Origin of the sequence: Cohnella lubricantis, from assembly GCF_014212015.1 — a bacterium.
In the GTDB taxonomy this organism is placed as follows: domain Bacteria; phylum Bacillota; class Bacilli; order Paenibacillales; family Paenibacillaceae; genus Cohnella; species Cohnella lubricantis.
Map to the genome: position 1 here is coordinate 1 of NZ_JACJVN010000007.1, position 47,420 is coordinate 47,420.

Genomic DNA, 47,420 nt, shown 5'->3' on the forward strand with positions numbered 1-47,420 from the left:
AAGCCCCCATGCGGCGCAGCCTTGCCGCTTGCGCCGCCAGATCCGGCGCACTGAGCGGCACGATCGCGTCCGCCAGCAGCTTGAAGTCTTCGTCGCCGTGCTGCAGCTTCGCCTTCACGAGCACGAGCGCGCCTTTGCCGCAGACGGACGCCGCCGTCCTCCACACCGACGGGAAGGCGACCAGCTCGGCGGACATGATGCGGTCCTCCAGCTCCAGGAACGCCATCGCCTGGCCCGAGCGCGTGATGATCGGCTTCGCCGACACGATCATGCCGACGGTCAGCACCGGCGCGCCGTCCGGCGCTTCGGCCAGGTCAACGAGACGGTCCAAGCCGAGCTCTTCCCACAGGTTGTCATATTCGTCCAGCGGGTGCCCGGACAGGTACAGCCCGAGCAGCTCACGCTCCAGCTCCAGCGTCTGCGCCGGCGTGAACGGCGTCACGTTCGGCAGCTCGACCTCCCAATTGGGCGATTCGCCCAGATCGAACAGCTCGATCTGCAGCTCTTCCTTCTCCTTGCGCCAGGCCGCCGCCGCTTCTACCGTCTCGTCGAGCGCGGCCAGCTGCTGCGAACGGTGTCCGGGCAGCGAATCCAGCGCGCCGGAGAGCAGCAGCGATTCGAGCACGCGCTTGTTGCAGACGCGCGAATCGACGCGGCGGCACAGGTCGCTCAAGCTGTCGAACGGCCCTTCCTTGCGCTCGCTTAGGATGCTGTCGATCGCCTGCGTGCCGACGTTCTTGATCGCCGCGAGCCCGAACCGGATCGCGCCGAGGCCCCCTTCGCGAACGACCGGCGTGAACAGCACGCCGCTCTCGTTCACGTCAGGCGGCAGCACACCGATCCCCATCCGGCGGCATTCGTCGACATATTCCGCCGTCTTCCGCTGGTTGCCGATGACGGACGTCAGCATCGACGCCATGAACGGAACGGGATAGTGCGCCTTCAGATAGGCGGTCTGGAACGCCAGCACCGCATAAGCGGCGGCATGGGCGCGCGGGAAGCCGTAGTCCGCGAACCGCAGAATCAGGTCGTAGACGCGATTCGCCTCTTCCTCGCTGAAGCCTTGGCCGACGCTCCCCTTCACGAAGTGAGCGCGCTGCTCGTCCAGCACCTCGCGCTTCTTCTTGCCGACGGCGCGGCGCAGCAGATCCGCTTCTCCGAGCGAGAAGCCTGCCATGCTGGAAGCGATCTGCATGATCTGTTCCTGATAGACGATGATGCCGTACGTGTCCTTCAAGATCGGTTCGAGCGACGGATGCGGATATTCAACCTCCAGTTCGCCGTGCTTGGCGCGGATGAACTGCGGAATGAACTCCATCGGCCCCGGCCGGTACAGGGCCAGAACGGAGACGATATCCTCGAACGAGGACGGCCTCATCTCCTTCAGCACCCGGCGCACGCCCGCGGACTCGAGCTGGAAGATGCCTGTCGTGTCCCCGCGGCCCAGCAGCTCATAGGTCAACGGATCTTCGTAAGACACCTCTTCCCAGCGCAGCTCCCGGCCCGTCTCCTCGCGAAGCCAGTTCATCGCCCGCTCAATAATCGACAGCGTTCGCAGCCCGAGAAAATCCATCTTGAGCAAGCCGATCGATTCGAGATGCTCCATTGAATATTGCGTCAGCGGAACGCCGCCTGTGCCCTCCTGCAGCGGCACGTAATCGGTCAGCGGCGCCGAGGAGATGACGACGCCGGCCGCGTGCGTGGACGCGTGGCGCGGCATGCCTTCGGCGCGGCGCGCCATGGCGATCATCTCCGCGACCGCACCGTCCCCTTCGCTCAGCGCGCGGAAGTCCGCGTTCTCCTTCACGGCGCGCTCGATGGACATTCCCGGCATGCCGGGAATGAGCTTCGCCGCCTTGTCCACGTCGCCGAACGGCACGTTCATGACACGCCCGACGTCCCTCACCGCGGCCCGCGCGGCGAGCGTTCCGAACGTGATGATCTGGGCGACATGCCCGCTGCCGTACTTGTCCGCGACGTAGCGGATGACCTCGTCCCGCCGCTCATCGCTGAAGTCGATGTCAATATCCGGCATCGTGATGCGCTCCGGGTTGAGGAAGCGCTCGAACAGCAGCTTATGCTTGATCGGATCGACGTCCGTAATCTTCAAGGCGTATGCGACCAGGCTGCCCGCCGACGAGCCGCGTCCCGGACCGGTGGCAATGCCATGCTCATGCGCGAACCGGATGAAGTCCCATACGATTAAGAAGTAGTCGTTGAATCCCATCCGTCCAATGACGTCCAATTCGTATTGAAGCCGCACCTCCGCCTGCCGGCGGAAGGAGGGGGTGCCTTCGCTCGCTTCCGTTCTGTCTCGATCGCTTCGGGCTTCCTCCCCGTCCAATCCTGCTGCTGCCGCTTCCCCATTCCAATCAGGCAGATGGCCGTAGCGGTCCTCCAGCCCTTGGCGGCACAGCCGCGCCAAATAGCCTCCGGCGTCCAAGCCTTCCGGCAGGGGCCGGAATTCGGGCAGAATGTGCCGCCCGAATTCGAGCTCCAGCTCGCACCGCTCTGCGATCCGGGCGGAGTTCTCGATCGCCTGCGGCAGATGGCGGAACAGCGCCGCCATCTCCTCCCCGCTTTTCAAATAAAGCTGGGTCGTGTCCATCTTCAGCCGGTCTTCGTCCTCCAGCGTCTTGCCGGTGCCGATGCAGATGAGCACGTCCTGAAGCGCGGAATCCTCTTCCCCCAAGTAGTGAGAATCATTCGTCGCTACGAGCGGAATGCCCGTCTCTTCCGACAGTCGTACGAGGCCAGTGCCGACCTTCTTCTGCACCAGAATGCCGTGATCTTGAATCTCGAGAAAATAATCGTCCCCGAACAGCTTCCGGTAGCGAAGCGCGGTCGCTTTGGCCTCATCGTAACGGTCATTCGCCAGATGCTGGGACAGCTCGCCGCTCAAGCATCCGCTTAGGCAGATCAAGCCCTCAGCGTGCTCCGCCAGCGCTTCGAAGTCGATGCGGGGTTTATAATAGAAGCCTTCGAGATGGCCGATCGACGTCAGCTTCATCAGATTGCGGTAGCCGGCCTCATTCTTCGCCAGCAGCGTGAGATGATAGATTGGCTGCTCGCGGCGGGACGCCCGCTCCAGCCGCGAGCCAGCCGCCATATAGGCTTCCATGCCGATGATCGGCTTCACGCCTCGCTCGCGGCACGCCTTATAGAACGGAACGGCTCCATACATGACCCCGTGATCCGTCAAGGCCAGCGCCTTCATGCCGAGCCCCGCAGCCTTGGCAGCGAGCTCCTTGATGCGGGAGGCCCCGTCCAGCAGGCTGTATTCGCTATGAACGTGCAAGTGCACGAATCCGCACATGGTTAATCCCTTCTTCTCCGGTAAACTCCTTCTGTTAATTGTATCATAAGCCCATCAGCCCGTCCCATATAGTTGATAGTGGAGGGGATCGGCATGGGACAAGACATGGATCGGTTGTACCGTTTCTATTCGCAGGCGACGATGGACTTCTTCATCGCCTTCGGCGTCGTTCTCGGCGCGGCGATGCTGGCGGGGATGGCATCTCTCTTCTTGTGGCGTCCGCCCCAGGAGACGATGCTCGATATCGCAGGAAGAATCAAGATATGGGCGGTCGTCGTGGCGATTGGAGGGTCGATCGATCCGATCCGGGTCATCGAATCCCATGTGATGGAGGGCTATCTGTCGCCTGCCATCCAGCAGATCGCCTACATTCTGTTCGCGTTCCTCGGCGCGCACTTAGCGACCGAGCTTATTAACTGGCTGTGCCGGAACGCGGGGTGAGACTCGCTTATGAGAGTGCCCGACTTCAAACGGTACCGCGGCTTCATGCAGTCGCTCGCGTTCTTCGTCTGCGGCATGATCGTGGGAGCTGCCGTCTTCCATGCGATGGTTCTGGATCAGACCAACCGGATCATGGTGCAGAATTACGAGATCAAAGAACAGCTGAATCTAGCGGAGAAGCAGCTGCAGGCGAACCGGCAAGTGTCCGTCATTCGCAGCATCATCGTCTTCGTCTTGAAGCCGGACGGAGGCAAAGCGTCGCTGGACGCGGTGTCGGAAGTGGAGCTCAAGAAGGCGATCGAGAAGGACTTGTCGATTCTGATCGGAAGAAGCGTCTACAATATCGGCTCCGATGCCGAGCTCGTCCGCACGCTGCTTCAAGGCAAAGTGTACACAGACATCGGGGGCAAGGATCTCACCGTGAACATCCGGACGATGCTGGTCGCGGACAGCGTGCTGCAGGTCTGGGTCGACCCGGTTAAGGCGCTGCAGCGCAATTAAACGAATCGAAGCCATTTATGCTACAATGTGGGGGTGCAAATCAGACGACTTATGTCGCTTAGAAGGGGTTGCCAGCAACATGATTAATGCGCTGCAATGGATTTTCGGCTTGATCGTCGCCGTATCGGTTGTGCTCTCGCTTGTCTTCAGCTACCGCTCCCGCCGCAGCACGGACCCCATCTCACGGGGGCTGAACGCTTCGCGCATGAACATCTGCATCGGGCTGATGCTCATCTTCCTGGCGCTTATTCAGATGGTTCTGTTCAGCGGTTCGACGCTGCGCGTCATCGTAGGAGCGGTCTTCATGCTCCTGGGGCTGTTCAACCTGTTCGCCGGTCTTCGCAATCACGCGCACTTCACAAAGCATCGATCGTCTGCGCAGTGAGCATCGAGCGGGCCATGACGTCGCCGTCCTGCAGCACCTGAACCTCCATCATGAGATGGCGCCTGCTCGCTTCGATGACGCTGGGCACGATCACGATGGAAGCCTCGATCGGAATGGTGCGGAGAAAATAGGTGGTCATATTCTGCAGAATATGCTCTCCCTTGCGCAGATCGTTCGCCATGCGAGCAGCCGCCTGCTGCATTAGGACGGTCAGCACGCCTTCGGACAGCGTCCCGAGCGGTCCGGTCATCTGCGGCGTGGCCAGTCCGGCGAACTGCAGGCGTCCCGCCTCGTCCCGCCGCTCGGCGAAGCCTTCCCACATGAGCGCGTCGAACGTCTCGCCGAGCTCCGGATGCTTGCCTTCCAGCTGCATCGAGCGCAGCAATTCCCTGCGGCTGACGACGCCGACCAGCTTGCGCTGGCGATCGACGACAGGCAGCAGCTCGATTCCCTCCGACACCATGCGGTGCGCGGCGGAGGCGATCGGAGTTCCCATCGTCACGGTCATCGGCCTTCTCGTCATGAGCTTGTCCAGCGTCTGGCCGGCCGGCGAGCCGCTTACGTCCTTGGACGTGATCATCCCTACGACCCGGTTCCACTCGTCCGTCACCGGGAACCGCTCGAACCCTGTCTCCGCGCTTAGCTTCTGGAAGTCGGACACCGATGCCGACTGACGCAGCGCGCCCGTCCTCGCCGCCGGCTCTACCAGGTCGGCGATCGTCATGATTTTCCGCTTAATCTGCCTATCGAACATCGCCCGGTTAATCATCGAAGCGACGGTAAACGTGTCGTGCCTGCACGTTAGAATCGGCAGCTGCCGTTCGTCCGCCAGCGCCTTCACGTCCGCGCTCGTGCCGAAGCCCCCTGTCACCAGAACGCCCGCTCCATGCTCAAGCGCCACGCGGTGCGCGCTCTCCCGGTTGCCGACGATCAGCAGGCTGCCCGCGTCAATGTAGCCCATCATCTCGTCCAGCTCCATCGCGCCAATGACGAATTTGTGCAGCGTCTTGTCCAGCCCTTCGCTGCCGCCCAGCAGGTCGCCTTGGACAATCTCCAGCACTTCGGCGAACGTCAGCTGCTCCGTCCGGCTTCTCCGCTTCTTATCCACTCGAACCGACCCGATGCGTTCCTTCGTATTCACATAACCTAAGTGCTCGGCGTCCTTGAGCGCGCGGTAGGCCGTTCCTTCGGAAACGCCGCGGTCTTTGGCCATCTGCCGCACCGATATTCGCGTCCCGACCGGCAGCTCCCGGATATACAGCAGCAGCTGCTCGTGCTTGGTAAGCTCGCCGTCGGTCTGATCAAGACCCGCCATTGCCATTTCCCCTTATCCCATAATCTTCTCGTTCATTCGCTTGCTTGAATTATATCGGAATTCCCGGCCTTTGTGTACGCATTCGCTTCGAGGGCGGCTGCTGGCGAATCCGGCGTTTTTCCGATTTGGCTGCTATTTTTTATGAAGTTTTTACATTCGCTGCATATCCAAAAATGAAGAAAACATATAAATTAGTAATCAAGGACTATTTCGGCAGCATTCGACTTTTATCGCATCGTTCAGCTAAGCTTAGCCGGACAAGTATAGTTAGATAAGTATAGTTAGCTAAGTAACGACTCACTCCTTGATATTTGCCGGAGGACTTAAATGGACGCAATCTGGAATTTCTTAAAGCTGGACCTGCTTGTCGCATGTCCAGAATCGTTCACCGCTTGGGTGTTGGCCTTCTCTTTCTTAGAGAAGAAACCGGACAAGCTGAATCGCCGAATTGCCTTATTGACACTGTCGACTTCGTTAACTACCGATTTGTTGTATTATATATTGCCGCTGCAATGGCATCTCGCGAATTCCTTCTTCTGGAACGCCGCTATGCTCGCCATTATCTTCAGGGAGCAGACCCTGCGAAGGAAGATTGGGCTGTTATGCGTTATGTATATCCTTGTTATTGTGACGGATATAACTGCCAGCTTAATCTACATATACGGCTTGGGCCAGCCTTCCACCGAGATCGGACAGCCTTCTTCGATCTTTGTATTCATGCTTGTCCTATATCCGCTGCTGGCCCTCGGCTGGCTGGCCTCGTGGTATATCCGCTCCCGGCAGCCGAATCGGATCCGGCGGTTGTCCAAGCTCATCCTGGACGGTACGCGGTCGGATCTGACTCCGATTCTGCTCATTATCGTCTTGCATTTCTGCCTCGTCTGCACAGTCGAAACCTTCTATCTGCTTCATCATACGAGAGGCATCGGTCCCCTCATCCAGATACTGCTCGGAGCTTCGATCCTGCTGTCCTTGCTCATGCTCGCTCTTATGCTGCGCCTGCTCGCTCGTACGCGCGAAGAGAGCGCCCGCATGACCCAGGATATCTATGTCGAAGAGATTAACCGGATGTTCACGTCCATTCGCGGCCAGCGGCACGACTTCCTGAATCACTTGCAAGTCATGCACACGATGCTCCAGATGGGCAAGACTGCCGAACTGAGAGCCTATATGGCCGATTTGGTCAAGGAATCGCATGCCGTGAGCGACATCGTTCGCCATCATTCGCCTGCTCTGGCCGCGTTCGTGCAAGCCAAGACGGCAGTAGCGGTCAGCCGCGGGATCTCCTTCACCTGCGAGCTCTCGGACGATTGGAGCCAGCTGTCGACGATCCGCATGATCGACATCATCAAGATCATCGGTAATCTCGTCAACAACGCGTTCGATGAAGCGGAGCATCAGTCTCCCGACAACCGCTATGTGCACGCCGTGATGAGATGCCTGCCGGGCTATGTAGAATTAAGCGTCTCCAACAGCGGCAGCCCCCTGAAGGAAGGGGATAAGGAGATGATCTTCCTTCCCGGCTATACGACGAAGGATAGCGCCCATTCGGGACTCGGCTTGTCGATCGTGCAGGATCGGGTCAAACACTACCGCGGCACCATCTCGGTTCAAACGGCGGACGATAACGCAACCGTGTTCACCGTCCGTCTCCCCCATCGCAAGCCTACTTCCTCCGGACACGCAGGCTAGGGGGGCCGTCACCTAGCCGCCCATGTCAAAAACCTTCTCCCCCGCTGCTCCGACGGAGCGGCGAAGAGAGAAGGTTGTTGGTAGCGCCTGCGCATCGCGCATGGCTTCAGATCTTGAGCTCCCCGAGCTTGATCAGCTCGACAACCGCCTGCGAACGGCCTTTGACGTTTAATTTCTGCATCACATTCGTAGTGTATTATCAAGCACATAATTTAAACAAAGAGAAACCGCGCTTGTTCGGCGCGGTTCGTCCTAGATATATGTTTGAATTTCAACTTCTCCATCGTGGTGAACATCGATCCGCTTCACGCATTGCATCAGCAGCGGACGAACCTTTTCGACATCATCATACGATGATAGCTCTGTGAGCACCTTGACGGCCTTATGAGCCTCTTTAGCGATACGATCAGTGTCAATGGTGCGGCGTTCTTCTGCGACGATAAGAGCGAGCTTCTTGTCCGCCTCTTCGATCTCTTTCTCATACTGTTCCCGTTCGAAGTCATATTGCGCCTTGTCCAGCTCGCCGAGCATGTTCTGCCGCCGAATTTCGAACAACAGTTTCCGGTTGTCATCGATGCGTTTCTCGAGCTTGCGTTTTTCTTTCTCCCGGTCATTGCTCGGGACCCTGGCAGACACCTTGCCGGATTCAATTTCCGCCAGCCGTTCGCGCAGCCGCCGTAGCACTTCGCCGATCAGCTCGTCCCGCATCTCGTAGTACGGTATCCATTTGTTATTCGAACATCCGGCCTCGCCCGTCCTTCGTCTCCTGGAGCACATCAAGTAACGGTATTCGACTCCGTTTGAATGTTTGCTGCCCATTGAGACCATGGCGGATCCGCACTCGGCACAAAATATCATCTTTGCGAATACGTTCACGAATGAGCGGCGCCCGCCGCGCTCACCTCCGCCGCGAAGCAGCCTTATCTCCTGCGCTTGCTGGAACAATTCTCGCGTAATGATCGCTTCGTGCGTCTGGAAATCTGTTCGTTCCCACGCATCCTTTGGCTTTTGCACAAGCTTCTTGCCGCGATCCATGAGGTTCGATAAATCGTTATATGTGACCTCGACGGTGTGCCGGCCATAAACGTTGTACCCTGTATAATTCTCGTTTTGAAGGATACGTTGAACGCTCGATAATCCCCATGGCCCGCCCTTGTACGAAGGGAAGACTTCGCCTCTCTCATTGCCACCGTTCAAATAGTTCACAATTGCTTTCTCGCCCAATCCGTGATTCACATAGAGAGCGAAGATCATGCGAACAATGCGGGCCTGCTCGGGGACGATTTCAAGCGTCTTCCGGCCGTCAATCTTCACCTTACGGTATCCATATGGTGGAATTGAGCCGATGTAGTTCCCCTTTGCTGCCGACTGCCGGATGCCGCGGCGAGACGATACGCTGATTTGTTCGCTCTGGTTTTGGTTAATCACGGACTTCACGCCGAACAGCACTTCGTCATCCTTCTTCGCGGAATCATAGCCATCCTCGATGGACACGAGGCGCACCTTCAGTGCATTAACAATCGTCCTCTTGAGAGACAGAGCGTCAAGCGTGTCCCGGCTGAAACGTGAAAGAGAGGCGAACCAGACTGATCTGACTTCGCCTCTCGTTGCATCCTTTATCAGCTTCTGAACATCTTCACGGTCCATGATGCTGGTCGCAGTATCGCGGTCCATGTAAATGTCGTCGGGGCCGAATTCAATGCCTTCATAACCTGCCATTTCACGAATGAATGCTTCTTGATGCTCCGGGCTGTCCTTCTGAGTATCATACTTCGTAGAAACGCGAACGTACTGCTTATCCCTCTTTTTGTTCATTACGCATTTCCCCTGTAATGTGTTTGGATAAAATCTCGTCCAAATTATCACTCACTGCACCATATTTTGCAAGAACTTTTTCGATCTCGCGCCGTGCAAGGTTTCGCGCAATGTCCGCACCGCGATCTTCGACAAGGATGAAGCGTAGCCTGAACGCCTTCTCTTTTTTCTTCTCCATGACCGCATCACCTGATGCCATTGTATGCGCTAGGGCATTTCCCGCTTTCCTGCTCACGCTTCATCCTCCTTCCCTTTGATAACCGCCAGATTTAGAGATAAGGCCAGCTTATAGAACGCCCGCCATCTAATCTTCGAATAGTACCCCTCGCTGATCGGCGGCTGGAATTGCTGCGTGTACACGTTGTAATCGGTCAGGTATTGCGCATCGGATGCTAGGTACCGCTCGGTGATGAGGAACCGCTCCATCCGTGGAAGCCGGCTAACGGCCCGCTCGATCCGCTCGCAATATGCCCGGCGACGTTCCTGTTCATCGACGTTGTGCAAGGCGATGGACGCTGTCTGGTCTGGTGTGACGTTCGTGCGGCCGCCTTCCCGCAGCTCGTAGCTGGCCGTGATCGATGCCTCGCGTTCGTCGAACGTCAGGTACTTATATAACCGATAGCGTTCCAGAGCCGCTTCGACGGCCTTCTGCGTCGCCTTGCGGTCCAGCTCCGGCAAGAAGTCGGCGCCAAGTGATAGTTGTTCCAAGATGAATCACCTCGCTCGGGAGGATAACCCCGGCCGGCGTGCAACCGGGGCATCGGTCATTATGGCGCGATTCACATCGGCAGATCGTCCTCGTCCGGCCATTCCGGTTCGGTGCCGACTCCGTCTTCGGGCTCTTGTCCAAGGTCGACGCCAACTTCGTAGGTGACTCCGTCGATCGTGACTTGATCCGGATCGTCATTCACCCGAACTGCGCCATCTCCGTCGACGGTGTACTCTACGCCTTCGCGCGGATCATCGCCGTAGTAGTAATCGATGCTCATCTGCGAGGCTTGCAGGTTCAGCGTTACGTTCCGGCCGGCGAAGCGGTACAACGGGATCGCCTTCTCTTCGCTGTCGCCTTTGATGTGGAACTTGAGCGCCGTCTTCTTGCTGTCTCGCTGCAGGCTTGCGAATTCTGCCATGATCTCGCCGGCGTCGCATCCTTCGATGTCCATGGTCACGATGCCGCCTGCAAGCTCGACAAGCGTCTGCGCACTCTCCAACTCGTCGCCGTTCACCTGGAATACCAGAACTTCCTTCTTGTCGTCCTTCTGCATCTTTTTGAAAAGCACGTTCAGCGTCGTTTTGCTCATGTCCAACCGTCTCCTTTTAAATGGAATGCCTCTGTGGGCTTCTGTGCGCCTTTCTGGCGTGTTCTGCGGTCGTGATAGGTGTTACTCTATGGATTGATTATTGCAAGCCTGTATGGGGATGTTACGAGGTTGTAACGGTATAGGTAAAAAATAAAGCCATTACCTGTTATTGATCTGCCCGATTACGCTCCGCACCAACTCATTATCCGATCGCGGACGGTAACGCCTTTCCTGATTGACCCGGATGTTCTTCTGGATCTCATCGCGAATCTTGTGGAGGCGTGGCAACCAATTCTGATGCTGTTTAACTAGCTCATACAGCGGCTTCATGATGAAATTCTGATCCTTAGCTTCGCGTCGTCTTAGTCGGTTCTCCTTGATCTGCATCGCCAGCTTGTAGCCTTGGACGCCTCCGAATTGCAGGAGCTCGACGACGTGCGTGAGGTCGGAGTGCTCATAGTCTCGGCGCTCTACTTCCGCGTCGTTCTCTTCGTAGAGTTGCGGCACGGCGGTAAAGATTTCGATCAGGGCGTCGATCGCTACCGCGGGGTCGAATTTTTGATCGGTCATTTCGGTTCCTCACCTCGCGGCTGTTTACTCGCAATAGGAACTTCGATTATTGCAGCTAACTGATCTAAGTTGAGGTGTTCCAATTTAGCTTCGATCGCCCCGCTTGAATCCCATTTGATTTTGGCGAGCTCACCGAACCCGTTCCGGAACAATTCAAGGTTGGTGCAATCTACTTCAAACGACTGGCCTGTTTTAAGATAGAATACGTATCTTTTCATCCTTGTTTCACCTTCTTTCGCTTCGGCTTTTTCTCGGTGGGGCTTCTGATCGCCTGCAAAACCTCTAATTGCTCTCTCGTAATCTGCATCTCGATATCCGGCGTGAGTCCGCGCGCAATCTGCGCCATAATGTATGCGTCGTTCACGTTGTGGTTCGGATGGAAAAAGGCAAATCGTTCACGAACTGCCGCCATGACGACAGCCTTCTTCTCTTTGTCCGAGAGTCGGCGTTTGCTTCCTTTCTCACCTGTCCAACTGGATACGCCGACAAACTTCTTCACTTGATCCGGGGCTACTTCCGTATATTTCAGGCCTCGCCGCCACAGCGCGATCCGAATGCCCCACCCGATGCCGCCGAGCTGGATGGCCTGCTGAGAGGCGAAGCCGAATCCCTCGATGCAGATCACATCGTCCGGCTGGACGAACTGCATCACCTCGCCGATCAGCGATGCCATGCGCTTCGGGTCCTTGTTGCCGACGCCGGTTAACTCCTTAGCGCGAAGGACGTTGCCGGCCTCATCCAGCGCAACGAATCCGGTTTTGGTGGAAGGGTCAATGCCCACGTAGCGAACCATCCGGCAGCACCTCCCCCATTTTCAGCCGCGACCACGGAATCAGCTTCGCAATCTTGAGATATTCAAGGCGCAAATTGTACTTCGCATTAACTGATCCGTTATAGTAACGCTGCGTCTCCGCTCGGATGACTTCATGATGGTCATCGCACAACGGCACCAGTGCCCATGTCTTTCGCGCACGCTTCGGGCATCCGGGATACTTGCATCCATCGTCAATCAATGCTCTCATCCTCCTTCACCATTTGGGATATGCCCGCCTGATCTTCTGCTGATTATTGCGATAGGGCTTTCGCTTCTTCGACTCGCGCCTCACGATCTCGTCGGCGGCGCGTTGGCGATCGTCCGGAGTAGCCATTTCATCATAAAAGGCGATTACATATAACTGCGGCAGCGTTGCGGCGGAGAAGTTCAAACCATCACCTCATTTTCAAAACAAAGTCAACTGCCTACCGGCATGCTCTTCTGCTACTGGGTTTATCCAGAGGACTTCCGTACGTCCCTGACCTGTCTCGATGATCTGTCGACGCTCTTCTCTCCGCCAATGCTGTAGCCGATCGTTATAGAGCTGATTGTCGTATCCGCTCAGAAAGGCCGGACCCGGGTGGTTATCCAAAGCTTCGAGAAGCTGCTCGTGATCGTCGTCCGTCATTTCGTTCGTGTAGATGGCGCCGTTCCGCGTCTTAGCCACGTATGGCGGATCCGCATAGATCAATACATCCTCCCGGGCGTACCTAGCAATGACATCCAGCGCCGGCCGCTGCTCGATCTGTACTTCCTTCAACCGTTCGGCAACCTCAGAGATCTTATAGGGGAGCTCGTTCCATTGCTTCACCCGGTAGGCGTCATCTGCAGTCGCCCGGCATTTCCAACCGGATATTGATCCAGTCTTCACGCGGATACTCTGCCAGCAGCGGACAAGGAACTTCCGGGCTCGTTCGAGCTCGTCGTCGCCCCCCCTAGGCCGGCTGCTGGTGTAAAACTCTTCACGTGCCCACGGCGTCCATTTGATGCCTCGTGCCAGTTCTAGTGGTTGATCCCGGATCACGCGGAACAAGTTGACCACGTCACCGTCAATGTCGTTTATCGTCTCGAGCTGGCTCGGTTCCTTGTTGAAGAACACCGCTCCACTGCCGAAGAATGGTTCGAGGTATGTTGTATGTGGCGGCATATGGCTGATGATCCATTCGGCGAGCGACCACTTGCTGCCGGGGTAATGAAGGATGCGGGAGACTTTCATGGTTTCACCTCAATCATCATCCAGCCACCCGGCGAGCGCCGCCGCCGGCTTTACTTGCTGCGGTTCTTCCGCCGCCGCGGGAACGGTTTCCGGCGGCTTCGACGGCTCCGCGCGCCGTTCTCCGTGCCCCGGATCCGACTCATCGAACGCCCAACCGAGGGTATTGTAATGCTCGCACAGCCCCGGGTACTCCTTGACCAACTGCCCACGGCGGTATCGCTGAACAGCTTCCGCGACGAAGTCATACGCCCGCATCAACTTTTCCTTGGCCGCCGGATCGAGCAGCGGGTCTTCCAGCTCTATCGATTTGCTGACCAGCCAGTTAAGCGACCGCTCATAGGCCTCTTCACTTTCGATGCGCTTTACGCTCACCCGTCGGCACCTCCTTCGGCTCCAACTCCACAAATCGCTGAATCCACCATTCGAATGCCAGGCGGAATTTCTTCGTGCCGATGTTCCGGCCTTTGGCGAATATGGATTGCACCACCTTGGCACTGCCATTCATCTCGTCCGTATCCCACAGAAACTCAACCACGTCCGCGTCTTGCTCGATTGATCCGGATTCCTTCAGGTCGGACAGCTTCGGCTCGTCCCGGCTTTCGCTGCTGCGTGAGAGCTGGGAGAGAAGCATGAACACGCATTTGAGTTGGCGTGCCGTTTGCTTCGCCGTAGTCGTTACTCGTCCGATCGCGGCCGCGCGAGTCTCGTTCTTCCGCTGGGGAATCTCCATGATCTGCAGGTAGTCGACGATGATCGCCGCCAGCTTGCCGTAACGCTTGCGGAACCGCCGCGCTGTCGCCCGGACCTCTTGGATCGTCACGCCAGCAGAGTCTCGGATGAAGATCGGTAGACGAGATACCTCGTCGTATGCGCGGTTGATGCGGTCCCATTCGTTGTCCGTGAATCCCTCTGTGCCGCCCTTGTTGATCAGTCGTCGATAGTTTACTTGGGAGACCATCGACACGAGCCTATCTATCAATTCGTTCCGGTCCATCTCCTGAGAGAAGATGAGCACCGGGCCGGCGTCTGGGTTGTGCTTGGCAATGCCGTAAGCGTATTGAAGCGCCTTGGCCGTCTTACCTGCTCCCGGACGCCCAGCGAGAATGAACAGCCATCCGCGCCACAGCCCGCCTGCCCACTCGTTGAACAGCTTGTAAGGGCTCAGCAGCTTCTCCGCCTTGCTCCTGATGTGCCGAAAGTAGTCATCCCGGGTGTCTCCGAGCCCGACCATCTCGGATTCCGCCGCCGGCCGTAGGTCGTCGACGAGGCTCTCAACGGCCGCGAAGTAGTCCTCGTCGCTCTCATAATCCTCGTTGGTCGCTTCGACGATCTTGTCCGCCAGCAGCCGGCCCCGCCGTTTATGTGCCCTCGACCGAACGATCTCGGCGTACGATCGAACATTAGAAGCGGTCGGAACGGATGAGGCGAGCGCGGTCAGGTCGGAGATGCTGCCCATGTCCTCGAGGCGATTGTGCTTGTTGAAGTGCCCGGCGATCGTCACCACGTCCACCGGACGGTCATGCTCATGAAGGTAGCGCATCACCTGGAAGATCAATTCATAGCGCTTTTGTGAGAAGTCGCGCGGTTCGAGGAAGGCGATCTCATCAAGGCAATCGGGCTTGAGTAGGATCGACCCGAGTACGGCGGATTCCGCGAAGAAGTCATCAATCTGGTTCGAATGCGTACGGATCACCCCCCTGCTCTATCCACTCCTGAGCCTTTGCGATACGATCGATTGCCGACTTATTGCCGCCGCCCTTCCCGCCGCTGCGCACGCCGGCCGCCTTCATTTTCAGCGCCAGTTCGCCGAATTTCTCCCGCAGCTTCTTCGCCGACAGCACGTTCGTCTGCCAAAACGAATCAGCCGTCACCCAATCGATCACGTCGCGGATCAATTGCTTGTCCGTCACCTTGTCGATCTCCACCAGCTTCCGGAAGTCCTCAGCCCACTTTTGCAGATCAGCCTTCGCGATCGAGGAGTGGTTGAAGTCGATGTTCGCAGCCATGGCGACTATCTTCTTATGGAAGTAGGAGGCCATGCGGTAGTAGGTATTATCCGCGCTGTACTGCTCCGGCTTCTTACCGCGCCCCCTCCGAGGCGGCGATGGTGACGGCGGAGGCTTCCGCTTCTTCGCTGGCGCTTTCGGCGGACGTTCGAGCCATGCGTCGAAGTCTTTATTGAAGCGAAGCACTCGCGGGCGACCGGAGCCGCCCGACAGCACCTCCAACACGTTACGCTCGATCAGCGCTGTCACTTCGCGGTCGACCTGGCTGCGCGCTGCGCCGATCGCTTCGGAAAGGAATGATAGCGTGAACTCGTGCTCCTTGCGGCGGAAGCCGTAGGTGTACCGCCAGATGACAAGTAGGAGGCGGAGCTGCGTGCCGTTGAAGCGGAAGCGCGGAACATGTTCGAGCAGCTCGTTCGATATCTTGGTGAATCTATTCGGTTGCGGATTTGCCACTTAACCCACCCGCTCTTCTTGCTCCTTTTGCTTGATGCGTTCCACGATCCGGCAGGCGAGTTTAAGATTGTCGTCTCGCTCCGATGAGTTAGGCTCTTCTTTCAGCCACTCGCTGATGATTCCGGCAACCTCTTCTTCGATTGTTAATACCGGCTCCGGTTCCTCAACCTTGTATCCGTAGCGGAGGGCGTCAACAATATCGAGGAACGAATCGCTGTTGGCTCGATCCCGCAAAAGCTTCAACCATTCGCGGTCTTCGTGCTCGTTATTTTCTTGAGCGATGTACCATGCGTGAAAATCTGTATCACTAAGGGCGAACTGAGCCTTCAGTGTATCCAGCGCATTACAGACTTCCCGCGGCAGCACAACCGGCTTCTGCTCGTCGATCGTCCGCTCGATGGTCTGGAGCAGCGCATCACGTTCGCGCGTCAGCTCGTCAACTTCCTCACGACGCTGGAGCAGTTCTTGCCATATCGAGAATGGTTCGACATCATCGACTCCGACGAACAGGCCTGCAAAAACACCGCTCAACACTCGAAATGAACAGCGTGGATAATGCTTGTGTACGAAAAGAATGGTATCAATCGGAATCACGACGTGTCCGAAGTCAAGGGATCGGCGGGTTACCACATATTGCTCATTCACTTAAACCACCTCCAAGAAATAGTCCTTGCCGTTCGTGTATCCGCGCCTCCGTAGCGCCGCTTCGACAGTCGCCTGCGCGAGCTCGGGAATGTTGTTGCTCTTACTCAAGTGTGTCAGGTAGACTCGCTCGCCTCGCCCCTGGACTAGCTGGGCGAGTGCGGCGGCCGTCTGCTGATTGCTCAGGTGCCCCAGATCGGAGAGCACACGAGCCTTCACGCTGTCCGGGTATTCGCTGACGGCTACGAGCTCCGGGTCGTGATTCGCTTCAATGATGTAGATGTCGCTGCCCTCCATCGCTTTCAGCATGTCGCGGTCTACGCGGCCAGTGTCGAGGCAGATGCTCACTTTCTGTTCAGCCTCAATCGTGAACATAAGAGAGTCATAGGAATCATGATGGGTACGGAACCATCTGACCGTTATGCGCGGCTCGTCCAATATTTCAAGCTCCGTATATGGTCGAAGCGTGCGGTGTAAATCTTCGTCGACGCCCTTTATGTCCTTCCATTCACCCTCTGACGCATATACCGGGATGCGATACTTGTTTGCCAGCGGCAGCCCCTTGACGTGGTCGATGTGGGCATGGGTGACGAATATGCAAGCGATCTCGTCCGGCCGGATGCCTGCTTCGAGCAGCCGCTTCTCGATCTTCGTCTTCGGTATCCCGGCGTCGACCAGGATGACGGTGGAGCCGGAGCGGACGGCGATGCAGTTGCCGCCGCTCCCTGATGCGAGAATGTCGATCTTCACTCCGACTCACCAACGATCCGCGCTTCACCTTCGAGGAAGAGCTTCAGGCGTTTACGCTGTTCGTCCGAAAGCCCCCAACGGACCATCTCCGCCAGCGTTCCGCAGACCGCCGCCTCTCCCCACTCCTGGCATCCCCATCCGGTATAGTCGCATCCGGCATCGATCAGGGCGTACCGACCATCTTTAAGAAGGAACACGCCGATCCAGTTCAGCCCGTCGTTCTCGCCGTCATCTATTGCCATGATCTCTGCAACGTCTGCGCGGTCAAACGGTTCGGTGGAAACCGCTTGGGCGAATTGCACCACAACCGGATTTCCGTTCAACTCCGTTCCGACCTCTTTGCCTGCAGCACCGAATGCTTCTTTCCAGTTGTAGTCCCTAAGACGTTCTGGAACTCCCAGATCTTCATCGGTCGCATCCCGAAACATGACCGAATTGAAATGCTTGTTGGGGAATTCCTTCAAATAGACATTCGTATGGTACGGATGAACATCCGTCTGTTCGACGGTATATATGCCTCCCTCGACAAGTCCCGCTTTGCGTGCTTCCAGCGGATCGTCGTCATGCCCATTGAGGTTTAGGAAGACGACCTTGTGCCCTTCTCTGGCGAAAATGTCCATCCCGCTCACGCCTCCCCACCGAGCAGATCGTCTTCGTCCGACGTCTGCGCCGCACGCTGCGCGATGTCGACTTCCATCATCTTGACGAGTTTGGTCAGCTCCTGCAGGGTAGGTGTTTCACCCTTCACGACGTTCTTCGACGCGATGTACTCGGATTTCGCCTCTTTGCCGGTGATGCCGAGCTGCTTGAACTTGGCGTTCATCTGCTTGCGGAGCTCGTCCATTTTGTCGTTCTCGTTGTCCGGTTCAGATTGCGGCGCGGGCTGATGCCGTTCAGCTGCGGCGGCCACATTAGCTTCCGTAGTGATGTCCCTGCGTTGCGGCGCCTCATAAGCGGAAGGCGTTCCCGAATGAAGATCATCGTCGTCGAATTCAAGTCCGTACTGCCGCTTGAGTGCGCGCTGCTGGACGTGCTTGCCGATCATGTCCGGCTCCCACTTGTTCCAGTTATCTTTGTTCTGGCCGGTGTACATATGAGCGATATGGTCTTTGTCGACGAACTCAGTCACCGGGCGGAAGCCAATTCGATAGGCGATCGAATATGCACCGATGATGCGACCGCGCGGGAAGCTGATCGCGTGCTCGAGGATTTCCCAATCGTCAGAGCCATCTTCACGCTTGACCTTGCGCGCCTTGAATGAATCGTTCTCGCAAACGACCTGCGTGTCCGGTGGCTGGAAGCCTTCCTTCTCCCGTGCCTTCGAGAGATAGGCTTCGGCAGCGAATTGGATGCGGGCTTGGTTGCCGTACTTAATGAAGAAGATTTCGTTCTTGAACGGATCGAGCCCATAGGATGCCGCCTTGTGGGCGAACAGAACGAATTCGGGGTCGGTTGCCGTAGGGCAAAGCGAGGTACGGATGACGTCCAGAACTTCCGGTTTAAAGACAGCTTGGGTTTCCGGGGTTACAAGTGCGATGCTTCTGCTCATGAATTAAAATCCTCCCTTGGCGGCTTCGAGGCCGCGCTTTATTTGTTTCTTGGCGCTCTCCCATGCCTTCGCGTAAACAGCATCGGGATCGTCGCTGGGCTCAACCGTCATAACTACGCCTGCGTCGACTTTCAGCGATTCGTAGTTGCCGAGGTTCTTGGTGAAGGTGAAGCCGACCGTGATCTCCTTGGGCTGGCTCATCCCTTCGCTGCCTCCCCGTTGTAGTAGCGGCGGAAGCGGAAACCTTCATATTTCTCGATGCGCTTCCGATCCTGCCGGCTGGCGATGAAACCGTAATCGGCCTTGATAGATTCGGCGGTAACCGATGCGCCAAGTGCGCCGGGGACGTAGCGGGCTTTCTTCTGCCGCGGTTCCGCAGGCTTGCGCTCCATGATTCCGCGATCGCGCAAGCTCTGAGCGCGGCGGTCGCCGCTCTTCTTATTGCGTCCGCGGACGGACAAGCCGCCTTTGGCTGCGGCGATATCGTAAAATGCGGCGGACTGGCGGGCGATCGCAAGGGCGTGATCTTTCTTGGCTTTACTTTTGAACGTGGGGAGTTTAATTTTCATCCTCGTTTTCCTCCTGTTCGTTGATGGACACGGCCACTTCTCGGAATCGTAGGCGGATATACTGGATCAGCACCAGGTACTCCTCGGCGTGGCGGCTGCCGTCGTGGCGGAGATTCACCGCAGCTTCGAACTCGTCCAGCGTGCCTCGGAAGCAACCACGGGTAACCTCGATTTCGCCCGTCTTGATCGTATAGGCGGTCAGCGTGCCATCCTCCGAGCCAACGGAGGATGCCCAGAAGATATGTTTCCGGCTCTCCACCCAAGCATCGCCGTACACCTGAGCATTGCCGTACACCCGAGCATCGCCGGACACCTGAGCATTGCCGTACACCTGAGCATTGCCGTACACCCGAGCATCGCCGTACACCCAAGCATTGCCGGACACCTGAGCATTGCCGGACACCCAAGCATCGCCGTACACCTGAGCATTGCCGTACACCAGAGCATCGCCGGACACCTGAGCATTGCCGTACACCTGAGCATTGCCGTACACCCAAGCTTCGCCGTCCTGATCGAGGTTTGCTTCGCCTGCGATCCAGCCGCCGAGATCGCCTTCGTCGACGCCATGCTCGGGGATGTCACGCAGCGCCTTGATCTGGTAGAGCGTTACGCCGAACCATTCCTTGGTCGTTTCAGTCAATACGTATTTCATGCTGCTTCCTCCGTTTCAATTTTGAGTTCTTGGTCCAACACCGCGCGGCCAGTGACAAGCTGGTCATAGACGGCGACGCGCCCGGTGTACGATTCAATTCCGTCGATGAAGCAGGGAACCACAAGCTCGCTTTGCTTGAACAGCACCTCGGCCAGTTCCAACCCTGCGGCGATCTTCTCGCCAGCGGACAGCACCGCATAATCCTTGCCGTCCATCTGGATCGAGAAGTCCGGCTCCCATTCGTCCGTCGACTTGACGTATTTGAACAAACGGATCGACAGCGTCGTGAATAGAGCTTGTACCTTCGCGGCTTGCAGTTCCGCCTCTTTCGCGCGGTAGGCTTTCGCGGAGTCGAGGATGAAGATCGACTCTTTCAGGCTGGCGTGCGTGGCTGCTTCTTCGATGCGAGCGTCTTCGAGAAATTCCGCGAGCTGCTGGCGGCGTTCCGACTCTTGGAGCAAATCGACGAGATACTGGCGATCCTCTTGAAGTTTGCGGACGGCGGCCATCGTTTCGGAGACGTCGATGTATTCGAGGGCGGCGAGTTCGGCTTCTGCCTCTTTCCGCTGGACGACAACGGCGTCATACTCGCGCTTGAAGTCTGCGATCCGGCGTTGCTTGTCCGCCTCTGCTGCCGTTACGGATTCGCCCTGCAACGGCTGACGGCAAACGCGGCAAGTGTCCGCGATCGGTTCGGCTTGAAGCGCGGCAAATTGCTCCTTCATGCGGTCGCGCTTGTCTCGGAGAGATGCGACCTTGCTTTGCAAGGCAATGATCTTTCGATTGTTCTCGTCCGCGCCGGACATGCTCGCGATCGCCTCTTCGATCTTCGCATCGATGATGCCGATGTCGCGTTTCGTCGTTTCGGGATCAATGGGAGACCCGCCGTTCAAAGGAGGCAGGCGGTCGATCTGCTCCTGCAGCGTCTTCGTCCGGCTCTGTGCGGCGATGTGTGCCTTCTCCAGCTTCGACTTCTGCCCGCCGGTGCCGCCGTGGATCTTCTGCAGATCGTCGAGGCTGTGCTTTTTCGTCAGATCAGCAAGCTTGTCCGCTTGTGGAGAAGGGAGCTGCTTCAGCACTTCCGACTTCGCCGGCGGCGTCGTGTACCGAAGGATCATCTCGCGCTGCTTCGTCCAGTGGAGACCGAAGAAGTATTGCGGGTTGTAAAGGGAGAGGAACTCATCACGGTCGAACAGTCCGGCAACGGTGGACTCGTACTCCTTCGCCTTGGTTGGCACGTCATTAATGAGGAACATGTTGTCGCCACCATCGATGCCGCGCTCGAACTTGATCGCCGTGCCGTCGACTTCCAGAATCAGCGCAGCACGGGTGACGTTCGCATCGTAATTGACCGGCTTCGGACTCCACTTACGACCGAACAAGTCGACTCCCCACAGCACCCACGCCGGCGCGGTACCGATCGATGTCTTGCCTTGACCGTTGCGGCCGGATAGCTTCGTAACATCGCCATACTCAAGACTCAGCCGGTGATGCGCCGTGAAGTTCTCCATCTCTAGCGAAATGAAGCGGATGATTTTAGCCATTTTCGATCCTCGCTTCCTGTGTTAAGATGATTGCGAACATTTTCGTATTGGCCGCTCTCTTGGGCGGCTCTTTTTTATTGCAATACTCGAAAGGCAGATTTCCGAAGAAGCTCTCTTCCCTTATCCGCGCCGTTCCGCATACACATAACGAGCTCCTGGAACAACTCTTCTTCCACTGGTCCGGGCTGTGATCCGATGTATGCAGCGGCAGCCCCCATGTGCGCAGCCAAGAATTGCAGGAATTCAGAGAGTTCGTCATCATTGCTGTGGTCAACCATTTTGAACAGGTCTTGCACAGCCTTATAAATCTCCTCCGGCATCCTCCGTCGCCTCGCCTTCCATTTCAATCTCCAACTTCATGTCCCGGAACTGCTTGAAAGCGTCGAGCTCATCTGCTTGCGGCTTCTCGCGCCGGATCGGCGGTTCGCTGAACCTGTCCATCGTCCACCTCCGGAAGCACCCGGTAATAGTTCGGGTTGTAACTCTCAACCACTTCGCCGCGGCGGACAACGATTCGATCAGGCTCGAGCCGGGCGATGGGTCCGCTGACGATCTGCTTCGCAGCCAGCATTTTGTTTCGCTCCTTCCAGTCGAGACTTGTACCACTCGTAACGGCGGCGCGCCCATCGAGCGATGTTCGTTCTGCCTTCGTGATCCATTCGCTCTTCGAGCTGCAATAAGAACAGGCAGACGCCGAGCAGTTGGTTCGTAGTCATGATCATGGCTTACTCACCTCCTTTCACATGGCTTTTTTTGTTACAAGCTTGTAACGATGATTCGACAAAAAAGAAGCGTTCGAACGGTCCGCCAAATACGGTCAGCACGCCGGCAATGTATGCTGTACCGGGCGAGTTGTGTCGCGGGTCCGTAACAGGCAACATCGCCCGCCACACTTGGGTTACAGACACGCCTAGTGCCGCAGCGATCTGCGTGTTGTTGTCCAGACCACGCTCAACCGTCGCTTGGATGAAAGCATCGACGCGCAATCGAATTAGCGGTTTGCTCACAAGTATCACCTCCTAGAATTCGACAAGGCATTACAACCTCGTAACACCACTATACATTCGTGTTATACAACCTTGCAATATGTCGGAAACAAAAAATTGCGCGCGCGTAATGTTATTGGTATAATTCGGGTGATCTATTTACACTTGTAAATGGGATAAACCACATGGAGGGAATGGGTACTTAGTGGAGTCATTAAGCTATGGGGCGTTTATCAAACACCATAGACTAGCTAGCGGGTATAAGAGTCAAAGGCGGCTGGCAGATGCAACGGGAATATCGGCTGCAACTATATCGAGGATGGAGGATGGATTGAACAGACCGACTCCAGAAACGCTCAAAGAGTTGTCCAAGGTGTTGGATACGACCTCGTACACGGAATTGATGGTTGTATGCGGGTATTGGGATAAGGATGAGCTGCTTGATCCAGGCGCTGTTACTAATGCAATGAAAGATAGAAGCCCCCTTCCTGATGGGAAGAGGGCTGTTAGCTCGAACGATATGAAGCTGCTTGGTGATCTAAAAAAGCTTGCTGATGAATACCAGATGGACTTAACTGACCCGAAGACTTTCGATATGCTGAAGGACGCGCTCGATCTCATCAAGAGAGTACGAGGCAAATAATTCGACCGCTGCATCTCGAAACCGCTTTGCCTTTTCGAGTGCCGCATCTTTTTGTGCGTCGATGTATGGTCCGATCAGTTCTATGGCGTGTCACCCCTTGGATGTTATGTTATCCGTAGCGATGTGGTGTTCTGATTATAGCACAAAATGCGAACAATATACGAACACTTTTGCATAAAAATTTCCGACACTAATCGACAATCGAAAGGAGTATACCATGGCTTACCTCCTCGGAGGGAGCCTGCTACGGGATCGATTAAAGGATGCCGGCATGTCGCAAGCCGAGTTCGCGCGACGCATGGATTGCACGCCACAGTATGTGTCCGGACTGATTTCGGGCAATGAAACGATGTCGCTCGAATTTGCGATTAACGCAGCGTTCATTCTGAAATGCCGCGTAACCGATCTCTACATCCTTATCCCATCGCGTAGCAGGAAAGGGTAGGTTTCATGCCCTCCCTTCGAGTTAATGTTAAGTCATAGCTTTACGATTCATTCGATTTCATTGTAAACGCTTTGCATGGCATATATTGTCGGACGGTGTCGAATTAATTTATGGAATTTGTGCCCAGTCATCCCCCCTTTCGAGAACGAAAAAAAGCCGTTGAACTCAGAAATGTGTCACTTAGCGAGCACTCCTCCTTATCAATGGACAGACTTGTAGCGTCCATTGATAATTCCGTGAATAGTGCTCAAACCTCTTACTAAGTGATTCCTTCTGAATCCAGCGGCTTTGCCGTTTGAATTCTGTCGATTCCCTATTACCTCATTTGGCTTTCGCCAACAAAACTCCCTCCGCCGCATGGCTGGGAGATACCTATTGCCTGTCGTGATTATAGCAATAATACCGAAAATCTGGCAAGAACTTATTCCCAAGCATCGCCAAATTGTGACTTTTGAAGTAGAATACTGCTAAAGACTAGGATACTAGGAGGGTATTATGTACGCATTCATTGGAGTAATTGGCTTTTTAGCAGCTATTGTTTTTCTGATCATGGGGATTGTGTCAAAGGCTAGAAAGAAACCGTCGACGAAGCGTAACTTTATCATTGCAGTAGTCGCCTTCATCATCTTCATTGGCGCCCTGTCTGCCGACCCAGGCACTGACGATACGCAAGAAGCGAGCGGAACTGTTTCTCCCTCTCCGTCGGCCGCTACGGTTTCTGTAGATACGAGCGAAGAGAAGGCAGCGGAAGACAAAGCCGCTGAAGAGGCTAAACAGAAAGCGGCGGAAGAGGCCAAAGCTAAAGAAGAGGCAGAAGCGAAGAAAAAGGCAGAGGAAGAAGCGAAGAAGCCAAAGCTCGAAGTATTGGAGCATAATTTCGAGAGTGATGAATTCACAAGCTATGTAACGGGTATCGTTCAAAACAATACGGACAAGGAGTATTCATACGTACAGATTGAAATTAACGGGTATTCGGATTAACGTGTTGAAAAGGGGCTAAAAGCTCCCCTTCTCAATCACATCAACCAGTGTTGAAATGTCTGTTCCAAGGTACAACGTTTCTTCGTAATCTTGGCTGTTGTAGGACATCATGGAGTAGAAGGTGTTGTACTGTGAACGCATGGAATGTTTCGTTGTCTTGGTTTTACGGATGCCTTCTGTGAATAGAATCTTGGCTTTTAAGGCTTCGAAAGAGTAGCCCCTGCCAATACGGTTAGCAAGCCTTATGAGGTTGTTCACAGACTCCGTATAAGCGTTTGTGACGGGATGATCGAAGTAGTTGAACACTTCCTCCTCCCAGTTCTTCATAGCCGTCACAATAGGCTTAAATGGGGCTTGCATCTCATCAGGAATGCGTCTCAGCCAGTGCTGGTACTTGTCGTATGCTTCCAGACGGCTTTTGGAGTCCCATATCTTGAAGAAGTCTTCCTTGAGATCATAAGCCATTTTCAGCTTGGGATAGTTAGCCGTCCACAAATCCAGCAGAAGCATGTCCTGGGCAGTGAGATCGTGCTTACGCTTCAGCAGAACGTATCTATCACGCATGAGCTGTCGGCGTTGCTTTGGTTCAATCTCTTTGCGGTGTGCTTTGCGAATATCCTCTAAGGCGGTGTTAGCCATGCGAACCACATGAAACTTATCTACGACGATCATAGCTTGCGGTAGGATCGCCTTCACAGCGTCCTTGTAGGGGTTCCACATATCCATGGCAACGTACTGTATTTGATGCCTGTTAGGAAGCCTGCTGAGGTACTTTACAAGCGTCTCCTTATTGCGATTCTCCAGCATATCGAAGATCGTATTCTCTTCGATGTTTGTAAGGACGCAACGAGGCTTTATGATGTGGATCTCGTCGATGCCTAACCACTTGGGCGTTTCGTTGCGGAAGTGCTCATACAGAAAGTTCACGTAGTCTCGGAAGATGTTACGCACAGTCTTCTCATCCATACCTACTTCCTTCGCAATGCTGGTGAACGTTCGGCTGAGCGATTGCTGGCTCACATAGTCGATTAGACGCTGCGTAGCAAGTCGTTTATCACTCATGTCGAGCTGTATCTCGAAACACGTTGTACCGCAGTTCTTGCACCGATAACGCTGTTTCCTGAACGTTATGGCGACCCTTTTACCGTGCATTGGAGTATCGGCATACAGATGTTTCTTTGTCCCGTACTTCGACAAGTATTCTTCTCCGAATCCGCATTGGTCGCACATATCAAGAAGCGGAGATGCACTCTCCGCCTCGATATGGTAGGTATCTTCGGTTTCATGGACTGCAAGTATGTTTAGGCTTGGTAGGTTGAGTATGTTCACTGTTTCATACCTTTTTGAGCGTGCATGATTTCCATCATCTTGATTACTTGTGCTTGATAATACGGTTCGCTTTCTTCTGCGATCACGTCAATTACATTCCAGGTTAAAGTAATGACCGTATCACCAGATTGGAGAGTGATTCCGTTTTCGTTAGCGACGATATCATCAATGTTTTGGATGACCTTATTCATTGATCCATCACCTTTTCAAAAACAGGAATGCGACCAGTTCCGCCACACTCATCACATGCACTATTTCCGCCATGTTCGATTTTGTATAACAAGTGTCCAGCGCCTGCACAAGTGCCGCATTTTTCAACATCTACATGTGCGTTTGCAATTCCTTGAATGTTGGAGATTTCGTAAACATTGCCAACAACATTTAACTGCAACACATTAGAATGTTCTGCTTTTTTATATTGCCAAAGAGGGAAACACAATCCTTCTGCTAACCTTGCACCTTTGATGACTTTAACCATGAACATAGCCATGTCATCACGGTAAACAATTTCGTATCTGTGACCTTCGTTTTCAGCAATGTCATGTTCACAAACTTCCTTGCCATTCACATCTACGAAACCTGTGTATTGCATGACAACGAATCTGGGATCGCTTGACCATTCACCAATGATGAAATCCTGCAAGTCCATGGTCATCATGTTATTGGCGGTATCCCACCCACGAAACTTAATATCTCTTGGCATTTACAAGCCTCCTTTTTATTACCATTGTACCATCTTAGGAGGTTGATAACAACACGATAATCCGATTTTAATAGGTTTTGTCATCAATGAGGTTTCAACATGATTTTCCGAATAGCCAAATTAACTTGTACGACAAAGATGGAGTACAGATCGGGAGTACGTTCGCCAATGCGAACAATCTCGAAGGCGGCGGAAAGTGGAAATTCGAGGCCATTGTCTTAGAAGAAGACGTCGCGAGTTACAAAATCAAAGATGTCACTGGGTTCTAAACACAAAAATCCCCGCCAGCCACACGGCCAGCGGGGATTTGCTTTGGTGGATCGAATCGTCTTTAGCGCCTAACCACCACAAATGTCAGCCACGCCAGCTCCGACGCAGTCAGCGTCCGCTCTTTGATCTTGGTCAGCCACGTCTCGTCCGTGATCGTCTTGTTATCGAGCATCTGTTTGACGTTGCTCTCCAGCACTCCCCATTGATAATTGCTCAGCTGCAGCACTTCATCCGCCTCCTCCGCCGTTACCGGCTTAGTGATAATCCAGAATTGTCCTGCCTCGCGCTGAATCACTGAATCCTTTGCGCGCACCTTGCCGTCATCCTTGACGCCCTGATCGACCAGGCCATCCGCGCCATACTTGCGGTTATCTTTGTTTGGGTCGTAGACGTCGATCCAGCCATCACCCGCGCCGACGAGCAGGATGTAATGACCGCCAGAAGTAAAGTGGCCGCTGCGCATCGATGCGACGACGAGAGCGCCGCCCGCTAGCGCCTGCTTGGCCGCCGCGAAGTTGCCAGTCCGGCACGTCAGGCTGTAATACTCTGCGGCGTCCGAAAAGAAGCCCCACGCCGTGCCGTTGTTGTCGGTGCGGTAGCCATGATCGACGGCGTAGGCAGCCGTCTCCGTCGGCAGGATCGATCGCCCCAGCAGCGAGCTGGCGGCCATCGCGAATGATGTTGGGCCGCATGCGGACGTGCCTATTGTCTGCGACTTGTCGCCTCGAATCGTATACGGGACGTTGCGCCAGCGGGGATCCTCCTGGTTGTAGTAGACGAGGTTCATTTCCCGCCACCGTCCCGCGTCTTGACGTAGCTGTACGCGCCGCTGGCGGTCAGCCCGATCGTCGCAATGGTCACGACGGTCTGCTGCACGTTGTCCGGCACGAGCACAAACAGAGCGGCTACCGCAAGCGCGATAGCGGAGCTATGCTTCGCCGGCACGCCGTAGCCCTTCGCGACACCGACAAAAGCCGCCACGAGGGCGGCGAGCGTGAGAATATCTTGTTCCATTGTTATGCCAATCCCCCTTTGATGATAAAGGCGACAGCGGCGAGTATGATCGCACCGGCAACAGTGCGCCATAGCCAACGCTGGTTGTCTTCAATATCCTTGATACGTGCATTGGCGACTTTCATTTTTTCGAGCGCCTCATGGGAGTCTTCCTTCGCCTTATCGGCTGTCGCCCTCACGTCCGTCATGGCGTCGATTTTAGTCTCAACCCGCACCATACGTTCGCGAATGTCTGCTAATACTTGAGCGTCATTCACCCCGCCCCACCTCCCCCAACAATAGAAAGAGGCCGAGCAGCTGCCCGACCTCACATTACAAAACGTTTGCGATTATGCCGTTGCCTGCTCCCCGCCGTGCGGAATCTCCGGGTACAGCGCCGCCAGCTGAGCCAGCACCAGCGTCCGGTTGTCGCCTTGCAGGTTGTAGCCGTCGAGCAGCGCGTTGATATCCGTCTCGCCGGCCTTGTAGCGGATCGCAATTGCGCGCGCGAAGACGCGTGCCATATAGTCAGTCACGATCATGTTGTCTCACCTCCTCTCATGGACGTAAGAAAAGCGGCCCCGCGAGGGAACCGCTTATACTGATAATTGTGCAGCCATAAGATCGGCGATGGCTGCCGTCAAGTCGTCAATCGTCTGCTGCTGTTGGGCGACTTGCACCGATAACGGCGGCTGGTACACTGGCGGGGCGTCGGGGTCGACGGGATCAGGGTAACTGAATACGATCTTCGGCTCGCTCGGATCGCTGACATCGACTCGGAAGTTCCCACCGCACTCGGCAAAGTCCTGCTCGTATTGACCATATTCGAGTTGGATCATGCCCACCGTATCCGGCACTCGCTCGGCAAGCGCGGTGTATGTTGCAAAGTCCTGTTCGCGCGACTTCTCGAAGACATACTCCCCTTGTCGCTGTCCGATGGCCTTTATGATTTCACCAGTCGCTATTTCGTAATATACTCTCGGCCCGATCTGCATTTTAGTCCCTCCCTAGAATATGGCCCAATCATATAGGACGCCGCCTTGATACACGGGAAGCCGGAATCCGGCAGTATCAACACGACATTCATTTCCGTTCACTTGTCCTAAGAAAGCTCCTGAACTAGTTCCTTGTTTTAGTACGGCATAGACCGTAACCGTATCTGAGATCAGATCCACCATGTAGACCGTCATCATGGAATAAAAGACGTCTTTTCGACGTGCAATAATTAATGTGGGGGCTTTTGGTAGAGATAGCCCCGTTACTTCTAGAGCCTTGAGACCGGATGTGAATGTTCCGCTGGTATTGGGAAATGACACTGTGGCTGTATCAGATGTTTCCGCTCCACTAGCCAGCGGCTGACCTCCCCGAATTGCTGTCCCCACCATCCCGAACAGCGTCCCGATGATATTCTCCGGCTTGAAGTCTGCATCGGATATGGTAATATTAGCGGCTTGTCGATAATAGGCATCAGCAGGAATTCCTAGGTATAAGGTATTCCCCGATACCGCAGACCCCCCGGCGGCGTAGCTGCCTGATGTTCGAAGAGGGATCGTACCCGTTGTCCCCGCAATCGTAGTATCTGCGAGCACCTTATCAGCAGGCACGACAACCGCCTTAACCTTGCCCGCGCCGTTGTGATGCCCGTTAGGTATAGTCTGATCGACGTTAGACGGCGTAATAGTAATCGCACCGCGTTCGGGCATTGTGCCGACAACAATACCATCATCTGTGCCGATAGTCTTCGGCGCGAGGACGTCAGCTGCAGTAGCGTTACCGTACTCCCCCCCTTCACCCTGTAATATAAAAGCCGCGCCGTCGAAGACGACTGTATATATCCCGCCTGACTTGAAGTTGGTCATCGCGTTTCCGTTCGGTTTTTTAGCTGGGACTGGCGCGTCGCCAAAGTTAAGAGTTGACGCGCCATCGCTACTCTCGTGAATTTTTATCTTAATTGGAATGTCGAGAACGTCTGCATTGCTTGTTACCCCTTCAACGGAGATGATATAAGCGTTATCTGTGCCGCTCGTGATGAACACGTTATTTGTCAGGAATAACGTCCGCTCGATCTTATTCAAGTTAGCCGCCGATAGAGGAGTGCCTTGCTGAGTTACTTCTCCCGGGTCAGGTGTGAGCGTGATCTGATTGTTGTTCTGGTCGCGGAAGCGACTTGCGAACTGGACAACCCGATCCACCCACGTCGTTTTTTCGTAAGCCACGTCATGCCACCTCCACAACTTCGATTTCGACGGATAGCGTCAGGGACTGGGTGTCATTCTTGGTGATGTTCGCGCCGGTCGACGCGAACAGCTCGCCGCTACCAGGAACGACCGACGCTCCGTTGCAAAAAATGCCCCATTCGGTGATCGTCACGTTTGCCTCAGTCTCGTCAAGGAACAACTCCTTGATCAGCACGTCCCCATCGATAAACGTCTCGCTGGCCGTTTTTCGTAGCACTTCCTCTGTCAACTGCCTCGCTGATCGAGAGGGAGTCGCGCCGGTGCCGACCGCGATCACGTCCAAATCATCGTCGAGAAAGTCGATCACGCGCTGTAAGCCGGAATCATTGAGCATTCTTCACCCCTCCTAGATAAACGAATCCGCGCCGCACGTTGCCGGGTATATCGGGTTGGTGTCGCCGCATATCCGATACTGATGCAGGTTCACCCGAAGCGTGATCCTCAGCCCTAGCGTGCCGTATAGCTTGACGATCCGAGCAACGGTTTGATCGCTGTCGACTCCCTCCTGCTCCAGCGCCGAGACACGGCTGAACAGATTGGATAGGTCCTGCATTCCGTCAGCCATCAGTTCAGCACCTCCTCGGCCTCATAAGAGGCGATGATATCCTGCGGCGTAAACGATACCGAGACGCGGTTGATCCGGCATTGAGCGGTAAAACCAAAAGACGGGACCGTGATGGAAGTTAGTTGCCCTGGATTAAGCGCCCACGTTCGCGATTGCCAAGATGGGATGCGTACAAGCCCCTTTGTGCGCTTCAGCGCTTCTCGCCCGCGCTTGCGCGCCGCGCCCCGGTCCGTGATCTTTTTGTCGCGGATCGCCTTCTCATATAACCCGTACGTCGCCACGCTGCCGGTATCCTCGAAATAGTCGATGATTTGCACCGTCGGGCGATATCTAAACCGGAGCGTCATGCCCGCGGGCAGCGGCCCCGCCGTCCGCTTGAGCACGCGATTCTTTTTGTCGTATGTGTAATCCTTCGAGCTGCTGGCGCCTTTCTCGACTTCAATCGTCTTGGGCTCGCCGTCTTCCCAAACTTCCGGATAGTTTGGTTCATAGGCTAGGGTAAAAACATCGTTCTGTCCGTCACCAGTCCAATACTGATCGGTATAAGTACCAGCAGAAGACTTCGCACCGATCACCCATACGCGATTCGCGAGGTCGACCGCCGTCGTGCGGAGTTGGAACGAGTTGCGTATGATGATGCCCGGTAGGCTGCCCTTTCGCGTTGCGTCGAAGTCGATTGCCGCCACTCCGTCATACGTCGCGAAGAAATGCAATTTATCTTCGTGGTCGAGATACCAGTACGCTCCTGCGATATCAGCGAGCTTTTGGATCGCTTCGCCGAGCGTATCGTAGTCAAATCTTATTGTCTCAATCGTGCCACTGAAGTTGTTCACAGGCGAGGTGTCGACCCACGGCGCGAACTGTGCTATCAGGTCGAGCAGAATTTGCTTGATTGTCTGGTTTTCATAGACGGCGGCGACTAGGCGGCGGTGTAGCCGGTCGGTATTATCGACGCAGCTTATTCGTGTCACACGCTGCACGTCATTCCTGTTGTCATCCTGCTCCTTCACCACGCCCGCAAATCGCAAGACGCCATCCACGGTGATCGTCACCTCGTCCATGACATGGTTGGCGTCAATGTCGAAGCAGTCGAGTTCGAGCGACGCCGCTGATTCCCCAAGAGAGCGATCGAGATTAGCGGCGCGGGTTTTGCTGGTGATGTCATGGCGTTCACCGTCTGCTCCAGTCAGGACGATGCTGTAAGAGCTCACGTCACCGCCCCCCGCATCCGCAGCGTGCCACCCATGCGCTCGAAGGTCTTCTGCGCGATGGCGCGCCCGTCCATCTCGATAATAAGTGTCGTCGGCCCGCCGTTAGCTCCGCCGCCGTTTGCCGGATTGTACTCCTTCGGAACGACCGCCTCACCCTTGTGAATGTATGCAAGCGTATCTGCAGGTACGTAGTTCGTGCCAGTCGCAAGAGCCGGGATCTTCGGGATGTTCGGGAGGCCGACCGAGAATCCACCGACCTTGCCGACGAATGGGATGTCGATAGATGGGACTTCGATTTTGATGCTATTAACTCCGCCGATGAACTTGTTGATTGCGCCGATAATCCAATTGATCGACCCTTTGATAATCGATTCGATTCCTGACCACACGCCCTTGACTGTACCAGTTACGCTATCCCACACATTTTCTAACGCGGTTGCGATCGAGCCGAAGGCATCCGATGCCATCGTTTTAATGCCGCCCCAAGTGTCGGAGAAAAACGATTTGATGTTCCCCCACACTTTTTTGATCGTCGCCCATATGGAGTCCCAGTTCTTAACGAGCAGCGCAACGACAAGACCGAGTCCGCCGGTGAAGACACCGAGAATAACCGGCCAGTAATCAACGAAGAATTGCTTGATCGCATCCCAAACCGTTGCGGCGGTCTGTTTAATGCCCTCCCACACGCCGGTCAAATAAGCGACAATCTCGTCCCAATACTGATAGATCAGGATAGCCGCAGCAGCGATTGCGGCAATGACAAGCGCAACGCCTGCGACGATGCCAGCAATAGGCAAAATGACAGCCCACTCCGCTGCCGCCATCGCCCCAAGTGCGGCCGCCATGAAGCCAATCACGCCCACGAGCACAAGCAATCCGGCTGCAAGAGCTGCGCCGATCGCGATCCACTTCTGCGTTGTCGGAGACAGGTCATTAAACCAGTGCACGAGTCCGCTGATGCCATCCGCAACCGATTGGATCGCCGGCGCTAAAGCAGAGCCCATGCTGATCTGCAGCGTCTCAACGGCGCCGGATAGTTCGTCCATACTTCCTTTCAAGTTGTCCTTCATGGCGGCGGCAGCCGTTGCCGAAGCGCCGCCGGAGTTCTGCAACTCGGTTGTGAGCGCCTGTAATTTCTCGGGGCCAGCTTCCACGAGCGAGAGCATGCCGGTCATGGCCTCGGTGCCGAATATCGTCGAAAGCGCCTGCGACTTCTGCGCATTGGTCATGTTGGCCGTTGACGTGGCGAGCTGCTGAATGATCTGATCGAACGGCAGGAAGTTCCCCTGTGCATCCGTCACCGACAGGCCAAGCGCATCCATGCCTTTCTTTGCTTCTTTTGACGGGTCCGTCAGTTTCAGCAGAGCCGCCCGGAGTGTCGTGCCCGCTTGCTCGCCCTTCATGCCGCTGTCAGCCATGATGCCGGTCGCCGCGGCGAGTTGCTCCATCGATATGCCGAGCGAATTGGCGACTGGTGCGGCATACTTGAACGCGTATTGCAAGTCTTCGACCCCGGCGGCGGAGGTATTCGCTGACTTTGCCAGTACATCAGCAACCTTCGAAGCGTCTTTCGCCTCCATGCCAAACGCATTAAGCGCGGAGGCAACGGTGTCGGCCACCATCGCCATATCCTCTCCGGACGCTTCCGCCGCTGCAATCACCCCCGGCATGGCAGCAATGGTCTGTGTTGCGTCGTACCCCTTGGCCGCCATGAGCTCCATGCCAGTTGCAACCTCGGATGCACTCTTGGACGTGCTGGCGCCGAGGTCAAGCGCGGTCTGACGCATATCCTCAAGGTCGCTCCCGGTCGCCCCGGCGATCGCACCGACGCGGCTCATCTCGGCGTCAAAATCCATCGCCTTGCTTACCGCGACCCCAAGCCCCGCAGCAATCGCACTGCCGGCTGCTGTAAACGTGATACCTATTTTCGTGCCGGCATCTTGGATCTGCTTCCCCAGCTTCCCCCACGTTTTTTGAAACTCGGTCATGTCCTTTTGGAAGTCCGTAAGGTCGACGCCGAGCCGGACCGCCATACTCGCGATCGTCTCTTTAGCCATCTATTCCACCCCTTTCCGGGTTTGTTTCCAACGTCAAAAAGGGAGGCCGTCAATGGCCCCCCTTCATCCTTGCGATTTGCTCCCTTAGCTTCTGTACGCCGGATTCTCGATCTTCTGGCGTCATCCGCTTCTTGCCCTTGCCGAGCAACTGGTCGGCAGTTACGCGGTGTTGCTTTTTCAGATGCACGTTCATCAGGTTCGCAGCGTGCCACGCGAGCCGCTGCATCTCGGCTTCGACACGGAGGTTATAGCCCTCGCACATCTCCGTGAACTCTCCTGGCGTAAGCCGCCAGAATTCCCACGGTTTTAGGCCAAGCAGCCCGTAGGCGGTTCGCTTTAAATCTCCCCATGGGAGTCGTCCGCTTCCGTCTCCAAGCTGCTCTCCGCGTTTTTTTCCAACTCATCGACCGATACTTCTCTCAGAATCTTGGCCCGCTTGAGTGCGACCATGATCGGCTGAAGGAAGGTCATCGGCGTTTTGCCATTTTCCACTTCCTGCTGCAGCCACTGACCGACTTGCGCCGGCTGAATGCCGGGGATCTTCCACTTGAGCCCGGCCCACAGGAACAGACGAACCGTGTTAAAGCCGACGCTGTTCTCTGAGAAGATGGCGGCGACACCTTTACCAGTACGCTCTTCGACTTCACAGACGGCATTAAAATCGTATTTAAGGAGCCGGGACTTGCCGCCCAGCTCCACCTCAACGAAAGATCGTTCACTCATGGTTTACCTCCTATTAGACTTCAGGCGTCTTGGTGATTCTCTCCAGCTTGCCGGAGCCGGTAAGTGTGGCCGAGATGGAAACCGCATCATCCACCGGCGCGCCGATCTCATAACTGGTTATGAACGCCGTCCCTTTGTAACCCTTAGCGCTCGGCGAATCCTTCGGGTACAGGACGACCGTCACAGGGGCGTTCTCGAAAAGCGCGTCCTCGAGACTTTCTTGCGATTCGTCGTCCGGAACGTATAACAACTCCGCGTCGACGGACCAGCTGCGGAACGACGGGGTGTTCTCGGCCCAGCCGTCCGTGTCGAAGTTGGTCGTGTCGATCGTATCCGCCTCGATGGACAGCGTCGCCTCTTTGACTTTGGCAAGCGCCGTTTCCGTAGTGCCTTCAGCGGTATACAGGCCGCCCTCATAGCCAGCAATAGCAGGCATATTGTCACTCTCCTTTTTGCAATTTGACCCGGTAGCGAACGGGGACATGCCGAGTCACGCCGTCCGGGTCGCGGATTGTCTCTGAAAAATCGTAGTAGCAACCCTCGACCTCCCACCCCGGAACAGGAAAAACCGTATCGGCGAGGATACGGTTCAGATGGTCGAGTATTTCGGCTGACTCCTTGAAACCGGCGTACCGGCTCCAGATGTGCAGCGTGATCGTGCATTCTTCGCCGAAGCGGTCGAACGTGCGGTTCGGCACGCTGGTCACGTCGCCGATGGTGACGTAGGGGAAAGCCTGATCGTTAGGCACGGCGTCGAATACGCCTTTTACCTTAGCCATCAGCGCGGCGTCGGCGATCAGATGAGTGCGGACAGCCGTCTGCAGCGCCCAGAATGCGGAACCGCTCACGGGATCGCCCCCTTTACAGCGGAGCGCACATCGTCGAGGTACTTGTCCCGTTGTTCTTCAGCCGATGGCGTGATAAACGGTTGCGCGGCCATTTTGACTGTGCCGAATTCAAGAAGGTGAGCGTGGGAGCCCTGCGGTCGCGTCGGCCCGACGTCGGCGCCAAGTCCGTCCTTGTCGTACTTAGCCGCGATGCTATCGCGAAGGTTTCCGCTGTCGACCGGAGCGCGTGTCTGGATCGCCTTCCGCAGCGCGTTCGCGTTCTTGCGGACCGCGGAACGGAGATTGACCCGGCTGGCCTTATCGAAGCGATCGAATGCCGCCAGCACGTCTTCCGCTCCGGTGATTTTCACGTCCACTTTAACGCGCCCCATCAGGTGGCCACCTCCCGCTGACAGACCAATTCGATCGTCTCCTCATTCTTGGTGTACGTCCGGACGATATCGTACCGGCGACCACCTTCGCCTGCCGGAAAGCGCAACTTTCGCTCGTCCGAGTAATCGGCGAAGCGCACCTCGAACATAATTTCCGGCTTGAGACCGGCTGCGTGCGCCTGATAATACTCGGACTGTCGAATAGACTTGCGGCTGGCGAACACTTCGCGGAACGTATCCTGCTCGGTATAGCCGCCGCCGCCATCGTCTACTTGTACGATCGCAATCAGATCCAACGTGTCGCGCCACATCATGAGGCATCACCCGCCGCCGTATACTCCTGCGACAGCGTCAGGTGAGCCTTGAGCATGTTATAGGCGTCGCGCAGCCGATCCGCGTCCGGGTTGTCGAAGCCGAAGTTCGCTTTCGCATAGGTAACTACGGCCCGCTTAATGAGTGCGTCAGGAGCCTCGGCGTCGGCTTTGACGGCGAGCACGCCGGAAAGTTTCAAGTCTGCGCGGGACGCGTCGATCAGGTCGGTCACTTCGGAGTCGAATGCGCTGCTGGAAATGCGCAGCGCCAACTTCACGTCATCCAGCAGCGCCATGGTCACCTACTCCTTGTCCGCCGGGTCGTCGGGCACGACTACGGGTTCTTCGGCAACCTTCTCGAGGTAGCCGGCCTTTACGAGTTCGGCGGTCCGCTTGCTGTCGCCTTCGAAGATGTCACCAACGCGATAGGGTTGCCCGGTGTGCTTGTCCTGGAATACTTCGATCACTTTGAACATGTTCGAAGCCCCCCCTTTATACCGCCGCGGCTTTCTTCACGCGGAGGAAGCCGTTCTTCGCCGTGACGTTGCCGCCGAAGAAGCCGCTGCCACGGTGCGCAATCATGCCCTGCTTGAATTTGTAGTCCGTGGAGCGCTGGACGTCCAAGTCCGAGAAGATCGCGAGCGTGTAGTTGGACAACGGTCCGTATGCCATGCAATATTGCCCGGTCGTCGCCGTGCCGAGTGCTTTGCAGGCGCTGTTGATGATGTACGGGACGCCGTCGATCGTTCCGGTGTTGCCGTTGTTCTTAACGTCGTAGACCTTCTTGCCGTCTGCGTCGCGCAGCTTCGCGAAGGCTTTCAGGTCTTTCTTGTTGAGGATGAGCACGGCCACGTCCTCGACGTCTTCATCTCCGCCGTAGGAGTAGATGATCTCGTCGAGCGTTGTCGCGTCGATTGCCGAGATGCCCAGGTCCGTTGCTGCATCGATCGCGGTCGCTGCAGCGGAGAAGATGCCGGCCAAATGGTTCGTGGAACCGTCGCCGATCAGAATCTCGCGAGTGAGCTTTTTACGGACCGCCACTGTGATTCCGTCCATAACTACGCTGTCGTAATCTGCGGCGGGCAGCTTCTGAACTTCTTCGGAATCTTCGGCGTATGCCGTAATCTTGGTTTTCTTAATCGTGGCTTTGTTGAACATCGGTTCGGCGTCGGCATAGTCGGCGCCCTCTGCGGTGTAGTCGCCCGTTCCGTATCCTTCCTGGTACGGTTGTTCAAACGACTCGCCGCCTTTGAGTTCCATCGGCTTGACTCGGTCGATCAAGCTGGATACTTCATTGAACGTCGGGTTGATGGTCGGGCTGTCGTGTTTCGGCAGGACGACGTTGGAGCTGCCGACCGTGACGGACCGGTTCTCTTTCAGCGCTTTTCCGCGTTCCTCGCGAACCTTGCGAGCTTCTTTCTGAGGGTCTTCCTTCACCGGGTTCTCTGCGCCCGGGATTTGGCGTTGCTCGCCGACGTCATTGGCGGCCGTTGCGATGCCTTGGGCCAGCGTCTGCCGCTTTTCGATTTGCTGCAGCTCGATGTCCAGATCGCGGAGTTCTTTCTCCAGTGCGTCGAGGTCGACCGCTTCGGTTCCTTCCAGCAGGGCGCGAATTTCAGCTTTTCGTTTTTCGATTTGTTGTTTCCGATTCACTCGGATCAGCTCCTTTAGAGATAGGTTTTCAAAATCAACTTCCGCCGCCGTTCAGCCGCTGCCGCGACTTCTTTCTCCTTCTCGATCTCCATCTCGAAGGCCGAACGTGCAGAAATGGAAGTGGTATCGTAAGCGGGAATGTCCACCGCCGACACGTCGTACAGTTTCTTGATGCGCAGGATGGTCCGCGTCCGAGTTTCGGAATCATACGACGTTTCCAGCGTCGTATAGGCGTAGCTCATCCGATCGATGTAGCCGCCCTTGATTTCCTCGTAGAGCTTCCGCCCTTCCTCAGTACCGTCGAGCCGAGCACGAATAAAAAGACCCTTGGAGTCAACTTTGAGCTCCAGGGTCTTATTGCGCGTGCGGGCCATTACCTTGCCGCCGTGGTTGTAGTTGAAAATGACGTCGGACATATCTGCGTCACGCAGGGCACCGGGGTCAACTTTTTCCTTGTACTGGATATTGTCGTATTCCCACAGGACCGTTACCTCGTTGAAGCGAACGGCATAGCCCTCGACGTACAGCGCCTCTTCCTCCGTGCCTTCGCCAGCTGCGGCCGCGCGAATTTCGAATTCAAACTCCCGGAATTCGCGGTCCTTCCACCGCGCATTAGGAGTCTCCGTCATCGTCTCCGGCATCTTCTTCTTCACCTCCCTTCGCGGGCATTTTCGTCCCGGCATTCACCTCGGCAGTATCAAGCCGGCGAATCGGTTTGTCCCCGCCTTCGATCGGCGCCATGTTCAGCGCCGCCCGCCATTCGTTCGGTGTCATTGCGCCGCGGTCGACCATCTGCATCAGATTCAGCTTCGTGGTCATGCTGGCGTACTGCAGGCGGTTCGACTCATAGATGATTTCGTTCCCATGCCCCCGCTCGCGATCCGTGAACAATTTGGCCGTCAGCTCGAGCGACAGTTGAATTGCGATCGGTTCAATGACGGATTCATAGAAGGCGTTCCATTCGTCTTCGGAATAGTTGGACTTGATGATCTTCTCGTTGACCCCGAAGTAGGAATAAACCTTGTCCTTGATCTGCGCCATCTGCTTGTCGTCGACCATCTTCGGGTCGCTGTTCAGCGGTACATAATCGGCCTTCGAGTCCGTAGCCGCAACGCCGCCATTATTGGCAATGTCGAGATAATCCTTGACGAACATATCTCGCTGCGCCTTCATGTCATCCGGCTTAAGCATGGTCGTGAATTTCAGAAGTCCCCGCAGGAACGCTGAAGTTTTGACCGCATTCGAAATGCCCTGGTCGGTCGTGCTGATCAGGTCGAGCGTTGGCGTCAGCGCCTTGTCCGATGTCTCGCCGAACAGGTCGTTCCTGTAGAAGAAACGGCGGAGATGAACAAGCTGTGAATATGGCAGCACGACCGATTGTCCGCCGAAGAAACGGAATCTAACGCGCGGGTCGTTGCTGCCATTCGGCGGCTCCAGGAACTCTGCCACAGACGCCGGAACGGGATAAAATGCCCTGACGGACCCGATCTCGTCCCAGTCGATGAAGATGAACGAATTGTTCTGCATGTACAGCAACGTAACGACCTTGTACGTGAAGTCGAATGCACTCATGTACGGATTCGGCCGCGTGGCAAGAAGGGTTTCGATGTTCGATTTCGCTTCCTGTAATCCGTCCGACCGATTCCGAATGTGCTTCGCCCTCAACTTCGCCGCGTTGCGTGCGATCGCATCGACGGAAGCGCGCACCACGTCGCTGTCGTATGCTTCGCCGGAGAAGGGGCTGAACGTTGGGTTGAAGCCGTTCAGCATCCGAAGGAGCGTCTGCTGCTGCTGCGTGGACTCCTTGCGTCCGCCGAAGATCATCTGGAACATGGACCTTTTCTGCAATCTCTCACCCCCTTCAAATGAGTGCCTGATAGTCATCCAAATGGTTAAACAGCACCGTATAGGCGATAAGCAAAGAGACAGCGCCATCGATGCGCCGTCTCTGGTTCTGCCCTTTGATCGGGCGAATATTGTCGTTCTTGTCCCGCTCAACCACGGTGTTCGTAAGGCACCATTTCAGGATCGGGTTGCTGTTGTAGTTAATCAGCTTGGCCGCCAAATCCGCGCCCATCTCCTTCATTGGTTGGCTGAGCGTCTGCGCTCCCTGCCGAATGACCTCCATCTCGAAGCCGCTATTCGCCATCTCGTCCACCCAATACTTCGAGTTCCATGGGTCATAACCGCACCAGACTGGCCTAATTCCGTACTCGTTAACCATCTGGATGTACCAGGCGGTCACATCGCTGTAATTGACCTTGTTGCCCTCGCAGAGCGTCAGCAGGCCGCGTTCGGCCCACAGGTCGTATGGTATCTTGTCTTCTTGGACGCGCTGCTCAAGCAATTCGGCGGGAAGGAAATACTGCTGCAGCACGTACTTCTTCGTACTGCCAGGTTTCATCAGCAGAAGCGTCGCGCAGCTCAGGTCAGTCGTGGCCGACAAGTCCGCGCCACCGACCGCATAGCAATCTCGGATTTCTTCCATATCGAAGGTTTCCGGGTTGTCGACCGCTTCGAACGACAGCCACGCGTCCGCCGAAGTCTCCCGGACGTTGAAGTCCTTCGTCAGCAGATTCTTGACCAGCATCGGATTGGCTTTCGCCTTGTTGACCTTCGTCCGCAGCTGGTCGACGCTCTTGATCGTGCCGAGTCCCGGGTTAGCTTTCGGCCAGTTCTTAGCGTCCGTCCATTCGAGCCGGTTGTCGAGCTCGTAAACAATCGGGAGGAAGTGGTCATCCTTGTAGCCGTCCGGATCGTCTAGGCCATTCAGAAGCATCTCGGCTTCGTCGTACTTCTGGTCGTAGACCGATTCGCGGACGGTGCCGGCCGTCGTGATCATCACGATAAGCGGTTGCTCGCGGGAACTGGTGCCGTCGACGATAACGTCGTACAGATTCTTGTCCTTCCAGGCATGAATCTCGTCCATCATCGCGCCGTGGACGTTCAGACCGTCCAGCGTTTCCGAATCGGAGCCGACCGGCTTGAAGCTGCTATCATTCCACTCGCTAACGAGTTCAGAGACGAGCGGCTTAATTCGGCGGCGGAGCGACGGCGACTTCTTGACCATTCGCTTCGCTTCGAGCCAGACGAGCTTCGCCTGATCCTTCTTGGTCGCCACGGCGTAAACTTCCGCGCCGGGCTCGTTGTCGGCGATTTGAAGGTACAATCCGATGCCGGAGGCGATTGTCGACTTCCCGTTTTTACGAGCCACAACCAGCAGCACCTCGCGATATTTCCGGGTGCCGTCTATGGCATGGACGAAGCCGAAAGTGGCGGCGAGGAACGCCTGCTGCCAGAGCTCAAGGTCGATCGGCCGACCGCCCCACTTGCCCTTCGAGTGCTTGCAGAAGTTCTCAATGAATTCGATCGCATGGTTCGCGCGCTTCGGGTCATAGATGTATTCAGACTTCTGGTCGTAGACGTCAGCAGCTAGCTTCCGGTATATCCGGCGTACTTTGTTGCCGACAGTGACGGTGCCGTTCTCGATCTGCGCCCAATAATCGAGGATCGGGTTATAGGCGAGCGGATAGTTCTTCCGAAGGGCACTCATCGGTTATTCACGAATTCGTCGAATCCATCATCCTTCTGCCCGCCGCCGTCATCGTCCGGTTTCGGCAGCAGATCGGTGAGCTGCTTCATGATCGACATGTGATTTTTGATCATGGAGTTGTAGATTTCGACCTCGGGCGACTTCTTCGTGCCCCACTGGTTGGCACCGTTCTGATACTTGCTCACAGCGCCATCCGTGTTGATCTTCGCCTGCAAGTCTTCCAGCGTAACGACCATGAAAGCGGCGTTGTCGATGAGAGATTCCGCGATCTTCTTCGTTCTCGCATCAAGCTTCGAGAATTGCCGCTTAATCTTCGATTTTGCCGCCGCTATCCGCTTCGATTTTTCATCATCCAACGCCGCTCCCTCCTTTCAAAAATGACCACACCCCCTCACGCGCGCGGCCTGCGTGTTCTTTGAAGGGGCCTGCACCGGTCCCCAAGATGCTTTAGCCCGATAAAGAATGGGGGGGTGGCACTTTCGTAGACTAAAGCACCTCTAGTCCTTTCGGATTCCGAGGTCTGCTTCAATACTGTCGCAAACGCGCAACATTCGGTTGGCGATGTCGGCTTCAATCAGCTTCACCTCACCGAAAGACTTCCACAACTCCGAAAGATATTTCAACTTCAACTCGGTCACAGTTTCGCTTGGTTTAATAACTGAACTACCACCATTCGGCGGGTTATTCATGCTCTCTCTTCTCTTTTTGATCTTGTCCGTGATGAGCGCCTTTACCTCTTCGTTCGTAGCTTCACGTTTAGGATAGATAGCGCCAGAACATTCACTACACCTGCACCCGTCCATGTCTTTACTGACTTCACTCGAGCCACATTCAAAGCATTCGTAAACGAGATACTTCATGACTTCACCTCTCCACTAGATTCCCTTGCTCATCGAACATCAGACCATCAGCAACCGTTCCGCTGCCGTGGTGTTCTTTGTTGTGACAGTCTTGGCACAGCAGTTCGAGTAGCGCATGATTCAGCGAGACGTTCGGATCGTTGATGTTCTGTGGCGTGAGCCATACCTTGTGGTGAACGATCTTGCCTGGTCCACCGCATCTCTCGCATAGACCGTGCCGCAAAATAAAATAAGCGTCACGACAAAGTCGCCACGCCTTCGATTTGTAGAACGCCTTGGCCAAATCTTTCACTTGCCAATCACTTCCACGTTATGGTATTATCAATGGCATGGAAGGGTGGCCGAGCGGTTTAAGGCGCGTAGCTGATAACTACGTAGACTCGAAAGGGTCTCAGGGGTTCGAATCCCCTTCCTTAATTCCTTCAATATCCGGAAGCACCGGTCAGAAAGAGTCGTATGCGGAAGAATCGCTGCGGCTCTTTTTCGTTGTTCCAGATAGAATCAAAAATCATCACCTTGCAACGAATGTTGCGAGGTATATTTCTTTAAATGTTTCTTTAATACTTTCTTTAGGCACCCTCGCTCTATAGTAGGAAAAATTTCAACCGTCCTCGTTTTAGCGGACAGTACCGTCCTCTAATTAGCGGACAGTGCGTACCTAAATTAGCGGACAGTTGCGAGGGGCAAAAATAGCACGTTCGAAACGCCGCAAAGCCTTGATCTTATGCGGCTTTCACTCTCAAACCGTCCCTATTTTAGCGGACACCCGAAAACTGTACCTAAATTAGCGGACAGTTGGAGCGTGGCCGAGGGCTCGAACCTCGACTTTGGTTTGCCACCCGGGAGTAGCCGAAGCTGGAGCCCAGGAACTTGTTATCCCGTGTTTGCCGCTGACACTACCACGCATGATGATAGGTGCGACCATTTTTGACGCTGGCCGCGTGCGCTGCCGATCCGAACCTTAACGCCTGGCATCGACGCCCAAGAAGGGGATCCCCGTTCCGCGGCTTTGCCCCGCTGCGGAATGTTGTATGGGAATGATTGGGGAGGAACGGAGTAAACGAAATGAGAGCCCTATAAGCAGGCTCTCCGGAACAAGAATGATTAAGAGCGCCGGACCCAACGGCGCTCAGGGTCAAGGAATCGAGTGGTGTTTCACCGCAAAGAAAAAAGCCACCGCATAAGCGAATGGCTTCTCGAGCGCCGGCGGGCCGCTTCCGGCAGCGCATATGGTTGGGGCGTTCACGCCCTCGCGGTGTCCTCTGTTCGATTTCTCGATGATACAAATATATCACGTTCAAAGTCCAACATCTTGCACGGTACTCATTTCGTTTTCTCTTATTTGCCATTCGAGTTAAAAATTATCTAACCGTTCAAGGCGTAGCCGCTCATTCAGCAGGCTTTTGTACTGTATCAGACGCGGGAATCTGTAGCAACTCCCTCGGCGGCTTGTGCGGCGGCGCAACTGGTCGAAGCGCAGCGCGCTGTACTCGTTCGCCTTGCGCGTGTAGAATCGGATGCGATCAACGCTCGTTTTCATACTACTCACACCTCCGATGACATAGGTGAGATGCAGCTCTGGACCGCTTCGGATACACCGTCCAATCGAGAGATTCGAACTTCATTAACCCAATACTCCGGCTTGTTCGGATAACCGCTGATCTCGATGGTGCATAGATCAGTGTGAATCACATCGCCGGTGACTTCGAATGTTATCCCGTTGCTCGTAAGGTGTTGCTTCAATCGTTCGTTAACCATTTCCCACGTTCTCATTCATACGTTCCTCCCTGTAAAAAATGAGTTGCATCAAGGCTTTTCTATTTGTGTGATTCAAAGTATATTACATTGGATATATGGTTGCGAACGGTCTTCTCGCTGATGAACAATTGCTGGGCGATGTCGCGGGTCGTCTTGTCCTGCACAAGCAATTCGAAAACTTCGCGTTCCCGATTGGTCAGAAGGAATTTGCTTTTGTGATCGCTGCCTTTCAACGTGTGTCACCCCTCCTTGCCCGGGAATGGAATGATTACAAGGTTTAGGGATACTATTGATTTAGAATATGAAATCCCTAGAACACTGGTGCGATAACCCGGTAATTTTGGGCGTACAGCCTCACTCGGATCCGCGCGCCGCAGGTTGGAACCCGGGCGAACCGGCATCTTCGTCTCGCTTGGCTGCTTCCGGGACTCACGATAATATATGCACCGCCGGCGCTCCCGGGGAACTGGGCCAAGGCCCTTTTTGAAGCCGGAACCCGAATAATGGGCATAACCGCCCGATTATTGGATCGAGCCGTAGCTCCGAATGTCGGCATTCACCTGAACTTCGATTCGAGCCTTGGAGAATGCCTCATCCCAGTCCAGATTCCTCCAATCCCGATAGGACATCGTATCGCGGACGCGCTGCCCGATTCCGATGGCGTCCGAATGGAGCTCTTGCATTCGCCGAATCGTCTCCTCGCATTTCTGCCGGAAATAACCGGCGATCTCCCCTTCCAGCTTTTTCTGCTCCTTGGGATGCTCCAATTGAAGCCCTCCCCGATATTCCAGCAGGGAGCCGCGGAGCTTGATCTGTATTCGCACGCGAAGCCCTTGGCCGTCCTCCATTGGACCCGCGCGTTCGATCCGGATCTTGCGGCGGCTCGTGAAGTAGTGGAGCGAGGCGTATTGGCTGGAGTACCCATCGTCTGGAAAGTCGATAAATACTTCGCCTGTTTGCACTTTGCCGCGAAGAACACCGAAGTAGACTTTGTCTGCCGCCTCGATCTTCCCCACATACCGGTCCCCGCGGAACAGACCGATGCCGCCGACTCGGATGCTGTTCGGCGTCTGCTGCAGGATGGACATGACGGGCTCGATCCCGTCGTCATAATAGTCTCGCGCGAAGATATGCATATTCGTATCCGGAATGTCCGTCGTTCGAGTCTCGGTCCGAACCAAATGATCAATATAATCCCCTGCAGTGTTGTCCTGCGTGAATTTGGCAGCTAACAACCGCTCCGGGTCGCTCTCGACGATGAGCAGATGAATCCGCATGCCGACGCCCGGATCCCGCAGCAGCGAATTCACTTCGCTCCAGACGCCTCGGCGGGCGATATCGGTCGTGAACAGCACTTGCCTCAATTGCCCGGACACGAGCCTCCGGTCGTTCTGGCGATCGAAGATCAAGCGCGCCTGCTTCCCCGTCTTCGCCACGGTCGAATACTGAATCGTATCCTTCTGATTCGTCTTCGGAATGCTTACCGTGACTCTCAGATTGCCGCTCTCCGAGTTCTCACCCTCATCCTTGGTCGTATCGTAAGCAATGGTCCGAATAAAACCGATCTTCTCAATAATTCGCTCGTCACGGCATCCGCTTAGCAGGAGAACCGACAACAATGCCGCTGCCCATCTTCTCATGCCCCCTTGCCCGCTCCCTTCCTTCTGGCGATATATGCAATCGGAATCAACGCGGCCGGCATGGCGAACGCGAGTCCTATCTCGATGAATTTGGCGTTGCGGATCAACAGCTCGGATTGAATCAGCGTCGTCACGGCATATCCGCTTAAGAACATCGCGATAACGATCGCTCCTTCGAGCCACTTGCCCTTGGCGCGTGAGAAGACTTCCCGCAGCGCGGTCAGAGCGGCGAAGCCGAAGAGCACGGATGAGATGAGATTCGGATAGATAAAGAAGGTAAACACCAGATTTTCCGGCCGATTCAGGAAAGGAAGCTCTAAATATTCAAGCGTGGAGATGAGCGGGAATTGCAATTCTTGGACCTCTTCGAAGCTGAAGAAGCCAAAGGCGAGCAGCACGGAGTTGGTGTACAGCAGGGTAATGACCCAGTGTCCGAGGAACACGCCTTTGAACAGCTTGCTCTTCTTGTCCGTGTACGGAAATAGGAACAAGCAGAACTCGTAGCCCGCAAAGATCACGTAGGATTCCGCGAGGCCGTGCAGCGACAAGCCGTGCTCCGCGCCTTGAAATAGGTAAGGCGTCAGCCGATGGACGCTCCATTCCGTCGCGAAATAGGGCACTAAGGCATTGACCCAGATAAACATGAAAAAGAAGACCGTCGTCGCTTTGACGATAGCGTACAAGCCTTTGGTCAGCAAGGCAAAGACCATGCCGCAATACAACAGGTAGATCGCCATTGGATTGGTCGAATACAAGGCGAACATTTGAGAGATCAATATAAAATTCTTGCCGGTCAGGCCGCCAATATAGATCCAGAAGCCTGCGAGCGCGAGATAGACGGGATAGAGCAGCGGCTTCGGTATAACGGCGTGCATCAGCCGGTATACCGATTGGCCGCCTCCTATTCGATACAACCACAGGTACAGCAATAGGTTCATTGAAGCTATGGCAGACAGCGGAATCAACGCCGCCCAGGCGTTCGTGCCGATGTTCTCGGCCAGCACGCGGGACTGGCTGAACACGGTCGTGTCCAGCTCGAACATGTGGACGAGAAGGGCGATATGGAACCAATTCAGCTTCTCCTTCATCGCAGCCACCTTTATTTGCGCATTTTGCTCTTCACGGAATTGGGGGTGCGAGTAATGGTCGGGCGTCCTACAAGCGTCCAGAAGGGAGCGCGAACGAACGTATCCAGCGCATCTTTGGCATTCGCGGGCGCCACCGGCGTGAGATAAGAAGCTCCTAGATTCGTAATGCCCGATAGCTGGATAACGACCATACCGATGCCCATGAACAATCCCAAGTTGCCCATTACCCCGGCGAGGATGATCAGGCCGAATCGAATCAGCCGCAGCGACGCGCTCATCACGTAGCTCGGAATGACGAATGAAGCAATCGCTGAAGTAGCGACGGAGATAATGAGGATATTACTCGTAAATCCGGCCTGAACGGCGGCTTGGCCGATAACGATCCCTCCTACGATGCCGATCGTCTGTCCGATCTTGGTCGGCAGGCGAGCCCCGGCTTCCCGCAGCAGCTCGATCGTCGTCTCCATTAATAGCGCTTCATAGAGCGGCGGGAACGGAACCCTGCTGCGCGACTCGACCAGATTGAGCAGCATCGTGTGCGGAATTAATTCATAGTGGAAGGTGGTAACGGATACGTAGAATGCAGTGAAGCCAATCGTGACGATGAAGCCGATCAGCCGCAGCAAGCGCAAGCCGGTTCCAATTAGGGCTTGCTGAATAA

General features: G+C 55.5%; 67 protein-coding genes and 2 pseudogenes. 8 read left to right on the forward strand and 61 right to left on the reverse strand.

Annotated features, from left to right (window positions below; genetic code table 11):
- The coding region (locus H4Q31_RS01170) for a DNA polymerase III subunit alpha (protein WP_185177240.1) at nt 1-3,316 on the reverse strand (3,316 nt) is incomplete at its 3' end.
- Nucleotides 3,317-3,430: 114 nt separating this feature from the next.
- Here H4Q31_RS01170 and H4Q31_RS01175 point away from each other — a divergent pair.
- The 3 genes from H4Q31_RS01175 (at nt 3,431) to H4Q31_RS01185 (ending at nt 4,643) form a co-directional block, all read left to right on the forward strand.
- Nucleotides 3,431-3,757, forward strand: a complete 327-nt coding sequence (locus tag H4Q31_RS01175) for a YtrH family sporulation protein (protein ID WP_185177301.1) — start codon at nt 3,431-3,433, stop codon at nt 3,755-3,757.
- Nucleotides 3,758-3,766: 9 nt separating this feature from the next.
- Nucleotides 3,767-4,258: a sporulation membrane protein YtrI gene (locus tag H4Q31_RS01180; RefSeq protein ID WP_185177241.1), complete on the forward strand. Its 492-nt coding sequence runs from the start codon at nt 3,767-3,769 to the stop codon at nt 4,256-4,258.
- A 79-nt stretch (nt 4,259-4,337) separates the two neighbouring features.
- Entirely contained in the window at nt 4,338-4,643 is a 306-nt protein-coding gene (locus tag H4Q31_RS01185; protein WP_185177242.1) for a YtpI family protein, read from the forward strand.
- Here the strand turns inward: H4Q31_RS01185 and H4Q31_RS01190 are convergent.
- Complete coding sequence (locus H4Q31_RS01190) at nt 4,615-5,958, reverse strand: DRTGG domain-containing protein (RefSeq protein WP_185177243.1); 1,344 nt, start codon at nt 5,956-5,958, stop codon at nt 4,615-4,617. The genes H4Q31_RS01185 and H4Q31_RS01190 overlap by 29 nt on opposite strands.
- Nucleotides 5,959-6,285: 327 nt before the next feature.
- Here H4Q31_RS01190 and H4Q31_RS01195 point away from each other — a divergent pair, with 327 nt between their 5' ends.
- The gene (locus tag H4Q31_RS01195; protein ID WP_185177244.1) at nt 6,286-7,650 is read left to right on the forward strand and encodes a sensor histidine kinase; all 1,365 of its coding nucleotides are present in this window, start codon (nt 6,286-6,288) and stop codon (nt 7,648-7,650) included.
- A 106-nt stretch (nt 7,651-7,756) separates the two neighbouring features.
- Here the strand turns inward: H4Q31_RS01195 and H4Q31_RS21455 are convergent.
- The 26 genes and pseudogenes from H4Q31_RS21455 to H4Q31_RS01320 all read right to left on the reverse strand — a co-directional run.
- Nucleotides 7,757-7,846 (reverse strand): annotated as a pseudogene (locus H4Q31_RS21455) (helix-turn-helix domain-containing protein); the annotation flags it as partial.
- Nucleotides 7,847-7,902: 56 nt separating this feature from the next.
- On the reverse strand, nt 7,903-9,465 hold the full coding sequence (locus tag H4Q31_RS01200) for a recombinase family protein (protein WP_185177245.1): 1,563 nt from the start codon (nt 9,463-9,465) through the stop codon (nt 7,903-7,905).
- A complete protein-coding gene (locus tag H4Q31_RS01205; RefSeq protein WP_185177246.1) occupies nt 9,446-9,700 on the reverse strand; it encodes a hypothetical protein in 255 nt (84 codons plus the stop codon). The genes H4Q31_RS01200 and H4Q31_RS01205 overlap by 20 nt, the downstream gene beginning before the upstream one ends.
- Nucleotides 9,697-10,173: an ArpU family phage packaging/lysis transcriptional regulator gene (locus H4Q31_RS01210; RefSeq protein WP_185177247.1), complete on the reverse strand. Its 477-nt coding sequence runs from the start codon at nt 10,171-10,173 to the stop codon at nt 9,697-9,699. Before H4Q31_RS01210 ends, H4Q31_RS01205 begins: the two co-directional genes overlap by 4 nt.
- Before the next feature lie 71 nt (nt 10,174-10,244).
- Nucleotides 10,245-10,766, reverse strand: a complete 522-nt coding sequence (locus H4Q31_RS01215; RefSeq protein WP_245347267.1) for a hypothetical protein — start codon at nt 10,764-10,766, stop codon at nt 10,245-10,247.
- A 159-nt stretch (nt 10,767-10,925) separates the two neighbouring features.
- Nucleotides 10,926-11,336 carry a hypothetical protein gene (locus H4Q31_RS01220; RefSeq protein ID WP_185177248.1) on the reverse strand — a complete coding sequence of 137 codons (411 nt, stop codon included), beginning with the start codon at nt 11,334-11,336 and terminating at the stop codon, nt 10,926-10,928.
- The gene (locus H4Q31_RS01225; protein ID WP_185177249.1) at nt 11,333-11,554 is read right to left on the reverse strand and encodes a hypothetical protein; all 222 of its coding nucleotides are present in this window, start codon (nt 11,552-11,554) and stop codon (nt 11,333-11,335) included. Before H4Q31_RS01225 ends, H4Q31_RS01220 begins: the two co-directional genes overlap by 4 nt.
- Nucleotides 11,551-12,129 carry a hypothetical protein gene (locus H4Q31_RS01230; protein ID WP_185177250.1) on the reverse strand — a complete coding sequence of 193 codons (579 nt, stop codon included), beginning with the start codon at nt 12,127-12,129 and terminating at the stop codon, nt 11,551-11,553. Before H4Q31_RS01230 ends, H4Q31_RS01225 begins: the two co-directional genes overlap by 4 nt.
- Entirely contained in the window at nt 12,107-12,349 is a 243-nt protein-coding gene (locus tag H4Q31_RS01235) for a hypothetical protein (RefSeq protein WP_185177251.1), read from the reverse strand. Before H4Q31_RS01235 ends, H4Q31_RS01230 begins: the two co-directional genes overlap by 23 nt.
- A gap of 15 nt (nt 12,350-12,364) precedes the next feature.
- The gene (locus H4Q31_RS01240; RefSeq protein WP_185177252.1) at nt 12,365-12,541 is read right to left on the reverse strand and encodes a hypothetical protein; all 177 of its coding nucleotides are present in this window, start codon (nt 12,539-12,541) and stop codon (nt 12,365-12,367) included.
- Between the two features lie 15 nt (nt 12,542-12,556).
- Nucleotides 12,557-13,366: a DNA adenine methylase gene (locus H4Q31_RS01245; protein ID WP_185177253.1), complete on the reverse strand. Its 810-nt coding sequence runs from the start codon at nt 13,364-13,366 to the stop codon at nt 12,557-12,559.
- A 9-nt stretch (nt 13,367-13,375) separates the two neighbouring features.
- On the reverse strand, nt 13,376-13,738 hold the full coding sequence (locus H4Q31_RS01250) for a hypothetical protein (RefSeq protein WP_185177254.1): 363 nt from the start codon (nt 13,736-13,738) through the stop codon (nt 13,376-13,378).
- Entirely contained in the window at nt 13,713-15,059 is a 1,347-nt protein-coding gene (locus H4Q31_RS01255) for a replicative DNA helicase (protein ID WP_311771657.1), read from the reverse strand. Before H4Q31_RS01255 ends, H4Q31_RS01250 begins: the two co-directional genes overlap by 26 nt.
- Nucleotides 15,031-15,828 carry a phage replication protein O gene (locus H4Q31_RS01260; protein WP_185177255.1) on the reverse strand — a complete coding sequence of 266 codons (798 nt, stop codon included), beginning with the start codon at nt 15,826-15,828 and terminating at the stop codon, nt 15,031-15,033. The genes H4Q31_RS01255 and H4Q31_RS01260 overlap by 29 nt, the downstream gene beginning before the upstream one ends.
- The gene (locus H4Q31_RS01265; protein WP_185177256.1) at nt 15,829-16,473 is read right to left on the reverse strand and encodes a hypothetical protein; all 645 of its coding nucleotides are present in this window, start codon (nt 16,471-16,473) and stop codon (nt 15,829-15,831) included.
- The gene (locus tag H4Q31_RS01270; RefSeq protein WP_185177257.1) at nt 16,474-17,220 is read right to left on the reverse strand and encodes an MBL fold metallo-hydrolase; all 747 of its coding nucleotides are present in this window, start codon (nt 17,218-17,220) and stop codon (nt 16,474-16,476) included. It abuts the gene before it with no gap.
- Nucleotides 17,217-17,840 carry a hypothetical protein gene (locus tag H4Q31_RS01275; RefSeq protein WP_185177258.1) on the reverse strand — a complete coding sequence of 208 codons (624 nt, stop codon included), beginning with the start codon at nt 17,838-17,840 and terminating at the stop codon, nt 17,217-17,219. Before H4Q31_RS01275 ends, H4Q31_RS01270 begins: the two co-directional genes overlap by 4 nt.
- Nucleotides 17,841-17,845: 5 nt before the next feature.
- Complete coding sequence (locus H4Q31_RS01280; protein ID WP_185177259.1) at nt 17,846-18,769, reverse strand: RecT family recombinase; 924 nt, start codon at nt 18,767-18,769, stop codon at nt 17,846-17,848.
- Between the two features lie 3 nt (nt 18,770-18,772).
- On the reverse strand, nt 18,773-18,970 hold the full coding sequence (locus tag H4Q31_RS01285; RefSeq protein WP_185177260.1) for a hypothetical protein: 198 nt from the start codon (nt 18,968-18,970) through the stop codon (nt 18,773-18,775).
- Entirely contained in the window at nt 18,967-19,338 is a 372-nt protein-coding gene (locus H4Q31_RS01290; protein WP_185177261.1) for a hypothetical protein, read from the reverse strand. The genes H4Q31_RS01285 and H4Q31_RS01290 overlap by 4 nt, the downstream gene beginning before the upstream one ends.
- Nucleotides 19,328-19,990 (reverse strand): bactofilin family protein, encoded by a 663-nt coding sequence (locus H4Q31_RS01295; RefSeq protein ID WP_185177262.1) that lies wholly within the window; start codon nt 19,988-19,990, stop codon nt 19,328-19,330. The genes H4Q31_RS01290 and H4Q31_RS01295 overlap by 11 nt, the downstream gene beginning before the upstream one ends.
- The gene (locus tag H4Q31_RS01300) at nt 19,987-21,534 is read right to left on the reverse strand and encodes an ATPase (protein WP_185177263.1); all 1,548 of its coding nucleotides are present in this window, start codon (nt 21,532-21,534) and stop codon (nt 19,987-19,989) included. Before H4Q31_RS01300 ends, H4Q31_RS01295 begins: the two co-directional genes overlap by 4 nt.
- 74 nt (nt 21,535-21,608) lie before the next feature.
- A complete protein-coding gene (locus tag H4Q31_RS01305; RefSeq protein WP_185177264.1) occupies nt 21,609-21,854 on the reverse strand; it encodes a hypothetical protein in 246 nt (81 codons plus the stop codon).
- Complete coding sequence (locus tag H4Q31_RS01310) at nt 21,835-21,975, reverse strand: hypothetical protein (RefSeq protein ID WP_185177265.1); 141 nt, start codon at nt 21,973-21,975, stop codon at nt 21,835-21,837. Before H4Q31_RS01310 ends, H4Q31_RS01305 begins: the two co-directional genes overlap by 20 nt.
- A gap of 77 nt (nt 21,976-22,052) precedes the next feature.
- A complete protein-coding gene (locus H4Q31_RS01315; RefSeq protein WP_185177266.1) occupies nt 22,053-22,256 on the reverse strand; it encodes a hypothetical protein in 204 nt (67 codons plus the stop codon).
- A gap of 3 nt (nt 22,257-22,259) precedes the next feature.
- Nucleotides 22,260-22,541, reverse strand: a complete 282-nt coding sequence (locus tag H4Q31_RS01320; RefSeq protein ID WP_185177267.1) for a hypothetical protein — start codon at nt 22,539-22,541, stop codon at nt 22,260-22,262.
- A 184-nt stretch (nt 22,542-22,725) separates the two neighbouring features.
- Between H4Q31_RS01320 and H4Q31_RS01325 the strand changes: the two genes are divergently transcribed.
- The 3 genes from H4Q31_RS01325 (at nt 22,726) to H4Q31_RS01335 (ending at nt 24,589) form a co-directional block, all read left to right on the forward strand.
- Nucleotides 22,726-23,163 carry a helix-turn-helix domain-containing protein gene (locus tag H4Q31_RS01325; RefSeq protein WP_185177268.1) on the forward strand — a complete coding sequence of 146 codons (438 nt, stop codon included), beginning with the start codon at nt 22,726-22,728 and terminating at the stop codon, nt 23,161-23,163.
- Between the two features lie 217 nt (nt 23,164-23,380).
- Nucleotides 23,381-23,608 (forward strand): helix-turn-helix transcriptional regulator, encoded by a 228-nt coding sequence (locus H4Q31_RS21845; protein WP_376698199.1) that lies wholly within the window; start codon nt 23,381-23,383, stop codon nt 23,606-23,608.
- 495 nt (nt 23,609-24,103) lie between these two features.
- On the forward strand, nt 24,104-24,589 hold the full coding sequence (locus H4Q31_RS01335; RefSeq protein WP_185177270.1) for an FxLYD domain-containing protein: 486 nt from the start codon (nt 24,104-24,106) through the stop codon (nt 24,587-24,589).
- 15 nt (nt 24,590-24,604) lie between these two features.
- Here the strand turns inward: H4Q31_RS01335 and H4Q31_RS01340 are convergent, their stop codons facing one another.
- Genes H4Q31_RS01340 through H4Q31_RS01350 form a run of 3 tightly spaced genes read right to left on the reverse strand, consistent with a single transcriptional unit; the run spans nt 24,605 to nt 26,621 of the window.
- On the reverse strand, nt 24,605-25,918 hold the full coding sequence (locus H4Q31_RS01340; RefSeq protein WP_185177271.1) for an ISL3 family transposase: 1,314 nt from the start codon (nt 25,916-25,918) through the stop codon (nt 24,605-24,607).
- The gene (locus tag H4Q31_RS01345) at nt 25,915-26,109 is read right to left on the reverse strand and encodes a hypothetical protein (protein WP_185177272.1); all 195 of its coding nucleotides are present in this window, start codon (nt 26,107-26,109) and stop codon (nt 25,915-25,917) included. The genes H4Q31_RS01340 and H4Q31_RS01345 overlap by 4 nt, the downstream gene beginning before the upstream one ends.
- Nucleotides 26,106-26,621, reverse strand: coding sequence for a YopX family protein (locus H4Q31_RS01350; protein ID WP_185177273.1), 516 nt, complete (start codon nt 26,619-26,621; stop codon nt 26,106-26,108). The genes H4Q31_RS01345 and H4Q31_RS01350 overlap by 4 nt, the downstream gene beginning before the upstream one ends.
- Before the next feature lie 86 nt (nt 26,622-26,707).
- Between H4Q31_RS01350 and H4Q31_RS21850 the strand changes: the two genes are divergently transcribed.
- On the forward strand, nt 26,708-26,890 hold the full coding sequence (locus tag H4Q31_RS21850; protein WP_209703551.1) for an FxLYD domain-containing protein: 183 nt from the start codon (nt 26,708-26,710) through the stop codon (nt 26,888-26,890).
- Nucleotides 26,891-26,952: 62 nt separating this feature from the next.
- Here the strand turns inward: H4Q31_RS21850 and H4Q31_RS01355 are convergent, their stop codons facing one another.
- The 30 genes and pseudogenes from H4Q31_RS01355 to H4Q31_RS01500 form a co-directional block, all read right to left on the reverse strand.
- Nucleotides 26,953-27,678 (reverse strand): C39 family peptidase, encoded by a 726-nt coding sequence (locus H4Q31_RS01355; RefSeq protein ID WP_185177274.1) that lies wholly within the window; start codon nt 27,676-27,678, stop codon nt 26,953-26,955.
- Complete coding sequence (locus H4Q31_RS01360) at nt 27,675-27,905, reverse strand: hypothetical protein (RefSeq protein WP_185177275.1); 231 nt, start codon at nt 27,903-27,905, stop codon at nt 27,675-27,677. The genes H4Q31_RS01355 and H4Q31_RS01360 overlap by 4 nt, the downstream gene beginning before the upstream one ends.
- A gap of 2 nt (nt 27,906-27,907) precedes the next feature.
- Nucleotides 27,908-28,162 carry a hemolysin XhlA family protein gene (locus H4Q31_RS01365; protein ID WP_311771658.1) on the reverse strand — a complete coding sequence of 85 codons (255 nt, stop codon included), beginning with the start codon at nt 28,160-28,162 and terminating at the stop codon, nt 27,908-27,910.
- Between the two features lie 72 nt (nt 28,163-28,234).
- Nucleotides 28,235-28,426: a hypothetical protein gene (locus tag H4Q31_RS01370; RefSeq protein WP_185177276.1), complete on the reverse strand. Its 192-nt coding sequence runs from the start codon at nt 28,424-28,426 to the stop codon at nt 28,235-28,237.
- Between the two features lie 54 nt (nt 28,427-28,480).
- Entirely contained in the window at nt 28,481-28,879 is a 399-nt protein-coding gene (locus H4Q31_RS01375) for a hypothetical protein (RefSeq protein WP_185177277.1), read from the reverse strand.
- Nucleotides 28,880-28,891: 12 nt separating this feature from the next.
- The gene (locus tag H4Q31_RS01380) at nt 28,892-30,100 is read right to left on the reverse strand and encodes a hypothetical protein (protein WP_185177278.1); all 1,209 of its coding nucleotides are present in this window, start codon (nt 30,098-30,100) and stop codon (nt 28,892-28,894) included.
- A 1-nt stretch (nt 30,101) separates the two neighbouring features.
- Nucleotides 30,102-30,455 carry a hypothetical protein gene (locus H4Q31_RS01385; protein WP_185177279.1) on the reverse strand — a complete coding sequence of 118 codons (354 nt, stop codon included), beginning with the start codon at nt 30,453-30,455 and terminating at the stop codon, nt 30,102-30,104.
- 12 nt (nt 30,456-30,467) lie between these two features.
- Nucleotides 30,468-30,686 (reverse strand): hypothetical protein, encoded by a 219-nt coding sequence (locus H4Q31_RS01390; protein WP_185177280.1) that lies wholly within the window; start codon nt 30,684-30,686, stop codon nt 30,468-30,470.
- Nucleotides 30,686-31,897, reverse strand: a complete 1,212-nt coding sequence (locus H4Q31_RS01395) for a hypothetical protein (protein ID WP_185177281.1) — start codon at nt 31,895-31,897, stop codon at nt 30,686-30,688. Before H4Q31_RS01395 ends, H4Q31_RS01390 begins: the two co-directional genes overlap by 1 nt.
- Nucleotides 31,894-33,954, reverse strand: coding sequence for a phage tail tape measure protein (locus H4Q31_RS01400; RefSeq protein ID WP_185177282.1), 2,061 nt, complete (start codon nt 33,952-33,954; stop codon nt 31,894-31,896). The genes H4Q31_RS01395 and H4Q31_RS01400 overlap by 4 nt, the downstream gene beginning before the upstream one ends.
- A 49-nt stretch (nt 33,955-34,003) precedes the next feature.
- Nucleotides 34,004-34,216 (reverse strand): hypothetical protein, encoded by a 213-nt coding sequence (locus H4Q31_RS01405; RefSeq protein ID WP_245347266.1) that lies wholly within the window; start codon nt 34,214-34,216, stop codon nt 34,004-34,006.
- A 74-nt stretch (nt 34,217-34,290) separates the two neighbouring features.
- Nucleotides 34,291-34,677 carry a hypothetical protein gene (locus H4Q31_RS01410; RefSeq protein ID WP_185177283.1) on the reverse strand — a complete coding sequence of 129 codons (387 nt, stop codon included), beginning with the start codon at nt 34,675-34,677 and terminating at the stop codon, nt 34,291-34,293.
- A 13-nt stretch (nt 34,678-34,690) separates the two neighbouring features.
- Nucleotides 34,691-35,113 (reverse strand): phage tail tube protein, encoded by a 423-nt coding sequence (locus H4Q31_RS01415; protein ID WP_185177284.1) that lies wholly within the window; start codon nt 35,111-35,113, stop codon nt 34,691-34,693.
- A gap of 4 nt (nt 35,114-35,117) precedes the next feature.
- Nucleotides 35,118-35,525, reverse strand: coding sequence for a DUF3168 domain-containing protein (locus H4Q31_RS01420; RefSeq protein WP_185177285.1), 408 nt, complete (start codon nt 35,523-35,525; stop codon nt 35,118-35,120).
- Nucleotides 35,522-35,896: an HK97-gp10 family putative phage morphogenesis protein gene (locus H4Q31_RS01425; RefSeq protein WP_185177286.1), complete on the reverse strand. Its 375-nt coding sequence runs from the start codon at nt 35,894-35,896 to the stop codon at nt 35,522-35,524. The genes H4Q31_RS01420 and H4Q31_RS01425 overlap by 4 nt, the downstream gene beginning before the upstream one ends.
- Nucleotides 35,896-36,210, reverse strand: a complete 315-nt coding sequence (locus H4Q31_RS01430; protein WP_185177287.1) for a phage head closure protein — start codon at nt 36,208-36,210, stop codon at nt 35,896-35,898. Before H4Q31_RS01430 ends, H4Q31_RS01425 begins: the two co-directional genes overlap by 1 nt.
- Entirely contained in the window at nt 36,207-36,503 is a 297-nt protein-coding gene (locus H4Q31_RS01435) for a head-tail connector protein (RefSeq protein ID WP_185177288.1), read from the reverse strand. The genes H4Q31_RS01430 and H4Q31_RS01435 overlap by 4 nt, the downstream gene beginning before the upstream one ends.
- Nucleotides 36,504-36,509: 6 nt before the next feature.
- Complete coding sequence (locus H4Q31_RS01440; protein ID WP_185177289.1) at nt 36,510-36,683, reverse strand: hypothetical protein; 174 nt, start codon at nt 36,681-36,683, stop codon at nt 36,510-36,512.
- A 16-nt stretch (nt 36,684-36,699) separates the two neighbouring features.
- Nucleotides 36,700-37,860 carry a phage major capsid protein gene (locus H4Q31_RS01445; protein WP_185177290.1) on the reverse strand — a complete coding sequence of 387 codons (1,161 nt, stop codon included), beginning with the start codon at nt 37,858-37,860 and terminating at the stop codon, nt 36,700-36,702.
- A 14-nt stretch (nt 37,861-37,874) separates the two neighbouring features.
- On the reverse strand, nt 37,875-38,501 hold the full coding sequence (locus tag H4Q31_RS01450) for an HK97 family phage prohead protease (protein ID WP_245347265.1): 627 nt from the start codon (nt 38,499-38,501) through the stop codon (nt 37,875-37,877).
- Nucleotides 38,473-39,708 (reverse strand): phage portal protein, encoded by a 1,236-nt coding sequence (locus H4Q31_RS01455; RefSeq protein ID WP_185177291.1) that lies wholly within the window; start codon nt 39,706-39,708, stop codon nt 38,473-38,475. Before H4Q31_RS01455 ends, H4Q31_RS01450 begins: the two co-directional genes overlap by 29 nt.
- A 13-nt stretch (nt 39,709-39,721) precedes the next feature.
- Complete coding sequence (locus H4Q31_RS01460; protein WP_185177292.1) at nt 39,722-41,413, reverse strand: terminase large subunit; 1,692 nt, start codon at nt 41,411-41,413, stop codon at nt 39,722-39,724.
- Nucleotides 41,410-41,769: a hypothetical protein gene (locus tag H4Q31_RS01465; protein ID WP_185177293.1), complete on the reverse strand. Its 360-nt coding sequence runs from the start codon at nt 41,767-41,769 to the stop codon at nt 41,410-41,412. Before H4Q31_RS01465 ends, H4Q31_RS01460 begins: the two co-directional genes overlap by 4 nt.
- 141 nt (nt 41,770-41,910) lie before the next feature.
- Nucleotides 41,911-42,273: a hypothetical protein gene (locus tag H4Q31_RS01470; RefSeq protein ID WP_185177294.1), complete on the reverse strand. Its 363-nt coding sequence runs from the start codon at nt 42,271-42,273 to the stop codon at nt 41,911-41,913.
- 4 nt (nt 42,274-42,277) lie between these two features.
- The gene (locus H4Q31_RS01475; protein WP_185177295.1) at nt 42,278-42,565 is read right to left on the reverse strand and encodes an HNH endonuclease family protein; all 288 of its coding nucleotides are present in this window, start codon (nt 42,563-42,565) and stop codon (nt 42,278-42,280) included.
- A 1,253-nt stretch (nt 42,566-43,818) separates the two neighbouring features.
- A complete protein-coding gene (locus H4Q31_RS01480) occupies nt 43,819-44,046 on the reverse strand; it encodes a hypothetical protein (RefSeq protein WP_185177296.1) in 228 nt (75 codons plus the stop codon).
- Between the two features lie 65 nt (nt 44,047-44,111).
- Nucleotides 44,112-44,264: pseudogene (locus H4Q31_RS01485) on the reverse strand (LuxR C-terminal-related transcriptional regulator); the annotation flags it as partial.
- 288 nt (nt 44,265-44,552) lie between these two features.
- A complete protein-coding gene (locus H4Q31_RS01490; protein ID WP_185177298.1) occupies nt 44,553-45,671 on the reverse strand; it encodes a Ger(x)C family spore germination protein in 1,119 nt (372 codons plus the stop codon).
- On the reverse strand, nt 45,668-46,759 hold the full coding sequence (locus H4Q31_RS01495; RefSeq protein ID WP_185177299.1) for a GerAB/ArcD/ProY family transporter: 1,092 nt from the start codon (nt 46,757-46,759) through the stop codon (nt 45,668-45,670). The genes H4Q31_RS01490 and H4Q31_RS01495 overlap by 4 nt, the downstream gene beginning before the upstream one ends.
- An 11-nt stretch (nt 46,760-46,770) precedes the next feature.
- Nucleotides 46,771-47,420: spore germination protein (locus H4Q31_RS01500; protein WP_185177300.1), on the reverse strand; the 650-nt coding region annotated here is incomplete at its 5' end.

Excerpts from the sequence above, each read along its gene's own strand:
- H4Q31_RS01245 (WP_185177253.1), bottom strand. The coding sequence starts at position 13,366 with ATGAAAGTCTCCCGCATCCTTCATTACCCCGGCAGCAAGTGGTCGCTC.
- H4Q31_RS01430 (WP_185177287.1), bottom strand. The coding sequence starts at position 36,210 with ATGATGTGGCGCGACACGTTGGATCTGATTGCGATCGTACAAGTAGAC.
- H4Q31_RS01400 (WP_185177282.1), bottom strand. The coding sequence starts at position 33,954 with ATGGCTAAAGAGACGATCGCGAGTATGGCGGTCCGGCTCGGCGTCGAC.
- H4Q31_RS01180 (WP_185177241.1), top strand. The coding sequence starts at position 3,767 with ATGAGAGTGCCCGACTTCAAACGGTACCGCGGCTTCATGCAGTCGCTC.
- H4Q31_RS01470 (WP_185177294.1), bottom strand. The coding sequence starts at position 42,273 with ATGAAGTATCTCGTTTACGAATGCTTTGAATGTGGCTCGAGTGAAGTC.
- H4Q31_RS01410 (WP_185177283.1), bottom strand. The coding sequence starts at position 34,677 with ATGAGTGAACGATCTTTCGTTGAGGTGGAGCTGGGCGGCAAGTCCCGG.
- H4Q31_RS01490 (WP_185177298.1), bottom strand. The coding sequence starts at position 45,671 with ATGAGAAGATGGGCAGCGGCATTGTTGTCGGTTCTCCTGCTAAGCGGA.
- H4Q31_RS01425 (WP_185177286.1), bottom strand. The coding sequence starts at position 35,896 with ATGGGGCGCGTTAAAGTGGACGTGAAAATCACCGGAGCGGAAGACGTG.
- H4Q31_RS01200 (WP_185177245.1), bottom strand. The coding sequence starts at position 9,465 with ATGAACAAAAAGAGGGATAAGCAGTACGTTCGCGTTTCTACGAAGTAT.
- H4Q31_RS01355 (WP_185177274.1), bottom strand. The coding sequence starts at position 27,678 with ATGAACCTCGTCTACTACAACCAGGAGGATCCCCGCTGGCGCAACGTC.
- H4Q31_RS21850 (WP_209703551.1), top strand. The coding sequence starts at position 26,708 with ATGAGGTTTCAACATGATTTTCCGAATAGCCAAATTAACTTGTACGAC.
- H4Q31_RS01480 (WP_185177296.1), bottom strand. The coding sequence starts at position 44,046 with ATGAGAACGTGGGAAATGGTTAACGAACGATTGAAGCAACACCTTACG.
- H4Q31_RS01230 (WP_185177250.1), bottom strand. The coding sequence starts at position 12,129 with ATGGTTCGCTACGTGGGCATTGACCCTTCCACCAAAACCGGATTCGTT.
- H4Q31_RS01315 (WP_185177266.1), bottom strand. The coding sequence starts at position 22,256 with ATGATCATGACTACGAACCAACTGCTCGGCGTCTGCCTGTTCTTATTG.
- H4Q31_RS01440 (WP_185177289.1), bottom strand. The coding sequence starts at position 36,683 with ATGTTCAAAGTGATCGAAGTATTCCAGGACAAGCACACCGGGCAACCC.
- H4Q31_RS01385 (WP_185177279.1), bottom strand. The coding sequence starts at position 30,455 with ATGCTCAATGATTCCGGCTTACAGCGCGTGATCGACTTTCTCGACGAT.
- H4Q31_RS01300 (WP_185177263.1), bottom strand. The coding sequence starts at position 21,534 with ATGGCTAAAATCATCCGCTTCATTTCGCTAGAGATGGAGAACTTCACG.
- H4Q31_RS01415 (WP_185177284.1), bottom strand. The coding sequence starts at position 35,113 with ATGCCTGCTATTGCTGGCTATGAGGGCGGCCTGTATACCGCTGAAGGC.
- H4Q31_RS01495 (WP_185177299.1), bottom strand. The coding sequence starts at position 46,759 with ATGAAGGAGAAGCTGAATTGGTTCCATATCGCCCTTCTCGTCCACATG.
- H4Q31_RS21845 (WP_376698199.1), top strand. The coding sequence starts at position 23,381 with ATGGCTTACCTCCTCGGAGGGAGCCTGCTACGGGATCGATTAAAGGAT.
- H4Q31_RS01220 (WP_185177248.1), bottom strand. The coding sequence starts at position 11,336 with ATGACCGATCAAAAATTCGACCCCGCGGTAGCGATCGACGCCCTGATC.
- H4Q31_RS01450 (WP_245347265.1), bottom strand. The coding sequence starts at position 38,501 with ATGCCGGAGACGATGACGGAGACTCCTAATGCGCGGTGGAAGGACCGC.
- H4Q31_RS01195 (WP_185177244.1), top strand. The coding sequence starts at position 6,286 with ATGGACGCAATCTGGAATTTCTTAAAGCTGGACCTGCTTGTCGCATGT.
- H4Q31_RS01280 (WP_185177259.1), bottom strand. The coding sequence starts at position 18,769 with ATGAGCAGAAGCATCGCACTTGTAACCCCGGAAACCCAAGCTGTCTTT.
- H4Q31_RS01375 (WP_185177277.1), bottom strand. The coding sequence starts at position 28,879 with ATGCAGATCGGGCCGAGAGTATATTACGAAATAGCGACTGGTGAAATC.
- H4Q31_RS01310 (WP_185177265.1), bottom strand. The coding sequence starts at position 21,975 with ATGGACAGGTTCAGCGAACCGCCGATCCGGCGCGAGAAGCCGCAAGCA.
- H4Q31_RS01345 (WP_185177272.1), bottom strand. The coding sequence starts at position 26,109 with ATGAATAAGGTCATCCAAAACATTGATGATATCGTCGCTAACGAAAAC.
- H4Q31_RS01285 (WP_185177260.1), bottom strand. The coding sequence starts at position 18,970 with ATGAGCCAGCCCAAGGAGATCACGGTCGGCTTCACCTTCACCAAGAAC.
- H4Q31_RS01215 (WP_245347267.1), bottom strand. The coding sequence starts at position 10,766 with ATGAGCAAAACGACGCTGAACGTGCTTTTCAAAAAGATGCAGAAGGAC.
- H4Q31_RS01290 (WP_185177261.1), bottom strand. The coding sequence starts at position 19,338 with ATGAAAATTAAACTCCCCACGTTCAAAAGTAAAGCCAAGAAAGATCAC.
- H4Q31_RS01190 (WP_185177243.1), bottom strand. The coding sequence starts at position 5,958 with ATGGCGGGTCTTGATCAGACCGACGGCGAGCTTACCAAGCACGAGCAG.
- H4Q31_RS01225 (WP_185177249.1), bottom strand. The coding sequence starts at position 11,554 with ATGAAAAGATACGTATTCTATCTTAAAACAGGCCAGTCGTTTGAAGTA.
- H4Q31_RS01370 (WP_185177276.1), bottom strand. The coding sequence starts at position 28,426 with ATGATCGTGACTGACTATATGGCACGCGTCTTCGCGCGCGCAATTGCG.
- H4Q31_RS01185 (WP_185177242.1), top strand. The coding sequence starts at position 4,338 with ATGATTAATGCGCTGCAATGGATTTTCGGCTTGATCGTCGCCGTATCG.
- H4Q31_RS01335 (WP_185177270.1), top strand. The coding sequence starts at position 24,104 with ATGTACGCATTCATTGGAGTAATTGGCTTTTTAGCAGCTATTGTTTTT.
- H4Q31_RS01295 (WP_185177262.1), bottom strand. The coding sequence starts at position 19,990 with ATGAAATACGTATTGACTGAAACGACCAAGGAATGGTTCGGCGTAACG.
- H4Q31_RS01305 (WP_185177264.1), bottom strand. The coding sequence starts at position 21,854 with ATGCCGGAGGAGATTTATAAGGCTGTGCAAGACCTGTTCAAAATGGTT.
- H4Q31_RS01360 (WP_185177275.1), bottom strand. The coding sequence starts at position 27,905 with ATGGAACAAGATATTCTCACGCTCGCCGCCCTCGTGGCGGCTTTTGTC.
- H4Q31_RS01390 (WP_185177280.1), bottom strand. The coding sequence starts at position 30,686 with ATGGCTGACGGAATGCAGGACCTATCCAATCTGTTCAGCCGTGTCTCG.
- H4Q31_RS01405 (WP_245347266.1), bottom strand. The coding sequence starts at position 34,216 with ATGTGCGAGGGCTATAACCTCCGTGTCGAAGCCGAGATGCAGCGGCTC.
- H4Q31_RS01435 (WP_185177288.1), bottom strand. The coding sequence starts at position 36,503 with ATGGCGCTGCTGGATGACGTGAAGTTGGCGCTGCGCATTTCCAGCAGC.
- H4Q31_RS01275 (WP_185177258.1), bottom strand. The coding sequence starts at position 17,840 with ATGGACATTTTCGCCAGAGAAGGGCACAAGGTCGTCTTCCTAAACCTC.
- H4Q31_RS01350 (WP_185177273.1), bottom strand. The coding sequence starts at position 26,621 with ATGCCAAGAGATATTAAGTTTCGTGGGTGGGATACCGCCAATAACATG.
- H4Q31_RS01460 (WP_185177292.1), bottom strand. The coding sequence starts at position 41,413 with ATGAGTGCCCTTCGGAAGAACTATCCGCTCGCCTATAACCCGATCCTC.